Origin of the sequence: Streptomyces sp. NPDC050433 (genome assembly GCF_044458565.1) — a bacterium.
Lineage (GTDB): Bacteria > Actinomycetota > Actinomycetes > Streptomycetales > Streptomycetaceae > Streptomyces.
In genome coordinates this window covers 1-57,671 of the sequence record NZ_JBITIB010000036.1, presented here as the reverse complement: position 1 = coordinate 57,671, position 57,671 = coordinate 1, and the positions used below count along the sequence as shown (strand labels likewise).

General features: G+C 71.2%; 50 protein-coding genes, 5 tRNA genes and 1 riboswitch (1 of these 56 running past the window's edge). Of the genes, 25 read left to right on the top strand and 30 right to left on the bottom strand.

Annotated elements, in window-relative coordinates; all coding sequences use genetic code 11:
• The 5 genes from hrpA to ACIBLA_RS32740 form a co-directional block, all read right to left on the bottom strand.
• A protein-coding gene (gene hrpA, locus ACIBLA_RS32760) for an ATP-dependent RNA helicase HrpA (protein ID WP_399200736.1) crosses the window boundary here: on the bottom strand, positions 1-1,168 show its beginning. 2,786 nt of this gene lie to the left of the window's left edge; 1,168 of the gene's 3,954 nt are visible here — the first part of the coding sequence; the start codon lies at positions 1,166-1,168; the stop codon falls past the left edge of the window.
• Between the two features lie 124 nt (positions 1,169-1,292).
• Positions 1,293-1,366, bottom strand: a tRNA-Phe gene (locus ACIBLA_RS32755).
• Between the two features lie 22 nt (positions 1,367-1,388).
• A tRNA-Asp gene (locus ACIBLA_RS32750) sits at positions 1,389-1,463 on the bottom strand.
• Positions 1,464-1,501: 38 nt separating this feature from the next.
• A tRNA-Glu gene (locus tag ACIBLA_RS32745) sits at positions 1,502-1,574 on the bottom strand.
• Positions 1,575-1,654: 80 nt separating this feature from the next.
• Positions 1,655-3,271, bottom strand: coding sequence for a metallophosphoesterase (locus tag ACIBLA_RS32740; RefSeq protein ID WP_363245161.1), 1,617 nt, complete (start codon positions 3,269-3,271; stop codon positions 1,655-1,657).
• Positions 3,272-3,394: 123 nt separating this feature from the next.
• On the opposite strand from ACIBLA_RS32740, the gene ACIBLA_RS32735 reads away from it, so the two are divergent.
• The 7 genes from ACIBLA_RS32735 (at position 3,395) to ACIBLA_RS32705 (ending at position 8,669) form a co-directional block, all read left to right on the top strand.
• On the top strand, positions 3,395-3,772 hold the full coding sequence (locus tag ACIBLA_RS32735; RefSeq protein ID WP_023540541.1) for a metallopeptidase family protein: 378 nt from the start codon (positions 3,395-3,397) through the stop codon (positions 3,770-3,772).
• Positions 3,769-4,278, top strand: coding sequence for a CrcB family protein (locus tag ACIBLA_RS32730; RefSeq protein ID WP_363245162.1), 510 nt, complete (start codon positions 3,769-3,771; stop codon positions 4,276-4,278). The genes ACIBLA_RS32735 and ACIBLA_RS32730 overlap by 4 nt, the downstream gene beginning before the upstream one ends.
• Positions 4,275-4,628, top strand: coding sequence for a fluoride efflux transporter CrcB (crcB, locus tag ACIBLA_RS32725; protein ID WP_363245163.1), 354 nt, complete (start codon positions 4,275-4,277; stop codon positions 4,626-4,628). The genes ACIBLA_RS32730 and crcB overlap by 4 nt, the downstream gene beginning before the upstream one ends.
• A gap of 160 nt (positions 4,629-4,788) precedes the next feature.
• Positions 4,789-5,370 carry a hypothetical protein gene (locus ACIBLA_RS32720; protein WP_363245165.1) on the top strand — a complete coding sequence of 194 codons (582 nt, stop codon included), beginning with the start codon at positions 4,789-4,791 and terminating at the stop codon, positions 5,368-5,370.
• A 203-nt stretch (positions 5,371-5,573) separates the two neighbouring features.
• Positions 5,574-7,724, top strand: coding sequence for a DEAD/DEAH box helicase (locus ACIBLA_RS32715; protein ID WP_399200734.1), 2,151 nt, complete (start codon positions 5,574-5,576; stop codon positions 7,722-7,724).
• A 152-nt stretch (positions 7,725-7,876) separates the two neighbouring features.
• Positions 7,877-7,952 (top strand) — tRNA-Lys (locus ACIBLA_RS32710).
• Between the two features lie 216 nt (positions 7,953-8,168).
• Positions 8,169-8,669 (top strand): DUF6262 family protein, encoded by a 501-nt coding sequence (locus ACIBLA_RS32705; RefSeq protein WP_363245205.1) that lies wholly within the window; start codon positions 8,169-8,171, stop codon positions 8,667-8,669.
• 69 nt (positions 8,670-8,738) lie between these two features.
• On the opposite strand, the gene ACIBLA_RS32700 is transcribed toward ACIBLA_RS32705, so the two are convergent.
• Positions 8,739-9,476 (bottom strand): dienelactone hydrolase family protein, encoded by a 738-nt coding sequence (locus ACIBLA_RS32700; RefSeq protein ID WP_399200733.1) that lies wholly within the window; start codon positions 9,474-9,476, stop codon positions 8,739-8,741.
• 743 nt (positions 9,477-10,219) lie between these two features.
• Between ACIBLA_RS32700 and ACIBLA_RS32695 the strand changes: the two genes are divergently transcribed.
• The 4 genes from ACIBLA_RS32695 (at position 10,220) to ACIBLA_RS32680 (ending at position 15,325) form a co-directional block, all read left to right on the top strand.
• Complete coding sequence (locus ACIBLA_RS32695) at positions 10,220-10,567, top strand: hypothetical protein (RefSeq protein WP_363245169.1); 348 nt, start codon at positions 10,220-10,222, stop codon at positions 10,565-10,567.
• Between the two features lie 495 nt (positions 10,568-11,062).
• A complete protein-coding gene (locus ACIBLA_RS32690; protein WP_399200732.1) occupies positions 11,063-13,276 on the top strand; it encodes an MMPL family transporter in 2,214 nt (737 codons plus the stop codon).
• A gap of 148 nt (positions 13,277-13,424) precedes the next feature.
• On the top strand, positions 13,425-14,654 hold the full coding sequence (locus tag ACIBLA_RS32685) for a histidine kinase (RefSeq protein WP_363245171.1): 1,230 nt from the start codon (positions 13,425-13,427) through the stop codon (positions 14,652-14,654).
• Positions 14,651-15,325 carry a response regulator transcription factor gene (locus ACIBLA_RS32680; protein WP_363245172.1) on the top strand — a complete coding sequence of 225 codons (675 nt, stop codon included), beginning with the start codon at positions 14,651-14,653 and terminating at the stop codon, positions 15,323-15,325. Before ACIBLA_RS32685 ends, ACIBLA_RS32680 begins: the two co-directional genes overlap by 4 nt.
• A gap of 507 nt (positions 15,326-15,832) precedes the next feature.
• Here ACIBLA_RS32680 and ACIBLA_RS32675 read toward each other — a convergent pair.
• The 3 genes from ACIBLA_RS32675 to ACIBLA_RS32665 all read right to left on the bottom strand — a co-directional run bounded on the left by ACIBLA_RS32675 (position 15,833) and on the right by ACIBLA_RS32665 (position 18,306).
• Positions 15,833-16,759 (bottom strand): MASE1 domain-containing protein, encoded by a 927-nt coding sequence (locus ACIBLA_RS32675; protein ID WP_399200731.1) that lies wholly within the window; start codon positions 16,757-16,759, stop codon positions 15,833-15,835.
• 137 nt (positions 16,760-16,896) lie between these two features.
• Entirely contained in the window at positions 16,897-17,724 is an 828-nt protein-coding gene (locus tag ACIBLA_RS32670; RefSeq protein ID WP_363245174.1) for a PP2C family protein-serine/threonine phosphatase, read from the bottom strand.
• Between the two features lie 117 nt (positions 17,725-17,841).
• Complete coding sequence (locus tag ACIBLA_RS32665) at positions 17,842-18,306, bottom strand: hypothetical protein (RefSeq protein ID WP_399200730.1); 465 nt, start codon at positions 18,304-18,306, stop codon at positions 17,842-17,844.
• Positions 18,307-18,435: 129 nt separating this feature from the next.
• On the opposite strand from ACIBLA_RS32665, the gene ACIBLA_RS32660 reads away from it, so the two are divergent.
• Positions 18,436-18,750: a hypothetical protein gene (locus ACIBLA_RS32660; RefSeq protein WP_399200729.1), complete on the top strand. Its 315-nt coding sequence runs from the start codon at positions 18,436-18,438 to the stop codon at positions 18,748-18,750.
• Between the two features lie 222 nt (positions 18,751-18,972).
• Complete coding sequence (locus ACIBLA_RS32655) at positions 18,973-20,010, top strand: NlpC/P60 family protein (protein ID WP_363245176.1); 1,038 nt, start codon at positions 18,973-18,975, stop codon at positions 20,008-20,010.
• Positions 20,011-20,014: 4 nt separating this feature from the next.
• On the opposite strand, the gene ACIBLA_RS32650 is transcribed toward ACIBLA_RS32655, so the two are convergent.
• The 11 genes from ACIBLA_RS32650 to ACIBLA_RS32600 all read right to left on the bottom strand — a co-directional run bounded on the left by ACIBLA_RS32650 (position 20,015) and on the right by ACIBLA_RS32600 (position 32,275).
• Complete coding sequence (locus ACIBLA_RS32650; protein WP_399200728.1) at positions 20,015-20,932, bottom strand: M56 family metallopeptidase; 918 nt, start codon at positions 20,930-20,932, stop codon at positions 20,015-20,017.
• Positions 20,929-21,297: a BlaI/MecI/CopY family transcriptional regulator gene (locus ACIBLA_RS32645; protein ID WP_363245178.1), complete on the bottom strand. Its 369-nt coding sequence runs from the start codon at positions 21,295-21,297 to the stop codon at positions 20,929-20,931. The genes ACIBLA_RS32650 and ACIBLA_RS32645 overlap by 4 nt, the downstream gene beginning before the upstream one ends.
• Positions 21,298-21,411: 114 nt before the next feature.
• Positions 21,412-22,071, bottom strand: a complete 660-nt coding sequence (locus ACIBLA_RS32640) for a DsbA family protein (protein WP_399200727.1) — start codon at positions 22,069-22,071, stop codon at positions 21,412-21,414.
• Positions 22,068-24,095, bottom strand: coding sequence for a cytochrome c oxidase assembly protein (locus ACIBLA_RS32635; protein WP_399200726.1), 2,028 nt, complete (start codon positions 24,093-24,095; stop codon positions 22,068-22,070). The genes ACIBLA_RS32640 and ACIBLA_RS32635 overlap by 4 nt, the downstream gene beginning before the upstream one ends.
• Positions 24,085-24,726 (bottom strand): copper resistance protein CopC, encoded by a 642-nt coding sequence (locus ACIBLA_RS32630; protein ID WP_399200725.1) that lies wholly within the window; start codon positions 24,724-24,726, stop codon positions 24,085-24,087. Before ACIBLA_RS32630 ends, ACIBLA_RS32635 begins: the two co-directional genes overlap by 11 nt.
• A gap of 81 nt (positions 24,727-24,807) precedes the next feature.
• Positions 24,808-25,464, bottom strand: a complete 657-nt coding sequence (locus ACIBLA_RS32625; protein WP_399200723.1) for a hypothetical protein — start codon at positions 25,462-25,464, stop codon at positions 24,808-24,810.
• A gap of 175 nt (positions 25,465-25,639) precedes the next feature.
• Positions 25,640-26,581 carry an ROK family protein gene (locus ACIBLA_RS32620; protein WP_363245183.1) on the bottom strand — a complete coding sequence of 314 codons (942 nt, stop codon included), beginning with the start codon at positions 26,579-26,581 and terminating at the stop codon, positions 25,640-25,642.
• A gap of 177 nt (positions 26,582-26,758) precedes the next feature.
• Entirely contained in the window at positions 26,759-27,634 is an 876-nt protein-coding gene (locus ACIBLA_RS32615; protein ID WP_363245184.1) for a hypothetical protein, read from the bottom strand.
• A complete protein-coding gene (locus ACIBLA_RS32610) occupies positions 27,631-28,899 on the bottom strand; it encodes an AAA family ATPase (RefSeq protein WP_399200722.1) in 1,269 nt (422 codons plus the stop codon). Before ACIBLA_RS32610 ends, ACIBLA_RS32615 begins: the two co-directional genes overlap by 4 nt.
• Positions 28,900-29,026: 127 nt before the next feature.
• On the bottom strand, positions 29,027-29,869 hold the full coding sequence (locus ACIBLA_RS32605; protein WP_363245186.1) for an oxidoreductase: 843 nt from the start codon (positions 29,867-29,869) through the stop codon (positions 29,027-29,029).
• 69 nt (positions 29,870-29,938) lie between these two features.
• A complete protein-coding gene (locus ACIBLA_RS32600) occupies positions 29,939-32,275 on the bottom strand; it encodes a BTAD domain-containing putative transcriptional regulator (protein ID WP_399200720.1) in 2,337 nt (778 codons plus the stop codon).
• A 118-nt stretch (positions 32,276-32,393) separates the two neighbouring features.
• On the opposite strand from ACIBLA_RS32600, the gene ACIBLA_RS32595 reads away from it, so the two are divergent.
• Positions 32,394-33,302 (top strand): alpha/beta fold hydrolase, encoded by a 909-nt coding sequence (locus ACIBLA_RS32595; RefSeq protein ID WP_399200719.1) that lies wholly within the window; start codon positions 32,394-32,396, stop codon positions 33,300-33,302.
• Here ACIBLA_RS32595 and ACIBLA_RS32590 read toward each other — a convergent pair.
• Positions 33,292-33,897: a TetR/AcrR family transcriptional regulator gene (locus ACIBLA_RS32590; protein ID WP_399200718.1), complete on the bottom strand. Its 606-nt coding sequence runs from the start codon at positions 33,895-33,897 to the stop codon at positions 33,292-33,294. The two genes, ACIBLA_RS32595 and ACIBLA_RS32590, sit on opposite strands and share 11 nt — an antisense overlap.
• 111 nt (positions 33,898-34,008) lie before the next feature.
• Between ACIBLA_RS32590 and ACIBLA_RS32585 the strand changes: the two genes are divergently transcribed.
• Positions 34,009-34,440 (top strand): VOC family protein, encoded by a 432-nt coding sequence (locus ACIBLA_RS32585; RefSeq protein WP_399200716.1) that lies wholly within the window; start codon positions 34,009-34,011, stop codon positions 34,438-34,440.
• Positions 34,441-34,542: 102 nt separating this feature from the next.
• Here ACIBLA_RS32585 and ACIBLA_RS32580 read toward each other — a convergent pair whose 3' ends face one another.
• Positions 34,543-34,749, bottom strand: a complete 207-nt coding sequence (locus ACIBLA_RS32580) for an antitoxin (RefSeq protein WP_399200715.1) — start codon at positions 34,747-34,749, stop codon at positions 34,543-34,545.
• A gap of 180 nt (positions 34,750-34,929) precedes the next feature.
• Between ACIBLA_RS32580 and ACIBLA_RS32575 the strand changes: the two genes are divergently transcribed.
• Entirely contained in the window at positions 34,930-35,142 is a 213-nt protein-coding gene (locus ACIBLA_RS32575) for a hypothetical protein (RefSeq protein ID WP_363245193.1), read from the top strand.
• Between the two features lie 41 nt (positions 35,143-35,183).
• Here ACIBLA_RS32575 and ACIBLA_RS32570 read toward each other — a convergent pair whose 3' ends face one another.
• A complete protein-coding gene (locus tag ACIBLA_RS32570) occupies positions 35,184-35,837 on the bottom strand; it encodes an HAD family hydrolase (RefSeq protein ID WP_363245206.1) in 654 nt (217 codons plus the stop codon).
• A gap of 64 nt (positions 35,838-35,901) precedes the next feature.
• On the opposite strand from ACIBLA_RS32570, the gene ACIBLA_RS32565 reads away from it, so the two are divergent.
• From ACIBLA_RS32565 to ACIBLA_RS32545, 5 genes are all read left to right on the top strand, one after another.
• Complete coding sequence (locus tag ACIBLA_RS32565; protein ID WP_363245194.1) at positions 35,902-36,081, top strand: hypothetical protein; 180 nt, start codon at positions 35,902-35,904, stop codon at positions 36,079-36,081.
• A gap of 70 nt (positions 36,082-36,151) precedes the next feature.
• Positions 36,152-36,225: transfer RNA gene (locus ACIBLA_RS32560), tRNA-Met, on the top strand.
• Between the two features lie 117 nt (positions 36,226-36,342).
• On the top strand, positions 36,343-37,089 hold the full coding sequence (locus ACIBLA_RS32555) for a MerR family transcriptional regulator (RefSeq protein WP_363245195.1): 747 nt from the start codon (positions 36,343-36,345) through the stop codon (positions 37,087-37,089).
• A gap of 483 nt (positions 37,090-37,572) precedes the next feature.
• Entirely contained in the window at positions 37,573-38,661 is a 1,089-nt protein-coding gene (locus tag ACIBLA_RS32550) for a PP2C family protein-serine/threonine phosphatase (RefSeq protein WP_363245207.1), read from the top strand.
• A gap of 318 nt (positions 38,662-38,979) precedes the next feature.
• Positions 38,980-39,134: riboswitch (cyclic di-AMP (ydaO/yuaA leader) on the top strand.
• An 11-nt stretch (positions 39,135-39,145) separates the two neighbouring features.
• Entirely contained in the window at positions 39,146-40,210 is a 1,065-nt protein-coding gene (locus ACIBLA_RS32545) for a M23 family metallopeptidase (RefSeq protein WP_363245196.1), read from the top strand.
• 37 nt (positions 40,211-40,247) lie between these two features.
• Here ACIBLA_RS32545 and ACIBLA_RS32540 read toward each other — a convergent pair whose 3' ends face one another.
• The 4 genes from ACIBLA_RS32540 to ACIBLA_RS32525 form a co-directional block, all read right to left on the bottom strand.
• Positions 40,248-41,510, bottom strand: a complete 1,263-nt coding sequence (locus ACIBLA_RS32540; RefSeq protein WP_363245208.1) for a PrsW family intramembrane metalloprotease — start codon at positions 41,508-41,510, stop codon at positions 40,248-40,250.
• A gap of 145 nt (positions 41,511-41,655) precedes the next feature.
• Entirely contained in the window at positions 41,656-42,396 is a 741-nt protein-coding gene (gene trmB, locus ACIBLA_RS32535; RefSeq protein WP_399200748.1) for a tRNA (guanosine(46)-N7)-methyltransferase TrmB, read from the bottom strand.
• A gap of 172 nt (positions 42,397-42,568) precedes the next feature.
• Entirely contained in the window at positions 42,569-43,861 is a 1,293-nt protein-coding gene (lhgO, locus tag ACIBLA_RS32530) for an L-2-hydroxyglutarate oxidase (protein WP_399200714.1), read from the bottom strand.
• A 119-nt stretch (positions 43,862-43,980) separates the two neighbouring features.
• Entirely contained in the window at positions 43,981-45,513 is a 1,533-nt protein-coding gene (locus tag ACIBLA_RS32525; protein WP_363245198.1) for a sporulation protein, read from the bottom strand.
• Positions 45,514-46,098: 585 nt separating this feature from the next.
• Between ACIBLA_RS32525 and ACIBLA_RS32520 the strand changes: the two genes are divergently transcribed.
• Complete coding sequence (locus tag ACIBLA_RS32520) at positions 46,099-48,195, top strand: asparagine synthase-related protein (protein WP_363245199.1); 2,097 nt, start codon at positions 46,099-46,101, stop codon at positions 48,193-48,195.
• A gap of 42 nt (positions 48,196-48,237) precedes the next feature.
• Here the strand turns inward: ACIBLA_RS32520 and ACIBLA_RS32515 are convergent, their stop codons facing one another.
• Both ACIBLA_RS32515 and ACIBLA_RS32510 read right to left on the bottom strand, forming a co-directional pair.
• On the bottom strand, positions 48,238-50,247 hold the full coding sequence (locus ACIBLA_RS32515; RefSeq protein WP_399200713.1) for a sigma-70 family RNA polymerase sigma factor: 2,010 nt from the start codon (positions 50,245-50,247) through the stop codon (positions 48,238-48,240).
• Between the two features lie 570 nt (positions 50,248-50,817).
• Positions 50,818-51,636: a helix-turn-helix domain-containing protein gene (locus tag ACIBLA_RS32510; protein ID WP_363245201.1), complete on the bottom strand. Its 819-nt coding sequence runs from the start codon at positions 51,634-51,636 to the stop codon at positions 50,818-50,820.
• Positions 51,637-51,971: 335 nt separating this feature from the next.
• On the opposite strand from ACIBLA_RS32510, the gene ACIBLA_RS32505 reads away from it, so the two are divergent.
• Positions 51,972-53,456 (top strand): NAD(P)/FAD-dependent oxidoreductase, encoded by a 1,485-nt coding sequence (locus ACIBLA_RS32505; protein WP_363245202.1) that lies wholly within the window; start codon positions 51,972-51,974, stop codon positions 53,454-53,456.
• 137 nt (positions 53,457-53,593) lie between these two features.
• On the top strand, positions 53,594-55,351 hold the full coding sequence (locus ACIBLA_RS32500; RefSeq protein ID WP_399200711.1) for a SpoIIE family protein phosphatase: 1,758 nt from the start codon (positions 53,594-53,596) through the stop codon (positions 55,349-55,351).
• Here ACIBLA_RS32500 and ACIBLA_RS32495 read toward each other — a convergent pair.
• Positions 55,348-56,625, bottom strand: a complete 1,278-nt coding sequence (locus tag ACIBLA_RS32495) for an MFS transporter (RefSeq protein ID WP_363245210.1) — start codon at positions 56,623-56,625, stop codon at positions 55,348-55,350. The two genes, ACIBLA_RS32500 and ACIBLA_RS32495, sit on opposite strands and share 4 nt — an antisense overlap.
• Positions 56,626-56,775: 150 nt before the next feature.
• Here ACIBLA_RS32495 and ACIBLA_RS32490 point away from each other — a divergent pair, with 150 nt between their 5' ends.
• Positions 56,776-57,318, top strand: a complete 543-nt coding sequence (locus ACIBLA_RS32490) for a MarR family transcriptional regulator (RefSeq protein ID WP_363245204.1) — start codon at positions 56,776-56,778, stop codon at positions 57,316-57,318.
• The last annotated feature ends 353 nt before the right edge of the window (positions 57,319-57,671 follow it).

The following is a 57,671-nucleotide window of genomic DNA, read 5'->3' as shown; positions in this document are numbered from 1 at the left end:
GCTCGATCGGCAGACGCTGGACCTTGGTGCGGTGGGAGTAGCGGGAGATCCGGGCGGTGCCGGGGTCGATCACGTACTTGATGCCCGGTACGGTCAGCGACGTCTCCGCCACGTTGGTCGCGAGCACGATCCGGCGGGTCGCGCCGCCGCCGGGTCTCTGGAAGACGCGGTGCTGCTCGGCGTGCGAGAGGCGCGCGTACAGGGGAAGCACCTCGGTGTGCCGGAGCTTGCGCTTGTCGAGCGCGTCGGCGGTGTCGCGGATCTCGCGCTCGCCGGAGAGGAAGACCAGGATGTCGCCCGGCCCCTCCGACTGGAGTTCGTCGACGGCGTCGCAGATCGCGGTGATCTGGTCGCGGTCGCCCTCGGCGCTGTCGTCACTGTCCTCGAGGAGAGGCCGGTAGCGGACCTCGACCGGGAACGTACGGCCGGAGACCTCCACGATCGGCGCGTCGCCGAAGTGGCGGGAGAAGCGCTCCGGGTCGATCGTCGCCGAGGTGATGACGACCTTCAGATCGGGGCGCCGGGGGAGGAGCTGGGCGAGATAGCCGAGCAGGAAGTCGATGTTGAGGCTGCGCTCATGGGCCTCGTCGATGATGATCGTGTCGTACGCGCGCAGGTCGCGGTCCGACTGGATCTCGGCGAGCAGGATGCCGTCCGTCATGATCTTCACGAACGTCGCGTCCTGGTTCACCTGGTCGGTGAAGCGGACCTTCCAGCCGACGGCCTCCCCGAGCGGGGTCCGCAGCTCGTCCGCGACGCGCTCGGCCACGGTGCGGGCGGCGATCCGGCGCGGCTGCGTGTGCCCGATCATGCCCCGGACGCCCCGGCCCAGCTCCATGCACATCTTGGGGATCTGGGTCGTCTTGCCCGACCCGGTCTCACCGGCGACGATCACGACCTGGTGGTCGCGTATCGCCTCGAGGATCAGGTCCTTCTTCTGACTGACGGGCAGTTGCTCGGGGTACGTGATCGTCGGCATCCGGGCCGCGCGGGCGCGCACGCGCTCGGCCGACTTGCCCGCCTCGGCCGCGATCTCGTCGAGGACGGCCTGCCGGGCTTCGGGCTTGCGGATGCGCCGGACGCCTTCGAGACGGCGGCCGAGGCGCTGCGAGTCGCGCAGCGAGACCTCGGCCAGCAGGGACTGAAGGTCGGCGAGGGAAGTAGACATACCGAGCCCAGGGTCTCACTCGGTCCGGGAGAGTGGCGAACCCATTTCGCGGGCATTCGCGGGGCGAGTACACGGAAACCCCCACCGAAGGCGCTCGGCAGGGGCATCTGCTGAAGAAGAAGAGTGGCTGGGGCCGGGATCGAACCGGCGACCTATCGCTTTTCAGGCGATCGCTCGTACCAACTGAGCTACCCAGCCACGCGGCTCTCGCGAGCCACAGCGGTCCTGACGGGATTTGAACCCGCGGCCTCCACCTTGACAGGGTGGCGAGCACTCCAAACTGCTCCACAGGACCAAGCGATGTGCGAGACGAGTCTCGCACACGGTGTTGCGTGCCCCCAACGGGATTCGAACCCGTGCTACCGCCTTGAAAGGGCGGCGTCCTGGGCCACTAGACGATGAGGGCTAAGGGCCCGCCTGGGCGCTTGCTAGCGCGTCGGGGACGTGAGGAGCATATGCGATGCGGGGAGCTATCGCCAAAACGGTTTATCGGGCGGGAGGCGGGCCTGCCGGGGTGGCTGGGACGCGCGAGCCGGAAGGGGTTCCGGAGGGCGTTTCCGACGGCGTTCCGGAGGGTGCTCCCGAGGGCGTTCCCGAGGGCGTTCCCGACGGTGACGGGTCCGTGCCCGGTACGCCCGCCTCCTCCGGCAGATGGCGGCTGACCTCCGCCGTCGTCAGCCCCAGACCGCCGAGCGTGATCTCGTCCCACGCCTGGAGCCGCTTCGTCGTGCTGTCCAGATAGAGCAGCGAGGCGCGCACCTTCTCCGGCTCGTCGTTCTGGACCGCGCGCAGCCCGCCGCCGCCCGCCGAGCCCTCGATCTTCAGGCGGGTGCCGAACGGCATGATCTCGGTCTCGCGGCGGTGGACATGGCCGGCCAGCACGAGCGGGACCGTGCCGTCGGTCTCCCTGGCCGCGATCGGGTTGTGCGCGACGGCGATGTCCACCGGGGTGCCCGCCCGCTCCTGGTCGCGGATGGCCGACGCCAGCCGGATGCCCGCCATCTCCTCGGCCGGGTCACCGGCGTTGGGCAGGGAGCGGTCGGGGGTGAACTGCGGATCACCCGTGCCCGCCACCCGGATCCCGGCGACGGTGACGGCGCGGCCGTTGTCGAGGACGTGGACGTTCTTCAGGCCGCGCAGATACTTCTGGGTGTCGGCGGAGTCGTGGTTGCCGCGTACCCAGACGTACGGGGCGCCGAGGTCGGGGATCGGGTCGAGAAAGCTGTTCTCGGCCGCCGAGCCGTGGTCCATGGTGTCGCCGGAGTCGATGATGAGGTCGATCCGGTACTGCTCCACGAGCGAGCCGATGATGTGCCAGGCGGCGGGGTTGAGATGGATGTCGGAGACCTGGAGGACACGCAGGGTACCGGGGTCCGGCTGGTACGAGGGCAGGGTGGACGTCGCGTCGTACAGCTTGGTCACATTCGTGACGAGCCGCGCCAACTCCTTCTGGTAGACGTCGAATTCGGTGACGATCGAGCGCGCGCTGCCGACGACCTGCGGGGCCGAGGAGAGCAGCCCGGAGAAGCGGGGCTCCAGCACGGACTTCGGGTTCCAGGTCGCGAACGCGGTGGCGCCGGACACGGCCAGCAGCGCGAGCGCGAGGCCGCCGGCGGCCAGTGCGCGGCGGGGGCGCCGGTAGACGGCCAGGCCGAGGGCGGTGGCGCCCGAGACGACGGCGACACAGGACCGTACGGCCAGCTCCGTGGTGCCGGCCGAGACGTCGTGCGAGACCTCGTCCTGGAGGCCCGCGAGGCGCTCGGGATGCTCGACGAGGGCCTGCGAGCGGACCGGGTCGAGCTGGTCGACGTCGACGTCGAGGCGGATCGGGGCCGTGTGCGAGTCGAGTTCCAGCGCGCCCAGCGGTGAGACGTTGATCTTCGTGCCGCCCGTGAGGGAGGGGCGCAGGGTCATCTTCGTGTCCATGGGGCCGACTGGCGTACGCACACTGCCCACGATCAGCAGCCCGAGCCAGGCGCCGAGCAGTACGACGGCGACGAGGCCGAGCGCGCGGGTGTAGGGGTGCGGGGAGCTGACGAGGGCGCTGGTCGGGGCGTCGCCGCGGGAGCGGTAGTGCCGCTGGAGTCGGCTGATCGCTCTCATCGCGGCACGGAACGGGACACGGCGTACGTCGCGGGCCATTGGGCGCGTATTCCCTGAGCGACGGGCGATCATGCGTGGGCACCGCCTTTCCCCGATCTTGGTGACCTGCGTGACAATGGCGGAGTGCTGGAGATGACGCGCGAGGAGTTCGAAGAACTGGTGGCCGAGGCGCTTGACCGGATTCCGCCGGAGCTTATGCGGTTGATGGACAACGTCGCGGTATTCGTGGAGGACGAGCCGGACCCGGCCTCGGCGAAGGAGTCGGGCGAGGAGTTCGACCCCGACCTGCTCGGGCTCTACGAGGGGACTCCGCTGACCGATCGCGGCGAGTGGTACGCGGGGGTGCTGCCGGACCGGATCACGATCTACCGGGGGCCGACGCTGCGGATGTGCGAGACGCGCGAGGAAGTGGTGGCCGAGACGGAGATCACCGTGGTGCACGAGATCGCGCACCACTTCGGGATCGACGACGAGCGGCTGCACGAGCTGGGGTACGGGTGAGCGGCGGGCCGCGGGATCTGCCCCTGGAGCCGGTCGACCCCGATGTCGATCTACGGGTACCCGGTCAGCGCGCCGAGACGGCCGGGCACCGGCTGTGGCAGGTGCTGGCGGTGATCTCCGCGGGCGGTGCGGCGGGTGCGACGGCGCGGTACGGCGCCGAGCGGCTGTGGCCCACCGCCGACGGCGCCTTCCCGTGGACGACGTTCGTGGTGAACGTGCTGGGCTGCGGGCTGATCGGGGTGCTGATGGTGCTGCTCACCGAGGGCGGCTGGTCGGCGCATTCGCTGGTGCGGCCGTTCCTGGGGGTGGGGGTGCTTGGCGGTTTCACGACGTTCTCGACGTACACGCTGGACTTCCTGCGGCTGGTGCGGCACGGGGAGGCGCCGGCCGCGCTCGGGTACGTGGTGGTGACGCTGGTGGGCGCGATGGCGGCGGTGTGGCTGACGGCCACGGTGACGCGGCGGGCGGTCGGGCCGGGGCCGGTCGGGCCGGGGGCGGCGCGGTGAACTGGCTGCTGGTCGTGGTGGGCGGCGCGGTCGGTGCGCCGCTGCGGTATCTGACGGACCGTACGGTGCAGTCGTGGCACCAAACCCTGTTCCCCTGGGGGACGTTCGCCGTCAACGTGGCGGGGAGTCTGGTGCTGGGGGTGCTGGCCGGGGCGGCGGTGTCGTCGGCGACGTACGCCCTCGTCGGGACGGGGCTGTGCGGGGCGCTGACGACGTACTCGACCTTCTCGTACGAGACGCTGCGGCTGGCCGAGCGGGGGAAGCCGCTGGTGGCGGGCGCGTATGCGGCGGGGTCGCTGCTGGTGGGGCTCGGCGCGGTGTGGGCGGGCTGGGAGCTGGGGGCGCCCTGATCGGCCGCGGTGCGCGGTCGTCCGGGCGGGCTTGGGTGCGTGCCGGGCGTGTCCCTTGTACGGGAAAGGAAGTTGAACAGGGCCATCCTTCCCCTGCCGCCGGGTGCCGTCGGGCCCCCTTCGGCGGGCGAGCCGTTTCACGCCCCCGGAGGTGCCCCGCGTGCGCCAGTTGTCAGCCCCCGGCCGTTTCGCCGTCTGGATCGTCACCTCGGTGGCGGTCGCCACCTCCACGGGCTGCATGAGCGTCGGCCACGACGAAGGGAAGCCGGCCCCCTCGCGCTCGGCCGAGCGCGAGGGAGCCGTCGCCGAGCCGGACGGCGGTACGGCGGCGGACGCCGGAGCGGGCCTGCCGGCGGACGGCCGGGGCGGCGCGCGGCGGGAGGACGCCGGGCATCCCGGCGAGCACGGCGAGAAGGGGGAGCCGGCCGGCCCGGAGGCGTCGGGCGCCCCCTCGGCGAAGCCGTCCAAGGGCCCGGACGGCAAGCCGCTGCCGCCCGCGCCGAGGCCGCCGGGCGGAGACGTACCGCCCGCGGAACAGCCGACCCGGACCCCGCCGCCCTCCGAGCCCCCGCCGCCCGACCCGGAACCGGAGCCCCCGGCGCAGCCCGAGCCGAGCGGTCCGCCGGAGCCGCCTCCGTCGGCGACGCCGACGGCGGACGTACGGACGAGCGCCAGGGCGCCTGGCGACGGGGCCGGGATGCGCAAGGAGCCTGCGGCGTCGCCGCAGTTGGGGCCGCTGTGACGGGGATCGCGCGGGGGCGGTTTGCCAGGGAGGGGGAGGGGTGCGTATGGTAGTAGATCGTTTGATCATTGCCCGGCGCCGACACAGAAGAGCGCCGCGTGGCGCGTACTCTCCCTTGCCGTGGCTGACCGCATTGAGGCGGTCGAATTGCGAATCACGGAGTTTGGGCGCGTGCCGAGACTCCGGAAGGTTTCGCATTTCGCATGTCCATTTCCAGTACTGACCACGCCGTCATGCCCGAGAACGACGTCAACGACGTCAACGAGTCCGACGACTCGATCGACTCGACCGTCGGGAGCGGCACGGCGGACACTGTCGCGGCGGAGGCCGCCGCGACCCCGAAGACTCCCGAAATCACCTTCGGCGACCTGGGGTTGCCCGAAGGCATCGTCCGCAAGCTCGCCCAGAACGGCGTCGTGGCGCCCTTCCCGATCCAGGCCGCGACCATCCCGGACGCCCTGGCCGGCAAGGACATCCTCGGCCGCGGCCGTACCGGCTCCGGCAAGACCCTCTCCTTCGGTCTGCCGCTGCTGGCGACTCTCGCCGAGGGCCACACCGAGAAGAAGAAGCCCCGCGGCGTCATCCTCACGCCGACCCGCGAGCTGGCGATGCAGGTCGCCGACGCCCTCCAGCCGTACGGCGACGTGCTCGGCCTGAAGATGAAGGTCGTCTGCGGCGGTACGTCCATGGGCAACCAGATCTACGCGCTGGAGCGCGGTGTCGACGTCCTCGTCGCCACTCCGGGCCGGCTGCGCGACATCATCAACCGCGGCGCGTGCTCCCTGGAGAACGTCCGCATCGCGATCCTCGACGAGGCCGACCAGATGTCCGACCTGGGCTTCCTGCCCGAGGTCACCGAACTGCTCGACCAGGTGCCGGTCGGCGGCCAGCGCATGCTCTTCTCCGCCACGATGGAGAACGAGATCAGCACCCTGGTCAAGCGCTACCTGAACAACCCCGTGCATCACGAGGTCGACAGCGCGCAGGGCAACGTCACGACCATGAGCCACCACGTGCTCGTCGTGAAGCCCAAGGACAAGGCACCGGTCACGGCGGCGATCGCGGCGCGCAAGGGCCGCACGATCATCTTCGTCCGTACGCAGCTGGGCGCCGACCGTATCGCCGAGCAGCTCCGCGACTCGGGCGTGAAGGCGGACGCGCTGCACGGCGGCATGACGCAGGGCGCGCGCACCCGGACGCTGGCGGACTTCAAGGACGGTTACGTCAACGCGCTCGTCGCGACCGACGTGGCCGCCCGCGGTATCCACGTCGACGGCATCGACCTGGTCCTGAACGTGGACCCGGCCGGTGACCACAAGGACTACCTGCACCGTTCGGGCCGTACGGCGCGGGCCGGCAAGTCCGGCGTCGTCGTCTCGCTGGCCCTGCCGCACCAGCGCCGCCAGATCTTCCGGCTGATGGAGGACGCGGGCGTCGACGCCGCGCGTCACATGGTCGCCGGGGCCGGCGCGTTCGAGCCGGAGGTCGCCGAGATCACCGGCGCCCGTTCGCTGACCGAGGTTCAGGCCGACTCCGCGAACAACTCCGCCAAGCAGGCGGAGCGCGAGGTCGCCGACCTGACGAAGGAGTTGGAGCGCCTCCAGCGCCGGGCCGGCGAGCTGCGCGAAGAGGCCGACCGCCTCGTCGCTCGCGCGGCGCGCGAGCGCGGGGACGACCCGGAGGCGGCGGTGGCGGAGGTCACGGCCGAGGCCGTGGCGGCCATCGAGGCAGCGGCGGCGGCAGCGTCCGTACCGGCGCAGACGCCTCGCGACGAACGCGGCAACTACGCGCGCCGGGACGACCGCGGTGAGCGCAGCGGCCGTGGTGGCGCGAAGGGTTACACCCCGCGCGACGGCGGCAGCGGTGACCGTGGCGGCTTCCAGCGCCGTGACGACCGCCGTGACGACCGCCGGGACGACCGTCGTGACGACCGGGGCTTCAACCGCGACCGCCGTGACGACCGCCGTGACGACCGTGGTGGCTTCCAGCGCCGTGACGACCGTCCGGCGAGCGGTGGCTTCCAGCGCCGCGACGACCGGCCCGCCGGTGGCGGTTTCCAGCGTCGCGACGACCGGAAGCAGGGCGGCTTCAGCCGTGACCGCCGTGACGACCGTCCCTCGGGCGGCGACCGCCGCGACAGCGCCCGCCCGTTCGAGCGCCGCGAGCACCGTCCCACCGGTGACCGCCCGTTCAACCGCGACCGCCGTGACGACCGCCCCTCGGGCAGCTTCCGCTCCGGCGGCCACGACCGCCCCTCGGGCCGCCGCGACGACCACCGCGGAGGCACGACCGGCACGGGCACGGGCTCGTTCGGCCGCCGCGACGACAAGCCGCGCTGGAAGCGCAACGGCTGACCCTCCGCGTCCCCGACGGGGCCCGTACCGCACCCACCGGTTGCGGTACCGGCCCCGTCCCCGTACCCCCCGACCCGGCGCCCACCCCCAAGCGGGGGATACCCGATCGGCTCGCCACCCCGGGCGGGCTATGCTCGTGGATGACTCGTCAGGGGCCGTTAGCTCAATTGGCAGAGCAGCGGACTTTTAATCCGTTGGTTGTGGGTTCGAGTCCCACACGGCCTACCAATAGACCCCAGCTCAGAGAGGTTTTCGGAGCTGGGGTCGCCTCTTGTTCGAGCCCATTTCGGGCACCCGCTCCAGCGACGCTCCATCGAAGTGCAAACGATCACGACACGTAAGAGCCCCGGACACTCGGCTGATGAGTGTCCGGGGCTCTCGTTCAGGGTTTGCGTCAGCCGTTGGGCTTCGGCTTCGGGATGAGGATGATCGGCCCGCCGTCGTCTGAGTGCTTGCACTTCGCGGCGACGCTCTCCGTGCTCGCCGAGCAGGCACAGCAAGCCGTTATCCAGAGGTGGTTCTTGGCGTGAGGGGAGCCCCGCAGCCCGCACTCCGACCGAGGGTCTCGCGGCTTCCCGCAGGGCCGACAGCCTCCGGAAACGGCAGCGAGTCCTGGACGCCGTCCAGAGAATGCCGGCCGACGGCGAGCCCATCACCTTCACCACAATCGCCCGCACCGCGAAGGTCTCAACCTGGCTCGTCTGTGCCGAAGGCGTACGCGGACACGTTGAAGCGGCCATCCGCCAGCAACTCGGTCGGCAACTCGACCAGGTCGGCAACCAGCAGCTGACCGCGCGCATCTCCGAACTCACCAATGCCAACAGGCGACTTGAACAGGAGACTGCCCAGCTTCAGCCGTTGAAGGAGCGAGTCGACGAACTGGAGAAGGACCTGGCAGCTGCCCGCAGCGGTCTGCGCAAGATGATCCGCGCGGAGAACGCCTGACCCACACATCCGCCTCTGCGACGGGGGCCTGACCAGCGGCCTTCTACGCTGGTCAGGGCCCCTACTCGGTCAGTAGCTGTTGGCCAGTGCGCGGTCGAGGAGGGGTAGCAGTCGGTCCCAGTGGCGCTGTAGTCCGGCGGGGTCGAACGCGTCGGTGTCGGACATGGTGAACCCGTGGACGGTGCCAGGGTAGATCTCGGACGTGTAGTCGACCTTCACGGCGTCCAGGGCCCGGTTGAGCTCGCCCAGGGCTTCGGGCGTCAGGTCGCTTTCGGCATGGCCGAAGTGGACCTGGGCGGTGATCTCGGCGAAGGCACCCGGCGCGTCCGCGCCCACGGGGCCGTGGAATGCGGCGATGGCGGCCACTTGGCCGGGGTGGGCTGCGGCGGTGCGCATCGCCAGGAGGCCGCCTATGCAGTAGCCGGTCACCGCGACCGGTCCGGCGCCGACCTCGGGCTGGGTGGTGAGGAACCTGAGGTAGGCGTCGGCGTCGCTCAGGATACGTTCGGCGGTGTGCGCCTTGATCAAGGGCATCAACTGGGCCATGAGCGCGGGCCGGACCTCTTCTCCGATGTGCTCGGGAAGTTCGATCACCGGTGCCGGGCCGTGCCGGTAGAAGAGGTTGGGGACGAGCACGTAGTACCCGTGCCCGGCCAGTTCGCGGGCCATCTCCCGCAGCACGGGCCGGATGCCGAAGCCGTCTGCATACATCAGCACCCCTGGGTGCCGCTCGCCGCGGTCGGGGAAGGTGACGAAGGCGTCGGCTTGGCCGTCCGTGGTGGGAATCTGCAGCGTCTTGGTGGGCATGAACTCTCCTGTCGTGGTTGATGTGTTGAGCCTGTGATCAACACGACAGAGGCGGAGCACGCGCAGCAGCGCAAGATCCTCGATCGAACAGCGGGCCCGCACCGGCCCGTACGGGGCTCAGAAGAGCACCGGGTCACCAATCCGTGTGTGGCGCAATGCCGTCCCGGTATGCATGGCCACGCAGCGTAGCCCACCGAGCAAAAGGCGACGCCAGCACTCCAGTCCACAGTGCGGCGCGACATCCCTGGCCTCGGCCAGGAGCTCAGCGTGTGTTACGGCCTTGGCCTCTGTGCGGGGTTCGGGTACTTCGCCGCCGGTGAGGGCGGCGAAGTCGGCGTGGGCCTCCGGGGAGGATCGGAACGGCCGGTAGCGGCGGGAGGCCAGCCCGCGGCGCGACCTTCTGGCGCGGGTCCGGGCTGGTCTGACGGGTGGCAGTTCACTCCGCGGGGTCGAACCCTCGGGTGGCGAGGGTTGCGGCAGGCAGCCGTGGTGAGCACCGGGAAGCGCGATCCATTCGGGGGATTTGGCGACCGTGGCATCTGTAGGCAGACCTGCGATCACGAAACGATAGTCACTTTCTGCAATGTATCGACTGCGAAAGGTAGCGAAAAGACCATGCGAACCACCCCTCGGGTTACCAGCCGCACCCTCGCGCTCGTCCTCGGCGCCGCGACGTCTCTGGCCGTCCTGTCCGGTACCGCCTCGGCCGCCGAGATCGACGCCCCCTGCGCGCCGCTGCGAAGGTGTCCGCCAACGCCACACTCTTGGACTCCAAGAACGTCCAGTCGGTCACCCGAGGCAGCGGCGTTGGCTTCTACTGCGTCAAGGTCGCGCCCCGGGCCGTCAACGACCTCCCCACCGCGGCGATCGTCGCCACGCTCAGCAACTACCGAGGAGAGATCACCGCCATCGGTGCGCCGCACTCCTCCTGCGGCAACGACGCCAACACCATCACCGTCGTCACCAGCGACAGCAGTGGCCAGGCCGCGGACCGGCCGTTCACGGTAGCCGTCCTCCAACAGCCCGTCACCGTCCAGTGGGGCACGGATCACGTCAGGTCCCACTGGACGGCCCGCGCGGGGGAGGCTTGAGCCAGGTGCAACTTGCCTGGCGAATCCGCTCCGCGCCGAGCGCGAGCTGGGCTGCATCGGCCGCGGGCGTAGCCGATGCGGATGTCCGGGATCGGGGTGTCCGGGTCGATGGGGGCGGCGGGGTGCCGGGCCGCCAGGGTTGGCCGGGGCGGGTTCGTGAGGGTCCGTCATGACCGGGGTGTTCTCACAAGGGGTGTGCCCAGGGTTTGAGTGAGAACCCCTGCACGGGCCATCGCCGGTCTCTTCAGGCGATGTGCCAGGTGCGTGTACTGCGTGCGCGGTAGACGCAGGTGTGTGTGGCGGGACGACGACGTGAGGGCGGGATTTCGGGAGTGTTGATCCTGCGTGGGAAAGGGCCGCGGGTCGCGATCGGGCGACCCGCGCAGTCGTGGGGACGGCTTTCCGCGTTGTGATGCGCGGCGGTAACGCCGACGACTCGGTCGGCGCTGCCGCGCTTCGCGTCCTTCGCAGTGTTCGTTTCGTAAGGAGACTCTCGTGTCCACTATCGCTCGGTGGTGCCATGCACACCGGCTCGCGGTTGTCCTGTTGTGGCTGGGGCTGATCGTCGGCCTGGGTGCCGGAGCCATGAGCGCCGGTGCCGCGTACACCAACAGCACCAATATGCCGAACACCGAGTCCAGCACCGCGCTCAACCTGATGAGCAAGGGCTCCTCGGGGGCGTCCGGCGACAGCGGCACGATCGTCTGGCAGACCGACGACGGCCAAGTCACCGCCTTGTCGGTCGAGCAGTCGATGGACAAGGCCCTTGCCCAGATCGCCGACGCACCGGGTGTGGCGTCGGTGACCAGTCCGTACACCCAGCAGGGTGCTGCGCAGATCAGCGAGGACGGGCGCACCGCGTACGCGACGGTGGTGTTCGACAAGGGCGGCGCCGACCTGCCCAAGGACCAGGTCGAGCACGTCCAGGACCTGGCCTCCCAGGCCCGTACGAGCACGCTGGACGTGGAGCTCGGCGGGACGGCGTTCGGGACCGGTGTGTCGGTGTCGGAGCTGAGCGAGATCATCGGCATCGGGGCGGCGCTCGTGGTGCTGCTGCTGATGTTCCGCTCGGTGTGGGCGGCGGCGCTGCCGATCCTGACCGGCGTCGCGGGTGTGGGCTCGGCCCTGTTCGCGACGATCCTGCTCAGCCATGTCGTCACGCTGCCGGACACGACGCCGACCATGGGTGCGCTGATCGGCCTGGGCGTGGGCATCGACTACGCCCTGTTCATCGTGCACCGGCACCGGCGGGGCCTGATGGCGGGCATGAGCGTGGCCGAGGCGTCGGCGAAGGCGCTGAACACCTCGGGGCGCGCGGTCGTCTTCGCCGGCCTGACCGTGGTCGTCGCCCTGCTCGGCATGCTCACGCTCGGCGTCGGCATCCTCAGCGGGATGGCCCTCGGCGCGGCCATGACCGTGATCCTCACCGTTCTGGCGGCCGTCACCCTGCTCCCCGCCATCCTGGGCCTGCTCGGTCACCGGGTGCTCGGACGGCGCCAGCGCCGTGAAGTGGCGGCCGGCCGGTTCACCGTGCCGGGCGAGCCGAAGGGCCGCTGGGCTCGCTGGTCCACCCTGGTCCAGCGTCGCCCGAAGGCCATGGTCGCGGTCTCGATCGTGGTGATGGCGGCCATGGCGCTGCCCGCCCTGTCGATCAGGCTCGGCGCAGCGGATGCCGGGAACAACCCGACCTCCTCCAGCAGCCGCCAGGCCTACGACATGCTCGCCGACGGATTCGGCCCCGGCTTCAACGGTCCGCTGGTGCTGGCCGCCGAGGCGCCCAACGCGCAGGCGCAGGCCCATCTCACGGAACTGGCCGACGAGTTGAAGACGGTCGACGGGGTGGCCTCGGTCACCGCGGTGCCCATGCGGCAGGGCCAGGACGTCGGGGTGATCACGGTACTGCCGGACAGCTCTCCTCAGTCCGAGCAGACCACCAACCTCATCAACCAGCTGCGCGACGACGTGATCCCGGCCGCCGAGCAGGGCAGCGACATGCAGGTATACGTCGGCGGTGTGACCGCGAGCAACGCGGACTTCGCCTCCACCCTGACCAGCAAGATCCCGTTGTTCCTCGGGTTGATCGTGATCCTCGGCTTCGTCCTGCTGGCCCTGGCCTTCCGCAGCTTGCTCATCCCGGCGATCGGCGCGGTGATGAACCTGCTCACCATGGGCGCGGCGTTCGGCGCGATCGTGCTCGTCTTCCAGCACGGCTTCGGCTCGTCCGTCCTCGGTGCCGGATCGGCAGGACCGATCGAGGCTGTGGTGCCGGTGCTCATCGTGGGTGTGATGTTCGGCCTGTCCATGGACTACCAGGTGTTCCTGGTCAGCCGGATGCACGAGGAGTGGTCCCACACCAGGGACAACCGGCGCTCGGTTCGCATCGGGCAAGCCGACACCGCGCTGGTCATCGCGGTGGCCGCCACGATCATGTTCTGCGTGTTCGCCGCGTTCGCGGGCGGAGGGATGCGACTGATCGCCGAGTTCGGCGTGGGCCTGGCCGTCGCGGTCCTGTTGGACGCGTTCGTGGTCCGCATGATGCTCGTCCCGGCCCTGATGTACCTGACCGGCAAAGCGAACTGGTGGCTGCCCCGCTGGCTGGACCGCCGGCTGCCGCACTTCTCCGTGGAGGGTGACAGCAGCAGCGACCACATCGGCCCGCCCGCACCCCAGGCCACACTCGAGAAGGAAGACGCCGTTGCGACGCGGTAACACCTGACAGTGGCACGACCTGACGGGCCTGCGGTGCGGCGGAGAGAACAGCACACTCTCCGTCGCACCGCAGAGGTCTGCGCGCTGCGCGCCGCACCTCATCATGCTGTTCGCGGCCCAACGCCGACCCGGGAGAGAGACTGCTGACATGCCGCGTTTCGGATGGCTCCACCACCCCACTGAACCTGACGCGAGCCGCGCGGCGGCGGCGTCGACCGCCCGGCGGCAGGATCTGGCGCTCGCGGCGCTGATCGTCCTCATGCAGGTCATCGTGGCCTCACTGGTGGACAAGACATGGCAGGCCCCGCACCCGGTCCGGGTCGCGCTCATCCTCCTGAGCGCGACCCTCCTGCTGTGGCGGCGTCGGCAGCCGCTGCTCGTGGCCGTGCTCGCGGTCATCGTCGACAGCTCCATGCCGATCCTTCCGCCCCACCGGTCGTGGCTGCCCATGGCCAGCCTGATCGCCCTGTACACGCTGGCCACCCACCGCGAACGCCGTATCTCCTTCAGCGTCGGCGCGGCCGCCGGACTGTGGCTGACCGCGGCGTCGGCGCTGGCACGACCCGGTGAAATCCTCGGCGCCCTTGTCTACTTCGACTACGCGATCGTCGCTGTCGCGGTCGGCGACTCCGTCCGCAACCGGCGCGCCTACCTCGCTCAGGCCCAGGAGCGCGCCCTGCAGGCCGAGCGCACCCGGGAGGAGGAGGCCGAGCGCCGGGTCCGCGAGGAACGGATCCGCATCGCCCGCGAACTCCACGACGTGGTCGCCCACCACATCACCCTGGTCAACGCCCAGGCAGGCGTCGCCCGGCACCTCATGCACAGCCATCCCGACCAGGCATACAAGGCGCTGAGCCACATCACCGAGACCAGCGCCGCTGCCCTGGACGAACTGCGCTCGACCGTCTCGCTGCTGCGCCGGGAGGACGACCCGCCACCGTCCTTGCAGCCCGCTCCCACCTTCGACCAGCTGGACGCACTCCTCGACAGCTTCCGCCACAGCGGGCTCGACGTCCGCTTCCACCGGGAGGGCACACCGAGCCCCCTGGCCGCATCGGCCGATCTCACCGCGTATCGGATCGTCCAGGAGAGCCTGACGAACGCACAGAAGCACGGCAGCGAGCCCACCGCCGATGTCCGCCTCACCTACACCGACCGGACGTTGTGGATCAGCGTCACCAACCCGGCCCGCCCCGGACAGCACGGCGCGGGAACGGGACACGGCCTCATCGGCATGCGCGAGCGCGCACATGCCGCCCACGGCACCCTCGCCACGGCCCTGCGCCCCGACGGAACCTTCCGAGTCCATGCCACCCTGCCCCTGCAAGCCGCGAGGAACGACGAACCGGCCCAGCCCGCAAAGGACGACCAGCTGTGACCCTGCGCATCCTCCTCGCCGACGACCAGGCCCTCCTGCGCGGCACCTTCCGGCTCCTGATCGACGCCGAAGAGGACATGGAAGTCGTCGGAGAAGCCGACACCGGCCGCGAAGCGGTCGAACTCGCCCGCAGCGAGCGGGCCGACGTCATCGTGATGGACATCCGTATGCCCGAGATGGACGGCCTGGAGGCCACCCGCATCATCGGCGCGGACGAGGACCTCGCCGGAGTGAAGATCCTCATCCTCACCACCTTCGAGGAGGACGAGTACGTCGCCCAGGCCCTGCGCGCCGGAGCCAGCGGCTTCCTCGGCAAGGGCATCGAACCGGTCGACCTGCTGAAGGCGATCCGCACCGTCGCGGCCGGCGAGGCGCTGCTGTCCCCGGCCGCAACCAAGGCACTCATCTCCCGCTACCTCACCCAGCCGACCGCCGCCGCCACGGAGCACCTGCCCACCCGCCTGGCTGCGCTGACCCCGAGGGAGCGCGAAATCATGGCCCTGGTCGCCACCGGGCTGACCAACAACGAGATCGCCGAACACCTCTTCATCACGCCGTTCACCGTCAAGACCCACGCCAACCGGGCCATGGCCAAACTCGGGGCCCGCGACCGCGCTCAACTCGTCGTCATCGCCTACCAGACCGGCATCGCCAGCATCGGCCCCTCGTAGCGACCCCCGACCACACGTGACCTGATCACCTTGACCTGCCCAAGGCCCGTGCCCTCTGTGCAGCGGGGCCCAGCCGACGCCGCAGGGCTGTACCGGGACAGCCACCAGGCAGCGACGGAAGCCGGAGACACCGATCTCTCCGGAAACGCCCTGGCGTTTCTCGCGTACCAGACCGTGTCCGAAAACCGACAAGCTGGCGTCGAGATCGCCACCCCCCCTGCGAGACCATCGGGCCGGACGCACCGGCCGGTGTGCGCGCTGCTGTACGAGAGGAAGGCGTGGGCGTGTGCCGTGGCGGGCATTGCCTCGCAGACTGAGCACGCGCTGGAGTACGCCGAGGAGGCGCTGCGGCGGCCTCCATCGCTTCCGACCTGCGACTCAGCGCCTCGATCGGCTTCGTCCGGTCGGGGCGCTTCGTCGTTTCCGGGCTCGTGCGTGAGCGGACGGTCCGACAGGAGGCGCTACGGGGAGGGCCTTTCGGGCACGGGGCGCCAGCGCGGCACGACTTCAGGCGTCGGGGGGAGCGCGGCGAGATCCCGATTGCAGGTCCGTGACCGCGTCGGAGAGCTGCGCGCACAGGCGCTCGATCTCTTCGTGGGTGCGGTTCCTTTCGGTGACGACCGCTGTGAGGAGCAGGGCGGTGAGGGAGACGGTGCCGTTGAACGCCTGGAGGGTCACCATGTTGGTGAGGAGATCGTGGTGGTCGAAGGGGCCGGTCATCCGGTCGGCGGCGAGGATCGTGAGCGTGGAGACGCCCAGGGCGCAGGGCGCGGCACCCGCATGTTCGAAGCGGAACGAGGCCCAGATCAGGAAAGGGAGAACGAGGAAGAGCAGCGACGAGCTGGTGGTGTTGGTCACCAGGAACGTCACGGTCAGTGTGCATGCCGCCAGAGCTGCCGCCTCGGCCCAGATCAGGGGGCTGACAGCGGGTGGCCACCGTGCCCATCGGACCACGAGCAGGAAGGGGGTGACGACCAGCACGCCCATGGCGTCGCCCGTCCACCAGACGGACCATGTCGGCCAGAAGCCGCTGGCCGGCAGTGCCCCTGACAGGAAGAGTGCGCCGCTGCCGATGGTCGCGCTGATCAGCATGGGACCCAGGGCGCCGAGGAAGACCAGGGCCAGTGCGTCTCGTAAGCGGTCGAGTTCGTTGTGGAAACCGGCACGGTTCAGCAGCACGTAGGAACAGAGCGGGGCGGCGGTGTTGCCGACGACGATCGCCAGGAGGGACGGGACCGTGGGGCCGATGGTGACGTTGACCGTGAGGGCGCCGATGGCGATGCCGGGCCAGACCCGCGCACCGAACAGGAGCAGGGCGGCGACCGAGATACCGGTCGGCGGCCACAGGGGCGTGACCTGGCCACGTACCAGCTGTTCGAGCAACCCCAGGCGGGCGGTCGCGTAGTAAAGGGCGATGACCGCCAGAATCGTCAAGGCAGTGGGTTTGTGCCGCCTGAGTTTTGAGGTGTCCACCACGTCAGCATCAGACACCACACCGAGCGGTCCGGGCCGGACGGACGCGCCGACACCGCGGTACTGGGGGCCACGGGGGGCGGGCCTTGCTGTCTCTGCTACCGGGCGTCCGACGGCCCCTCGTGGCGGACGACGAGAACGGCGGCGTCGTCATCGTGTCCGGTGCGGTCCGCGATCTGGATCACCCGCGACGCCAGGACCTCGGGGGCGACACCACGTCCGGCAGCCGCCAGGCCGGCCACCTCCGCCAGGCCCTCCTCGATCGGGAAGGCGGGTCCTTCCACCACGCCGTCGGTCAGCAGGACGAGGTAACCGGGCTCCGTCAGGCGTCGATGAACCACCGGGTAGCTTTGGCCGGGCAGAATCCCCAGAGGGACCCCGCCGGCGTCCAGCACCACACCCGAATCGCCCGTGTCGGTGCCCCACACCATCGGGACGTGGCCGGCGCGGGCGATACGGAGATCGCCGCTCTCCGGTACGAAGCTCAGCAGGCAACAGGTAGTGAACAGGTCGCAACCGAGCGAGATCAGCAAGTCATTGGCGCAGGTCAACACCTCCCCGGGGTCACGCGTGACACTGGCGAGGGCCCGAAGGCTGGCACGAGCCTCTCCCATGAAGGCGGCGGCCTCCACTCCGTGGCCCTGCACATCGCCGATGGCCATCCCCGCCACCCCGTCTCTCATCGGGAAGGCGTCGTAGAAGTCACCGCCGACAGCAAGACCGTCCTGCGAGGGCGTGTACCGGGCCGCCAGGTGGACGCCCGGAAAATCGGGCAGCTCGGAGGGGAGCATGTTTCGCTGCAGCGCCATGCCGAGTTCCGCCCGAGCCCGCTGGAGTTCGATGTTCTCCGTTGCCTGATCGACAAGGCGCCCAAGGGTGAGGAGGAGTTCCTGGGTGCTGTCCGGTGCTTTCCGGTGTCGGTTCATGACATTCCTGGCATTCCGATCGGCCCTTGCTTAAACCCTAGCCCGTCGCCACCACCTGGCGCGGACGGCCGACAGCCCGCAGCCGCCGGCTCTGCCACGGGCCGGCACGCCGGCCCGCTACTTCATGCCGCGCAGTGCCTGGAGCTCGCCGCCCACTGTCGTGCGCAGAGACTTGAGCAGCTGAGGCTCGGCACCGATCGCCCACCTCGGGCCGACGAGGTAGGTACCGCCGTACATGCTCGCGGTGTCCAGCCACGTCAGCTTCAGCTTCTCGGTCGGGAAAGTCGTCACGATCCAGTTGCCCTCCGCAGTGACGCACACGGCTTCGCGGAGTTCGTCGGCGTCGGTACGCATCTCCGCCGCGCAGCCGGTCATGGACGCGATCTTCTCGATGCTCGCGGGCGCGGGCGCGGGGATGGGTGTGGCGGTCGTCTTGCGGGGTGTGTTCGCCCTGGCCGCCGGATCGGCTGGATCGGCTGGATCGGCTGGATCGGCCGAGCACCCCATGACCAGGGATACGAGGGAGAGGAGCACCGCGAGCGCACTCGTGGTGCGTGCGGGACGGGCGCGAGGTGCGGTCACCGGAATCGCCTTCCTGCGGGCAGGCTGTCTGGGGAGGTACGTACCGGTGGGGCGCGTCGTTCAGCCTCGTAGGGGATTCGCGGGCCGGGCCTCGTCTCTCGCGGTTGTGCGGGCACGCGATGGTGAGGCGTGGATGATGTGCGAAGCACGGCCACGGCCGACGGGTACACCGTCGGCGGCACGGCGCTGGCCGCGGGCACGAACGCCGAACACAGCGTTGTCGTCCGTCAGTTGCCGGACGCGAAGTCGCTGGCGCTCAAGACCGTCGAGACCTACGGCGACGGCACCAGCACGCCGTCATCGGCGGATTCCTCCCACCGGGCCGGCGCGGAGGAAGAGGACTCCGGCATCGACGGGGTACTTCTCGGCGTGGTCGCCGGCGTCGCGGTTGTGGCCGCAGGGGCCGCGATCCGGTGGGTGCGCCGCTCCCGTAACCGCGTCTGAGCCGGTGTGACCCCGGGCGTGCCGGGCACGGCGTACGTCGTGCCCGGCACGTCCTTGTCGGCTCGCGCGTCAACGGTTCTGGTCCCTCCAGGACTTGGAACCAGGTCACTAAGATGATTAGTATGCGTGGGAAGCCGTCAAATCCGCTGCGTCCGCGCGGAGCCTGAGGACCCCTTGAGTGGGTCGTCCCGGCAGCGGTCGAGGAAGAAGGAGCTCGCCTCAGTGGCGTCCCACCGTCGTCCTAAGCAGCCGAATCCCGCATACACGGGCGTGCTCACAGCGACCGCCGCCGCGGCCGTGGCGCTGTCGACCCAGTCGGCCTCCGCCGACCCGCTTCCCGACCCGAACAAGAAGGGCGTCCAGGCGCAGATCGACCGCCTGTACGAGGAGGCGACCCAGGCCACCGAGAAGTACAGCGGGGCGAAGGAGAAGGCCGGCAAGCTGGAGAAGCAGGTCGGCGACCTCCAGGACGCGGCGGCCCGCCGCCAGGACGGTCTCAACGAACTCCGCGACCAGCTCGGCTCGGTGGCCACCGCCCAGTACCGCAGTGGCGGGCTGGATCCCTCGGTGCAGCTGATGCTCTCGACGGACCCGGACAGCTATCTGGACAAGGCGTCCGACATGGCGCGGCTGAGCGACCGGCAGGCCGAGACGCTCAAGCAGTATCTGTCCCAGCAGCGCGCCTTGCAGCAGCAGCGCGCACGGGCCGGCGAGCAGCTGAAGGCGCTTCAGGACACCCGTAAGGAACTGGGGAGCAAGAAGAAGGAGATCCAGGGCAAGCTGGCGAAGGCCCAGTCGCTCCTCAACTCGCTGACGGCCGAGGAGCGTGCCGAGCGGGCGGCCGAGGAAGAGCGGGTGAACCGCGACAGCGACCGTGTCGACCTCGGTAACGAGGCCAGCGGGTCACAGCGCGGCGCGTCCGCGTTCGCGGCGGCGAAGAGCCGGGTCGGCATGCCGTACGTATGGGGAGCGTCCGGGCCGAACTCCTTCGACTGCTCCGGACTGACATCCTGGGCGTTCCAGCAGGCCGGCGTCTCCATACCCCGTACGTCCCAGGACCAGGCCAATGTCGGCACCCGGATCAACTCCCTGAGCGCGCTCAAGCCGGGCGACCTCATCATCATGCGCACCGACCTGAGCCATGTCGGTTTCTACGCAGGGAACGGGCAGATCCTCCACTCCCCGAAGCCGGGCGCCCAGGTGCGCTACGAGTCGATCGCCCGCAGCGGCATGCCGTTCATGTGGGGCGTACGCCTGTAGGCCACTAAGCCAGTCCGGGAGGGCAGGCGAGCAGCAGGGGCAGCAGCGGCATCAGTACGGCTGCCCCGGCCACAACGGCCCGGAACGCGGGACGTGTACGCCGTGCCGGTGCCAGAATCCGGCGCAGCCGTATGGGCACGGTACGCCCCCCTGCCGACAACGCGCCCTTCGGGACAGCGCCCTTCGCCACCGCCCCCGCCGAGGCCATTTCGAACATGGCGGTGACCAGCGTCCGGTGCGGATGGCGGCGCAGGGCGCCGTCGTCGGCTGCCATCTCCAGCAGCAGGGGAATCTGCTGCCCCAGGTGACGGGCCAGCGGCACCCCTCTGAACACGATGGCGAAGGCGCGCGCCGCCGCGAGAAGGAGATGGTGGCGGCCGGCGATGTGGACCCGTTCGTGTGCCACGACCGCGGCGATCTCGGTCTCGGTCAGCAGGTCGACGGCGCCGCTGCTCACCACGATCCTGGAGCGGTGGCCCGGCAGACAGTAGGCGGTCGGCGTCATGTGATCGAGGACCGTGGCCCCCAGGCTCGCCGACGGCCGGCCGACCTTGTCGAGAATCGCGCGGTGCCGGGAGCGGGCCGCGCGGGCGCGCAGCGCGTGGTGGGCGAAGGCGGCCAGCTGCGCCGTCGGTACGGCGGCCGAGACGCCGACGCCCAGGCGCCGTACCGCGCCGGCGTCGGGCGGGCCGACTCCCAGGGCGACGCCGCACGAATAGAGGATGCCGTGCAGATGGGCGCCCGGCGTCGCGAGGTGGAGAGCGGCGAGGGCGACACACACGGAGAACGAGGTGCCGAGCGCGAACCACACAGCGGCGGCCAGCACCGGTGCCCGGTGCGGCCACCCGCCGCGCAGCATGACGCGCGGCGCGAGCACGCCGACAGCGGCGGCGTATCCGAGCAGGGCGGGAGCCGCGTTCACCGCTCGACGTCGCGGTCGGTGGCGCGCAACGCCTCGCGCAGCGCGGCCACTTCCTCTTCCGCCATGCCTTCCACGAAGTGCGCCAGCGCCGCCGGGCGGTCCTCACTCGCTCCCAGCGCGTCCTCCATGAGGGCCGCCGAATACGCCGCCCGGCTGCGGACAGGTGTGTAGAGCCATGCCTGGCCCTGCTTCGTCCTGGTCAGCCATCCCTTGCCGTGGAGGATCGACGCGACTGTCATGACGGTCGTGTACGCCGCCGGGCGACGCGTGTTGATGTCGTCGACCACCTCACGGACGGTGGCGGGTCTTCCCCACTTCCACAGACAGTCCATGATCTCGGCTTCCAGGGTCCCCAGCCACCGCACTTCCGGAGTCCCTTCCGCCTTCGACCGGCTCTTCGCCCACCCGGCCATCGTAGACGGGCACGGACGCCCTCGGACTCTGAACTGCCCCTTCGAGAAGGGCTCCCCCCTGCGCGTTCACCGGGCGAGCCGCGTCTCGATGAGATCCCTGAACTCGTCGTACGAGCCCGGTGTCGGGATCGTCGCCCCGTCCATGACGAAGGTCGGCGTGCCCTGGACGCCGAGTCCCAGGCCGTCGCGCTGGTCGGTCCGGACCCGCTCGTCGGTACGCGGAGACTTGACCGCCGAGTCGAACTTCCCCATGTCGAGGCCGAGTTCTTTCGCGTAACCGCGGAAGGTCGCCGCCTTGGATTCCTGTGCCTCGCCCCACTGCGCCTGGGTGTCGAACAACTTGGCGTACATCTGCTCGAACTTCCCCTGCTGCGCGGCGGCTTCGACGGCCAGCGCGGCGGTCTGACTGTTGCGGTGGCCGGGCATCGGGAAGTAGCGGGCCACGAAGGTGACGCGGTCCTTGTACTCCTCGCGGAGCCGTTCGACGACCGGATACATCGCACCACAGCCCTCGCATTCGAAGTCCAGGAACTCCACCACGGTCAGCTCGCTGCGTTCGGGATCGGTCAGGCGGTGGCTCGACGCGCGAACGGGTTTGGCATCCGCCGCCGGTTCGGCGACGGCGGTGCCGGAAGGCGAACTGTCCGTGGAGTAGGCGAGAGCGACACCGAAGGCGACGAGCAGCACGGCCAGGACCGCCGCCGCGACAAGGAAATGCTTCTTCATGAGTCCTCCTGGGCGGACGCGGCGGCGCGGTGCTGCCGGTCCCTGGCGTGGAGACTGGCGAGATACGCGTTGTACGTCGCCAGGGGGTCGTTGGCGTCGCCGCGTTCGATCCGGCGGTCGACCCGCCGTGCCTCACGGGCGTCGGAGCGGACCCACTGGGCCGCGAGAATGATGGTGGTGATCAGTACGGGGATGTCGCCGGTCGCCCAGGCGATGGCTCCTCCGTTGTACTGATCGTCCGCGAGGGACGCGCCCCACGTGCGGCCCACGTCCGTCCACCAGCCCTCGCCGATGATGTCCGTCGAGCTCATGACGGAGATGCTGAACCAGGAGTGGAACGGCATGGTCAGGATCAGTACGAACAGCCTGCCCAGGTAGGGCGGTCGGCGTGGTCCGGGATCCACCCCGATGATCACCCAGAAGAACAGCAGCCCCACAGCGAGGAAGTGCACCAGCATCACCGTGTGACCCAGGTGGCTGCGCATCAGGTTCTCGAAGAGCGAGGTGTAGTAGACCGCGAAGGCGCTGGCGATGAACAGGACGCTCGCCACCACCGGATGAGAGATCAGCTTCACGTAGCGGCTCCGCAGGAGTGCCAGCAGCAGCTCGCGCGGTCCCGTCGCGCCCTTCGCCGCGGTCGGCAGGGCCCGTAGGGCGAGCGTCGCAGGCGCCCCGAGGACCAGAAGAATGGGGACGGTCATCGCGAGGATCATGTGCTGCCCCATGTGCACGCTGAACATCACCGTGCCGTAGACCGCGAGGCCGCTCATCGTGGCGAGTACGGTCACCACGAGCCCGGCCATCCACGCGATGGTGCGCCCGACGGGCCAACGGTCCCCGCGGGCACGGAGTTTGCGTACAGCCGCGAGATAGGCCAGGGCGGCGGCGGCCGTACCGAACGCGAACAGCGGGTCGAAGCGCCACTCGGTGAACAGCGGCGTCCACGGGAAATCGCCCAGTGGCGGTGGCATGGGGAAACCCAGCAGTTCCTCGGCCGGCGACAGCGCCGAAGTCCCGGCGCCGGGCGGCGGCGTACGGGAGAGTGCCGCGGCGAGTCCCATCGCGGCTGCCATCACCAGCAGTTCACCGGCGGCGAGCCTGATGAAGGGCCGTCTCGATCCGCCCCCGACGGTGGGCAGGACGCGTTGCCGATGCCACCACCCCAGACCGCCCAGGATCAGCAGCGCCACCGTCTTGAGCAGTACCAACAGGCCGTACCGGCTGGTGAACACGTCGGCGGTGGAAGGCAGGCGGACGGCCGCGTTGACCACACCGCTGGCGGCGACCGCGAGGAACGCCCAGGCGGCCAGAGGGCTGAAGCGCCGGACGGCGACATCGAGACCGGCGTCCCGTTTCACGGCGGCGACCAGCAACAGAGCCAGCCCACCGACCCAGACCGCGACACCGACCAGATGCAGCGCGAGGCTCGTGACGGCGGCGTCGTGGTTCCCGGCCCCCGCGGAGTGGCCGGTGAAGGCGGGCGGCAGCAGTCCGGCGACGGCGAGCAGGAGCGCGACCCTGGCCCATCGCGTCGTGCCGATGCCCGGACACGTCGTGGCGAGGATCGCTCCGGCACCCGTCATCAGCGCGTACGAACGCCCCTGGGCGTCGGTGAGCACGAAGTCCGCCAGCACATCGGGGGCGAGGACCTGCCCGACGGGCCGGGCGAAGAGGTCGGACAGGGTGAACACCAGCAGGGCCGCCGACGCAGCCGCCCACACCGCCGCCGCGACCGCCGCCCACGTCATGTGGCGCAGCCGCGTAGCGTCGAGCCGCCGGCCGCCTGGCAGCAGAACGGCTACGAGCAGCAGCGCGCCGATGACGACGACAGCGGCGGCGTTCGCGACCGTACGGGCCACGGGCAGACCCCACGTGGTGAGCGCTCCGGGGCCCTGGATACCCGGCACTTGCTCCGCCGCGGTCCCTCCTGCCCACAGCGTCAGGAGTGCCGCGGCGACCGCCGTGCACAGGCCGCCCCCGAGCAGCAGAGGAGCGTACGGTACGCGTCGGGCGTCAACTGACATGGCGGATACGCCTCCTTCGAATCACCGCGACGGACACGGCGCCTCCGGCAAGCAGGAGAAGACCGCCGACGGCCGCCGGCGTGGTGACATCGGACGAAGTCGCGTCGCCCGTTTCGCCCGTTCGCGACGGGGCGGGTACGGAACCCGCGCGTTGTGTCTCGGCGGGAGCCGCCGTACGAGGCGCCGGTGTCGCGTCCCCTTCCTTTTCCGCTTCCTCTGCCTCTGCCCCTTCCTGTTCCTGTTCCTGGACGGTGAACCGGTACGAACCGGCGACGGGGTGACCGTCGGCGGAGACGACCCGGTAGCCCACCGTGTAAACCCCCGCGGGGAGGCCCGGCTTCACCGGGAGGGTGACGGTCTTGCCCGTGACCTGCGGTGCGCCTGAGGCACCCTGCTCACCGTCCGGCGCGGTGAGGGCGACCTTGGCGTACCGCGACGTCATCTCGTCGCTGAAGGTCAGCTTGATGCTCTGCGGGAACCGCCTCTCCGAGGCGGCCTCGGCAGGGCTGCTGGAGACGAGTTCGGTGTGTGCGAAGGCCGGCTGGGCGGCGTACCACAGCAACGCCGCGGACAGGGGTACGACGAGACAGCGTGCCGCCGCGCGGGCGGCACGCCGGTTCACAGCGTGCATGAGGGAGTGCTCTCTGAAGGTCCCCGGCTGAGCCGGGACGGAAGCGCCGATGCCCGGCCGCCCCCGTGGGTGTGCCGCCCGTCAGGGCAGGCGGGGACCGCCGACGGGCAGCGGCCCGGTCAGCGAGTACAGGCCCGGCGCGAAAGATCCGGGCCAACCACGCGGGGGCGCCCGGCCCGCGTGCAGCCGCGCCATCACCGCCGATACGGGCGACCCGGCGCCCTCACGCGTACGCGGAACCGGACGTGGGTCGTGTGCCGACTGCCGCAACGGCCAGACGAACCGGAGGAGCCGCCGCAGAGACGCGAGCACCGGTTTGCTGTGCCATACGAGCCGCTCGGTGACGCCCAGCAGCCGCGCGGCGATCAACAGCGCGACGAGCTGTCCGCCCACGAGGACTTCGGGTGGCGGTCCCGCGGCGGGCCCGTGACCGGAGAAATCGGTGACAGCCGCACAGGCGCCTGGAAGGGAGTACGCAACGTGATAGGCCAGTTGGGCCGCCGCCAGAGCGGCGAGCACCTGGCTGTCCGACATCCGGCGTCCGGTCAGCCACACAGCTGCCGGCACCCCCAGGCACGCCATCGTGGCAAGCAGCATCCAGCCCGGCAGATGGCCCTGCGCGAGGACGTGACATGCCAGCGGCAGCAGAACGCACAACGCAGCCACCGCACCGGCACGCAGTCCACGCAGCGTGCTGCCGACCGCGAAGGCCGCGCGCTGCGGGCTGGTTGATGACATGGCGTCTGCGCTTTCGAAGAATCTGATCACCGGCGCGGGCGTGCCTGATTCTCCGCAGCGTACCTGTCCGCCCTGTGTCGGCTTTCGACGGGCCGATACCGGTACGGGCGGCGATCACCAGGGCGAGAACCGGCTGATGATGACGCTGTCGTCCGCGTCCCGTTCAGCCGGTGAGTTACCCCGTGGTTCCTGCCGGGGGCGTGCGCGCAGCGTCCTTACCCGCCTCCCGAGCGGCCAGCTCCGCCAGGACCAGACCGCCCGCCGGCCCGGCGAGCCGGCCGAGAGCGGCCGGGACGACGAAGTCGTCGGACGCGTGCTCGGCCAGTCCGGGGTAGCCCGACAGGGTCCGGGCCAGTTCGGCCCGGAGCATCGGGAAGAGTCCGGGCAGTACGGCCAAGCCTCCCCCGATCACGATGCGTTCGGGCGCAAGGGCGTAGACGATGTTCCGCAGCCCGGCGGCAAGGTAGGCCGCCTCCATGCGCAGCGCACTGTCCAGGGTCTCCCCCGTCAGGTTCTCGGCGGGACTTCCCCAGCGGGTGGCCACCGCCTCGCCGCCGGCCATTCCTTCCCAGCAGTCCGCGTGGAAGGGGCAGGTGCCGGGGAAGTCGTCGCCCCTGACCCGAGGCACGGTCACATGGCCCATCTCCGTATGCACCAGGCCGTTGATGACTTGTCCGGCCACGACCGCACCGCCCCCGATGCCGGTGCCGACCGTCAGATAGACGTACGTGTCGTAGCCCCGCGCCGCGCCCCAGCGGCCCTCGCCGAGCGCCGCAGCGTTGACATCGGTCTGGATCCCCACGGGCACACCGAGCGCGGTCGCGAGGGTGCCGACGATGTCCACGCCGGTCCAGCCGGGTTTGGGGGTGGGAGCCAGACGGCCGTAATCGGGGTGCGAGCGACGTAGCTCAAGCGGGCCGAAGGACGCGACGCCCACCGCGTCCAGCGGTGCGACCGCCGCGGCCTTCTCGAAGAAGGCCACCGCCCTGGCCAGAGTGGGTTCCGGCTCCCCGGTGGGGAATCGGATCTCCTCCTCGATCCGGTCGGGCGCCGACCCGACCAGACAGACGACCTTGGTCCCACCGGACTCCATGGACCCCAGCCGCAGCTCGCTCACGCGACCACCGACCAGCCGCCGGCGCCGCTCGGGCACCTGCCGGAACGCAGGACCACCTTCATCACGTCGTACCTCCTGCCCGATGTGGAACCACGATAGGGCGAATCCCGTCGTGCCGAAGACCACTGCCCGGCGGCGCGACGTGCGGGAGCGGGCCTCCAGGAGCGGGCCGCGTGCTCAGGAGGCCCTCAGCAGGCCCAGGCTCGTGAACATCTCGCGGCACCAGGCCAGTGCCGTGTCCACCGACTCCCACTGGCTGTCCGCCGGGGAGAGGTACGGGAGGACGTACGGCTCCGTGATGCCCGTGGGGAGGTCCTCCGGATAGCAGCCGAGGGGGGAGCTTCCGTAGCTGGCGTCGTGCATGCGGCGGGCCACCGGGTGGGGGGCGCTGTCCCAGACCGCGAACCACAGGCGGCGCAGCATCGCCGGGTGGGCCATCACGAACATCAGCCGGCCCATGTCCAGCGGTTCCGCCGGGGAGATCACGCGGGCCACCGACGCGTGCCGGTCCGTGTCGCTCACGTACGGGCAGAAGCCCGACCAGATCTCGACGCTGTGGCCCGCCGCGATGATCGACGAGCACAGGGCGGCCAGGGCCACGCCCCGGTGGTAGACCGCCGAGTGCGGTGTGGTGCTGACGTACCCGGCCGGGACGAGGAACGTCACCACCCGGCCCCGTGCCGAGATCCGCTGGGGCACCGAGTCCACCATGCACTCCGGTGCGCCGCTCAGGTAGGCACCGACGTCCACCTCGCTGCCGGTCACGTCCCACGTGGGGACGAGGGCCGTCGTCAGCACCTCGTCCCCGACCCGTTCGCGCAGTTCGGCGACCTCGGCGTCCACGTCGGGCAGTACGGTGGCCCACCCGTCCTCGGCCAGCCGCAGAGCCTCCGCCCACGACGCGCCGGTCCACTCGTTGTCGTCCAGGGTTTGGCGTCCGCTGCCGTCGTCGATGGTGTCGGGGGCCCGGACGCGGTCCACGAACTCCTGCCAGGACCACATCGGCGGCAGCGCGTGGACGGTGTCCGACGCGCGCGGGTCGTCGGCACTCACGCTTCGCCCTCCCCCGGCTCGGGTCCCGGCTCCGCTCCCAGTCCGAGCGCCGAACGGTGCGCCGCCGACATGCCCCGCACCACCCTCCAGCGCAGCGCCTGCTCCACGCTCGCCCCCGCCTGAAGAAGCTTGGCCGCGTCGATGCTCGCCCGCGGCGAGAACATCACGGGCAGCCGCTTCTCGACCCCCGTGGCGCGCAACCGCCGTACTTCCTCGATCACTTGGCGGGCCTCCGCCGGCCGGGCGGGCGCGTGCGCGAGGGCGATGTGTTCCTCCAGGTCCTCGTCGACCGGTACGTCGATGACGACGAACCGGTCCAGCGTCGCCGCGTCCAGCGCCTGGCGGCCCACGTACTGCCGGTCGCCGCCGGTGCCGTACGTGTTCGCGGTGGCGATCAGACGGAACTCCGGATGCGCGGCGACCATGCCGTCGGCGAAGGCGCAGGACCGGATGGACAGGGCCTGATTCAGCTCCGCGAGCAGACCGGGATGGCCGCTGTCCAGTTCGTCGAGCAGCATCAGCCCGCCGTGTTCGAAGGCGCTGCGGAAGGGGGTTCCGTGGTACTGGCCGTGGGCGTCGTAGTAACCGAAGATCTTGCTCATCGGCGTCGTCGGCCCGAGGGAGAGGGCGTGGAACTCCTGCTCGAACCCTTGCGCCGCCTGCTGTGCCATCATCGACTTCCCGGTGCCGGCCGGGCCCACCAGCAGTACGTGGCAGCCGGCGCCGAGCGCGAGCAGCACGTCCGGCAGTACGGCGTGGGTGTGGCCGGTGACGCGGACCGGGTCGGCCTCCGCCACCCTGACCTCCACGACGGGCGGCACGGAATCGGCGACGGTCGCGGCGACCACGCGTACCGCCTCGTCCCGCGCGAACTGCCCGGCCTCCCGCGCCGCCGCCTCCCGCGCCTCCTCCCACTCCGCCCGCGCTTTCGTCAGTGCCTCGTCCACGGCTCGGCGCGTCTCCTCCGACGTCTTGGCCGCGGCCTCGTCGGCGAGGTTCGACGCTGTCTTCTCGGCGACGCGCTGAGCGGTCTTGGTGGCCGTGTCCCCGGCCGCCGACTCGGCCGCCCGGACGATGTCGTCCGCGTGAGCGACGCGCTCGTCGGCGATCGCGCGGGCGACCTCGGTGGCCACGTCGTGAGCCGTCGCCTCAATGGCCTGCTGGGCGTAGGGAGATCGGGCGAGAGCGTCGGCGTAGCGCATGACGGTCTCGCTCGCGGTGGCTGCCGCGATGTGGCGGACCTCGGCCCTGGTGTTGTCACGCATACGGGGAATCTAGGCAGGGCCGCTCGGGACCCCTCCCGGCGGGCGCGTCCTGAGGCCGGTGCTCGGTGCGGTGCTCGGTCCGGTGGTCAGTCGGTGCTCGGTCGGTGCGCTGCGTCGGTCGCGGTGGTCAGCCTCGTACCTCTGCCAGGTCCTCGGCGCTGAGGCTGAGTTCGCCCGCCGCGACGTTCTCCTCCAGATGGTCGAGAGAGCCGGTGCCCGGAATCGCCAGAATCGACGGCGACGTCGCCAGCAGCGCGGCGATCGCGATCTGCGCCGTGGTCGCGCCCAGGCGGGCCGCGACCTTGTCGAGGCGCTTGGTGTCGAGCGGGGTGCCGCCACCGCCGATCGGGAAGTACGGCACGTACGCGACACCCGCCGCCTCGCACTCCGCGAGCAGCGCCATGTCGTCGGCGTACTGGTTCTGCACCGCAGCCACGGGCGCGATCGCACGGGCCTCGGCGAACTGGGCGGCGTCGACGTTGCTGACGCCCAGGTGCCGGATCAGCCCCTCCGCCCGGAGGTCCGCCAGCGCGGCGAACCGCTCCGCGATCGACTCGCCGCCCGGCCCGGTCATCCCGCCCACCCGCAGATAGACCAGGTCGAGCCGGTCGAGACCGAGCGAGCGCAGGTCCGCCTCGACCAATGCGCGCAGCTGATCAGGCGTCGCCTGCCGACTCGGCACACGGTCCGCTCCGAGCATCGGGCCGACCTTCGTCGCGACCACCAGGTCGTCGGGGTAGGGGGCCAGCGCCGTACGGATCTGCTCGTTGGCGGGCACCACGCCCCTGCCGTAGAAGCCGGCCGTGTCGATGTGGTTCACGCCCAGCTCCACGGCCCGCCGGAGCACCGCGACGCCGCTCTCGGGAGCGCGCGCCGGGCCGTCGAGGCTGCTCATGGCCAGGCGCATCGCGCCGAAGCCGAGCCGGTTGATGGTCAGGTCTCCGCCGAGGGCGAAGGTTTTGATCGTCATACGGGTCATGGTGCGCGCCTCCGCCTCCGTACGCCTGCGCACACGGTGAATCGGGCTCGGCTCCTCAGCTCAGCTCCGCAGCGCTTCGTCGATCGCCGCGAGGTAGCGCGCCACCGGGCCCAGCGTGAGCAACCCACTGCCCGCGCCCGCGAGTTCGCTGGACGCCGGGAGCAGGCGGTCGCGGACGCGGGTGAGCGCGGCATGGTCGGCGAGCGTCAGCGCCGCCGTCGCCTCCAGGCAGCAGCAGGCCTCGTACAGCAGGTCGCGGGGCGGCTCCGGCAGCGCGCGCAGCGCACGCAGGGCGGCGGGGCGGTCGCCGGTGGAGAGAGCAGCGAGCGGGGTGATCCAGGGGCGGTACGGTCCCCAGTCCGCCCGCGACTCGACCGCGTCGCGCGGGGGCAGGGCGGGGCCGTCGGAGAAGTGAAGCGACAGGCGGGCGAGCGGCAGCAGGCCATGGGTCAGGCCCGGCATCCCGGCGTCCGGGAGGCCGATGGCGGCCGTTTCGTACGCCGACCTCGCTCCGGCGAGGTCCCCGGACGCGGACAGCCGCAACGCGCCGTACCACTGGGTGAAGACGCTCACCAGCGGGAGTTCGTGGAGCGCGGCCAGGCGGTCGGCGGCGGTGGCGTGGGTGTCGGCGGCCGGGAAGCCGCCGAGTGCGCTGTGCGCCTGAAGGCTGATCAGATGGCCGAGCACCTCGAAGGTCACCAGGCCGTGCCGGGCGCCGAGAGCGACCAGCTCGGCGCCGATGCCGGCACGGCGGGGTGCGAGGCCCGCGCGGGTGAAGGACTGCATGAACGTGCCGTTCAGCGCGAACGCCAGCAGCGCCGGGTCGTCGAGACGGCGCGCGATCGCCTCCGCCTGGCTCGCGGCCTGCGGGCCGCGCGAGGAGTGCGATCCCCGCATCTCGACGGCGACGGTGGCGAGGAGCCGACAGCGCACGGCGTCGTGCGTGTTGTAGGGGCCGTAGGTGGGGTGCGTGCCGTGCTCGCGGTCTGGGCTGTGCGTGCGGTGCGTTTCTGACGGGCTGCGCGTCTCGTGCTCGCGGCGCGTGTCGGGCATGTCGTGTCCGTCGTGCCTGCGGTGCGGGCTGTGTGCGTCGTGCGTGGTGTACATATCGCGCCCGCGGCGCGTGGTGTGCGTGTCTTGCTCGCGGTGTGTGCTGTGCGTGCCGTTTCGGTCGTGCTCGGGATGCGTGGCGGACATGCTGTGCGCCTCGTCCTCGCGGCGCGTGCCGGGCATCTCGTGTCCGTCGTACGTTCCGCGCGTCTCGCTCCCCCCGCGTCCGGCAGGCAGCGCCGCCAGCGTGCGCTCGGCCGCGGCGACGATCTGCCGTGCCAGTTCCGGATCGTCGCCGCGCGTCCAGATCGCGGGGACGTCGAAGGCACCGATCACCCGGCCCGTCAGCTCCGGGTCGCCGAACTCCTCGGCGGCGGCCACCGCCGCCAGACGGTGTTCGCGGGCTGCCGTCAGACCGCCGCCGCCGGTCACCGCCAGGTCGCGGAGCAGACCCACCGTCGTCTCCAGGCGGGCACGGGCGCCGGCCGCGACCGTGCGGTCGTACGCCTCCGCCGCCCGGCTCCACAGGCGCGCCGCTGTCCTGGTGGGATCGCCGGCGTCGGCGCCCGGCGCGTACCCGGTCTCCAGCGCCGGATCCTGCGCCAGCACGCCCGCTTCAAGTGCGCGCAGCCCCGGCCCCGGATCCAGGCCGAGTTGTTCCACCAGCGTCGACCGGGCCCGTCGCAGGACCGCCAGCGCGTCCCCCTGACGGCCCGTCCGGTACAGCGCCAGCGCCAGCAGCCGCCACGCGTCCTCGCGCCAGGGATGGTCGGCCAGATGCGCGTCCAGGTCGGGGACCGCTTCGGCGGGGAGGCCGACGGCCAGCTGCGCCTCGGCCCTGCGCTCGACGGACCGGAGCCGCAGCTCGGCCAGGCGGGCGCGTTCGCCCCGTACCCACTCCTCCTGTGCGAAGTCGGCGTACGCGGGCCCCCGCCACAGATCCAGCGCCTCGTCGAGCCGTCGCAGCGCCCGCGCGGGCGGCAGCTCCGCCGCCTCGCCGACGGCCGTCTCGAAACGCCAGGCGTCGACGGCGTCCGGCCCGGCGCGCAGCGCGTATCCGGGGCCTTCGGTGACCAGCAGGCGGGCGGGGGTACGGGGTCGGCGGTCCGGTTCCAGGGCGCGGCGGAGCGCGGCCACGAAGGTCTGTACGGCGCCGACCGCGCCGGGCGGCGGCGGGTCGTCGTCCGGCCACAGGTCGGCGACCAGCCGGCCGACGGGGACGACTCGGCGGCGGGCGACGATCAGACGGGCCAGTACGGCGCGGTGGCGCGGGCCCTTGAGGGCGATCGGGCCACTCTCGCCTTCGGCGGTCACGGGACCGAGCACACCGAACAGGACCTGAGCCATCCGCCCTCTCCCGTCACGCGTCACGCGTCACACGTCGCGCTGACCGACTGCTGATTCGTCGCCCGCAGGCTGGAAGCCAGGCACGACACCACGCCGTCACCCTACGAAAGAGCGCAGCATGCACCCCGCCATCCCCGGCTTCACCTACCGGCGCGTCCCCGTCGCCGGCGACGTCACCCTCAACGTCGCCGTCGGAGGCACGGGCAGCCCGGTCGTACTCCTGCACGGCTTCCCGCAGACCCACCTCATGTGGCGGCACGTCGCCGTCGAACTCGCCGCCCATCACACGGTCATCTGCCCCGACCTGCGCGGTTACGGCGCCAGCGACAAGCCGGCCGAAGGTGCGGAAGGGACCGAAGGCGCAGAAGGAGCCGAAGCAGTCACGTACGCCAAGCGCACCATGGCCGCCGACGTCGTCGCGCTCGCCCGCGCCCTGGGTCACGACCGGTTCGCGCTGGTGGGCCACGACCGGGGTGCCCTCGTGGCGATCCGCGCCGCCCTCGACCACCCGGAGATGATCACCCACCTCGGCTCGCTCGACGTCCTGCCCACGCTGGACACCTGGGACGTCATGCACGGCACCAGTGCCGCCGTCGGCTTCCACCTCTATCTGATGGCGCAGCCGCCCGGCCTGCCCGAGCGGATGATCAGCGCGAGCGCGGACGCTTTCTTCGGCCACTTCCTCGACATCTGGACCCGAGATCCCGAGGCGATCCCGGCCGAGATCCGTGCCGAGTATCTGGCGGCCTCCCGCGCCGCCGTCCCCTCCATCGTCGCCGACTACCGCGCGTCCGCCGGGATCGACGTCGCGCACGACCAGGCCGACCGCGACGCCGGGAATCAGCTGCGGATGCCGGTCTCCGTCCTCCAGCAGGACTGGGGTACGGCCCTGGGCTTCGACGCCGCCGCGCGGTGGCGCGCCTGGGCGCCCGATCTGCGGCACACGACCGTCTCCTGCGGCCACTTCATGCCCGAGGAGGCACCGGGAGAGGTGGTCGAGGCCCTGCGGGACCTCCTCACCCGCTGAGAACCCGTAGCCCGTCGAGCAATCGCCCCAGCGCCGCCCTCGTGTCGGCGAGGTCCGCCGGGTCCGCCGAGGTCGCCAGCCAGAGCGCCGCCTCGTTCATCGCGCCCGACAGCAGATGAGCGAGGGGCGCCACCGGCTGTGCGGCGATCACGCCCTCGTCCACGAGCGCCGCCAGCGCCTCCGTCAGGTGACGGGCCGACGACGCCTCGTCCATCGTCCGCCACTCGTTCCAGCCCAGTACGGCGGGCCCGTCGACGAGCATGATCCGCTGAATGTCGGGGGCCGTCGTCGCGGTGATGAACTCCTGGCAGCCCGCGACCAGTTGGTCCCAGGAGTCGTCCCGCGCGTCGGCCACCTCCGCGACGCGGACGCCGACCTCCTCCTGGACGTCGCGCAGTACGGCGCGGAAGAGCGCGGTCTTGCTGTCGAAGTGGTGGTAGAGCGCACCCTTGGTCACTCCGGCGGCGGCGACGATCTCCGCGAGGCTCACCGCCCCGTAACCGACCTCCGCGAAGAGCCTCCGGCCCTCGCGCAGCAGAGCCTGCCGGGTCTGCTCCCGCTGCCGGGCCCTGGTGCCTTGCCCTTGCCCTTGCACTGGCCGTTGCTCCTGCTCCTGCGGCATCGCGTCCCGCCCTCTCCGATTGACATACCGACGGTATGCGAATAGCGTCGTTCGCGTACCGATGGTATGCGAAAGGAATTCGCCATGGAGCTGACCAGCTTCTATCCCGTGATCGCCACCGCGCGGCTCCAGGAGTCCCGCGATTTCTACACCCGGCTGCTGGGCTTCCGGACGACGTTCGAGGCGGACTGGTACGTGAGCCTGCGGCGGCCGGGCGCGGTCCCGTACGAACTCGCGCTCCTCGACCCCACCCACCCCACACTGCCCGAGGGTTTCGGCAAGCCCGTCCAGGGGCTGCTCCTCAACTTCGAGGTGGCGGACGTCGACGCCGAGTGGACGCGGCTCGTCGACGGCGAGGGGCTGACCCCCGTACTCCCGCTGCGCAGCGAGGACTTCGGGCAGCGGCACTTCATCGTGGCCGACCCGTCGGGGGTGTTGATCGACATCATCACGCCGATCGAGCCGACGGGGGAGTTCGCGGAGCAGTACGCCGGCGTGGACGCGGCGCTGTCGTAGCGGCCGGTCTCAGCGGCAGTCGTACATACGTCGCGCGCGAAGACTCCGACCGGAGCGGGGGACCGGTCGGAGCCTTCGGGGATGTACGTGTGCGGTGCGGGGTCAGCTCTGCGGCGGGCGGTCGTCGCCCGGCGTGGGCCGGTCCTGGGAGCCCAGCTGTTCGTTGAGCTTCTGCTGGGCCGTGTCGACCTGGCTCTTGTGCTTGTTGCCGGTCTTCTTGTCGACGGCGTCACCGGCCTTGTCGACACCTTTTCGGACGGTGTCCTCGTGGCCTTTGACCAGACCCTTGAGTTTGTCGAGCATCGACATGGGTCGTCCTCCCTCGTGGGGTTGCTCCCCTCCCAGCATCGGGGCCTCCCCCGTATCCCGCATCCGGGCGGCGACAAATCATGAGGAAGAGGCGGTAAGCGGCCCATTACGCGGTCTTCTCACGGCAAAGACCGGACCCCGAGGCTGCGCTCCAGCCCCAGGAGTCGCACTCTTGAGCGTATGAGTGACGCACCGATCGTCGTACACCGGCCGTCCGGGACGGGCGGCCGGCGGGTCACAGTCCGCGGCCGGATCATGGGCCTCGCCCACAACGACGACCACCTGATCGAATTCCTCCGGCTCGCCGGGCTCCCCGACGCGTGGGAACTGCTCGACGACCCCACCTGGGTGGAGTGGCAGGGCGGGCTGCCGCACGAGTACGGCTCCGGGTGAGCGGGTGCCTGGGTCGCTGGTGACCAGCTGCCCCGCCCCGATCAGGTCAGCTGCCGCTGCTCCGCCATGATCGGGGTCAGCTGCGTGAGGGTGTCGATCCTCCAGTCCGCCGCCGCGACGACGTCCGGATCGTCCGCCGTCAGATAGCCCCAGGGCCCGCGCCGCAGATGAGCCGCCCGCAGGCCGGCCCGCTGGGCGGGGAACAGGTCGTGCATGGGGTGGTCACCGACGTACAGGATCCGCTCCGGCGCGGTGTCCGCCGCCTCAACCACGCGGGCGAAGAACTCCGCCGACGGCTTGGCGACGCCCCACTCGCCGGACGTGACGACCAGATCGGCGGGCAGATCGAGGCCCCGCAGCAGCTCACCGGCCTTGCCGGTCTGGTTTCCGGCGACGATGACGCGCGCGCCGAGCCGGTGCAGCCCCGCCAGGGCGGGCCGTACGTCGGGGTAGAGGTCGGACTCGTCCAGGTGCTCGCCCCGGCCCGCCGCTTCCCTGGCCCGGTACGCCTCGCCGACATCTATGTCCGGCTTGATGAGCCGGAGGGCGTCGGCGTTGTCCCTGCTCTGGGCGGTGACGGCGCCGACCAGCGCGGAGATGGTGTGGCGGGGGATGCCGAGCCAGTCGGCCCAGGAAGCCCAGTAGCGGTCGTCGCGGACGAGTGTCTCGCCGACGTCGAACACGATGGTTTCGATCACCGGGGTAAGCGTAGGGGCACACGCTCTGCCGATTGTCAGTGGCTGGCCGTAGCCTTACTCCATGTCAGCTTCCTCTGATGTCAGTGCTTCCGTCCGTCCCGCCGCCGTCGTCAACGCGGAGATCCGTGCCCTGTGGGCGCGCGCGGGCCGGGCGCTGTCCCCCGCCGAGCAGGAGGAATATCAGCGGTTGCTGGTCGAGTGGGCCTCGGCTGTCCGGGCCGATGTGGTGGAGGCGGCATAGGCCGATCGGGGTCGTGAGCGGGTAAATGGAGATGATCTTGGTCCGGATGGCGTAGTGTTGCGTTCACCGACGCGGGGTGGAGCAGCTCGGTAGCTCGCTGGGCTCATAACCCAGAGGTCGCAGGTTCAAATCCTGTCCCCGCTACTGGCAGAGGACGAAGGCCCGGATCCGATCAGGATCCGGGCCTTCGTCGTCCCGCTCGTGCCCGTGTGTTCGATCGCGCTTGACCTTTACGCAACGTCAAGATTTAGCGTTTCGGTCATGGAGTGGTCGATCCAGGACATCGCGAAGAAGGCCGGCACGACGAGCCGCACGCTCAGGCACTACGGCGAGCTGGGGCTGCTGGACCCGAGCAGGGTCGGCAGCAACGGTTACCGCTACTACGACCAGGACGCCCTCGTCCGGTTGCAGCGCATCCTGCTGCTGCGTGAGCTGGGCCTCGGCCTGCCCGCGATCGCCGAGATCCTTGACGGCCAACGGGACACGGCTGCCGCCCTGCGCACCCATCTCGCGCTGCTCGAACAGGAGCGTGAGCGCGTGGGACGTCTCATCGCGTCGGTGCGGACCACTCTCCACAAGACCGAGAGGGGAGAACAGCTCATGGCCGAGGAAATTCTCGACGGCTTCGATCACACCCGCTACGAGCAGGAGGTGACCGAGCGGTGGGGCCGGAAGGCGTACGAGGAGGGAGACCGCTGGTGGCGGTCGCTGAGCGAGAGCGAGCGCGAGGAGTTCAAGGACCGGCACGAGAACATCGCCCGCGACTGGGGGCAGGCCAAGAAGGACGGTCTCGCCGCCGACAGCGACGAGGCGCAGGCCATCGCCCGCAGGCACTGCGAGTGGCTGTCCGCCACGACGAGTCCCACCAGGTCGTACGTCATCGGCGTCACCGCCATGTACGTCGACGACCCGCGCTTCGGCCGCAACTACGACACCCACGCGGAGGGCACGGCCGTCCTCGTACGGGACGCGATGAAGGTGTACGCCGAGCGGCACCTCACCGACTGACCCGCTGCCACTCGGGCGCGCCCGCGTCGCGCCGGGCGGCTGCCCGTCGATAGCCCAGTCGGTCGTCGGCGGGTAGCCGCTCCGCGCGTGAGGGGCCAGCCTGGGGAGGGTGCGGTACCGTCCGCAGCCGTCGACGCACGGGGCAGGAGACCACTGGTGGGGCGCCTGAGAGACAGTGGAGACGACGGGTCGGCGGGCGGCGGGAGCGACGACCGTCCCGCCGGGAGTGTCGACCGCCGTCCCCGCCTGTCCAGCAGGCTCCGCGGTTTCAGTAACAGAGTCCGGCACGGGGTCCGGCACGGGGTCCGGCGCGGCTTCCAGCGCGCCGATACCGACCTCCGCGAGGCCGACTCGCCTTCGGACGCCTCCACCTGGAGCAACTCGCGTCAGGGCGACAGGCTCCCCGCGGGCTTCGGCTCCGAGGACCCCCGCCCGGTCGGGCGGCGGCGCGGCCGGCACGCCGCCCGACCGGCGAATCGGTTCGTGGAGATCCTGCCCGGTCTGATCATCGTGGTGGCGATCATCCTGGACCAATCGACCCCGGCAGCCATCACCGCTTCCCCGCTCTTCTCGGCGGCGCCGCTGGTCGCAGCCCCGTTTTTCTCGTTCGCGCGTACCCTCCTCGTCGGCATCGTGTCGATCGCCGCCATCATCGGGCTGTACTTCTACAACAACAGGGTGGCCGCGATCGTGACGATCACCGAGTTGCTGACCGTCTTCACGGTCTCCGTCCTCGCGCTGGCCATCAACGGTGTCGTACGCCGGAGCGGCGAGCGCCTGGCCTCGGCACGGGTCATCGCCGAGGCGGCCCAGCGCGCCGTCCTGCCGACGCCGGCCCCCCGGATAGGCGGTCTGCACATCGCCGCGCGGTACGAGGCCGCGGAGAAGGGCGCGTTCATCGGCGGTGACCTGTTCGCCGTCCAGGACACGGAGCACGGGGTACGGCTGGTGGTCGGCGATGTCCGCGGCAAGGGGATGGGCGCCGTCGAGACCGTGGCCGTCATCATCGGCGCGTTCCGGGAAGCCGCCGAGCAGGAGCGGTCGCTCGAAGGGGTCGCGCAGCGGCTGGAGCGGGCGCTGGCGCGCGAAGGCACCCGGCGCAGCGGGATCGATCTGTTCGAGGGCTTCACCACCGCCGTACTGGCCGAGATCCCGCACGCCGCGGGCACGGTGCGCGTGGTCAACCGCGGGCACCCGGAGCCGCTGCTGCTCGCGCCCGACGGCGGACTGACCGTGCTGGCCACCACAGAACCGGCGCTGCCGCTCGGGATGGGGGAGCTGGGGACCTGGCCGGACCGCGCCGACGAGATGCCCTACCTGTCCGGGGCGACGCTGCTCCTCTACACGGACGGGCTCACCGAGGCGCGCAACGCGGCGGGCGTCTTCTACAACCCGCGCGAACGGCTCGCGGGACGAATCTTCCCCGGCCCCGACGAACTGCTGGAGGCGGTCGTCGGGGACGTACGGCTGCACACCGGCGGCGCCACCACGGACGACATGGCGCTGCTCGCCGTCACCCGGCCCACCGAGAGGCAGCCGGAGCGGCGCCGGACGATGCCGGTCGTGCCGTGAATCCCGTCTTCTCGCGGCCTTTTCACTATCTCCGCGCGGTCTCCGCGCGACTCCGCGCGGTGCGCCGTCATCTCGCCCGCCACGCTGCGTAGTTGAAGCGCATCACTCCGCATAACATTTGACGCACCGTCAGGTCGACTGTGTGATCCCACACGGTCCGAAGGGCGATCAACTCGCCCGACTCCGCCCGCTTGTGTCCTGGTTGATCCGGGCCGCGATCGCTAACGATCACCCGGAACAGCTTGGAATAAGCCCCGGTCGTCTATTAACGTTCGATAACGCAGCGCGGTTGTCCCAGCCGTCGAAAGAGACGGCACCGTGCTGCACGCGCCGAATTCCGCAAGGAAACCGGGGAACCACCAATTGGGGTGAATCGGGCGTCACTTGCTGCCTCGTGCGGCGAGCAGCGCTCGTAGGAGACCTTCCTGCTCCGAACCCGTCAGCTAACCCGGTAGGCGAGAAGGAAGGAAAGGAGAGCGCCTCAGTGGCGTCCAACAGGCCTGCCCCCGAAGCCTCAGTCCCGCTCCATTTCGGCCCCGGAAGCCGGTTCGACGGCACCGATCGAGCCGACGGCGAGGTGAACAGGGACTGGGAGGAGTGGAATCCCACCGCGGAGTCCGTCCGTCCCGTACGCGGCAAGCACCGTGTCGCCAAGCAGCGCAACGCTCTCGCCCGCAGCTCCACGGTCCTCGGCGTGGGCGTCATCGCCGCGGTCGGCGCGGGAGGCATCGCCTCCGCCCAGGACAAGCCCGCGGTCTCGATATCACTTCCCGACTCGATCTCGGACAATCTCCCCGACGCCAAGTCCCTTCCCGGCGTCGGGTCTTTCATGTCCGGCGGCGACAAGAAGAGCGACGAGACACCCTCCCCGCTGACCACGGCGGGCCTCACCGCCGCCGACGCGCAGCAGGGCACCACCGACTCCGGCGAGGCGCTGCGCGCCCGCATCCTCCAGCAGGCGGAGCAGCAGCAGGCCGAGGCCGACGCGGCCCAGAAGGCGAGCGTCGAGGCCGCCGCCGCTCAGAAGGCCGCGGCGGAGGCCAAGAAGCAGCAGACCGAGGCCGAGGCGAAGGCCGCCGAGGAGAGGCGCAAGGCGAAGGAAGCGGCCGAGGCCAAGGCCGAGCAGGAGCGCCTGGAGAAGCTGGCCGCCAGCTTCTCGCTCCCCACCTCCTCGTACACGCTCACCTCCACCTACGGCCAGGCCGGCTCCATGTGGTCCTCCGGCCAGCACACCGGCCTGGACTTCGCCGCGTCGGCGGGCACGCCCACCAAGGCCGTTCACAGCGGCACCGTCAAGTCGGCGGGCTGGTCGGGGTCGTACGGCTACCGCGTGGTGCTGGAGCTGGAGGACGGTACGGAGATCTGGTACGCCCACCTGTCCTCGATGACCGTCGGCGTCGGCCAGAAGGTCACCACCGGCGAGACCGTCGGGCGCGTGGGAGCCACCGGCAATGTCACCGGCGCGCACCTGCACCTGGAGGTCCACACCGCGGGCGGCAGCGGGATCGACCCGATGAGCTGGCTGCGCAGCAAGGGCCTCACGCCCTGAAGCCCGTCATGAATCCCGCCCTGAACTCTCCGGCTCTCTAGCTCCGATACGGGTTGTAGCCGCCGTAGTCGATGTACGGCGGCGGCGTCCACACCCGCCCCGTCGCCCGCGCCGCGTACGCCAGCGCGGGCGACGCCATTTCCCGGCGCTGCCACAGGTGGTGCAGCAACTCCTGCTCGCGCTCGACGAAGTCCGGGCCCGCGGTGCCGCGCCCCGCCCGGTGGCGCAGGAACGCCAGAGCGGTCGCGAACGCCTGGTACTCGCCGACCGCGCGGGCCGCCGACGGCCCGTACGTACGGCCCGCCATGTCGCGTGCCATCGAGCGCGCCCGCATCGAGGACAGCGCGAGCGGTTCGGTCTCCGCGAGCCAGCCGGCCGCCGCGTACGCGGGCAACTCGTCCGCGACCGTGCGCAGTTCGCGCTGTCGGCTCCATATCGCCAGCCAGGTCAGCAGGGCGAAGGCGGGGAGCATGAAGGCCGCGTACACCGCGTAGAAGCCGTACGGGCCGAACAGCGACGTGGAGCCGTTCCACAGCGCGTGCACGCCCATGGCCAGCACGAGGCCGAGCACCGGCAGCAGCCAACGGCGCACGCGCTGGCGGCGGGTGGCGAGGGCGGCCATGCCGAAGCCGATGCCCGTCAGGACCGTGAAGAGGGGATGCGCGAACGGCGACATCACCACCCGTACGAAGAAGGTCGCCGCGGTCACCGACGCGAGGCCCGAGTTGCCGATCTGCTGGTCCTCACCGAAGGCGCTGCCGAGATAGAGGATGTTCTCGGTGAAGGCGAAGCCGGTCGCGGTGAAGCCGGCCACGACGACTCCGTCGACGAGACCGGTGAAGGACCGCCGCCGGAAGAGGAAGATCAGCAGGATCGCGGCGGCCTTCGCGCTCTCCTCGACGATCGGCGCGACCACCGTGGCCCCCAGTGACTCCGCACCGGCGGGGTCGGCGGTGGCGGTGGCTATCCACTGGGTCGCGAAGGAGTTCGCCGTGATCGCCACGAGGGCGGCGGCGCAGGCGCCCCAGGCGAAGGAGAAGAGCAGATTCCGCCAGGGCCCCGGCTCGACCCGGTCCAGCCAGCGGAAGGCCGCCATCAGCAGCGGCACGGGCAGGACCGCCAGACCGAGACCGACGAGGAAGCCCTGGGTGCCGGTCTGTTCCCGTACGAGGGCGAGGATCAGCAGACCGCAGAGCGTGAGCAGGATGACCACCGCGCCCGCGCGCACGGCCGGGCGCCGCCAGAACGGGCGCTGCGGCAGGTACCGCCAGCGGGAACGCTCGGGCACGGCGGCCCACATGTCACCGAGCTGCTGTTGCTGCTCGGCTCCGGGGATCGCCGGGTGGGGGTGCTGCGGGGGTGGTCGGGACGCTTCGGACACCTGATGACCCTAACGAGCACCACTGACACCGCGCGATGGCGCCTGCCCCGTCCCGGCCACCGTGCTACCCGGCCGGTACGCCGTCCGCGACGCGGCGGAAGACCAGGTCACGTACGGCATGCCCCTTGTCCAGACCCTGGCCCTCGAACCGCGTGAGCGGCCGGAATTCGGGCCGTGGCGCGTAGCCGCCATCGGGGGCGGTGTTCTCGAAGGCGGGGTGCGCGGTCAGTACGTCGAGCATCTGCTCGGCGTACGGCTCCCAGTCGGTCGCGCAGTGCAGCACGGCACCGGGCTTCAGCCGGGGCGCGGCGAGCGTGAGGAAGTCGGGCTGGATCAGCCGCCGTTTGTGGTGGCGAGTCTTGGGCCACGGGTCGGGGAAGTACACGCGCAGCCCGTCCAGCGAGGCGGGCGCCAGCATCTCCCGCAGCAGGATGATCGCGTCGCCGTTGGCCACGCGGATGTTGGACAGCCCGTTCCGCTCGGCGAGACGCAGGAGGTTGCCCTGCCCCGGCGTGTGGACGTCGGCGGCGAGGATCCCGGTGGCCGGGTCGTCGGCGGCCATCCGCGCCGTGGCCTCGCCCATCCCGAAGCCGATCTCCAGGACGACGGGCAGCCCGCCGAACAGCGCGTCGAGATCGAGGACCCGCCGCCCGTCTATTTCCAGGCCCCAGGAGGGCCAGAGCCGCCGCAGGACGTCGGCCTGTCCGGTCGTCACGCGGCTGCGGCGCGGCTGGAAGCTGCGGATACGGCGCTCGAAGTGCGATCCGGCGGGGTCGGCCGCCGGTCCGTGGCCCTCGGGGAACATCCGGGACCAGGGGTGGGTGCCTTCGGCGCGTACGCCCCCACCGTCACTGCCGTCGTCGCGGCGCCGGTCGCTGTTCACGTTCATCTGGGTCTCGGACACGTTTTCTCAGGTAGGTCGATTCGGACAGGAACGCCAATTCTACGGACCGGCCCGACACCCCTGCCGACACCGCCTAGCCGCCGTCGGCTCCCCGCAGCATCGCCAGCGCCCGCCCCGCCACCTCGCGGCCGATCGGGAGCGCGGCCGTCGCCGCCGGTGACGGGGCGTTGAGCACATGCACCGTGCGCGGCGACTCCTGGATCAGGAAGTCGTCGGCCAGCGTGCCGTCCCGCAGCACCGCCTGGGCGCGCACCCCGGCCGTCGCGGGGCGCAGGTCCGCGTCCGTCACGGCGGGAACCAGCCTGCGTACGGCGGTGGCGAAGGCGTGCTTGGACAGCGAACGGCGCAGCTCGCCCGCGCCGTAACGCCAGTGCCTGCGCGCTATCCGCCAGGAACCGGGCCAGCCGAGTGTGCCCGCCAGCTCACGGGGGCGTACGGCGGACCAGGTGTAGCCCTCCCTGGCCAGCGCGGGCACCGCGTTCGGGCCGACGTGGACGCCGCCGTCGATGCCGCGCGTCAGATGCACCCCCAGAAACGGAAAGGCCGGATCCGGCACCGGATAGACCAGCCCGCGGACGAGGGCGGGCCGGGCCAGCTCGAAGTACTCGCCTCGGAACGGGACGATCCGCATGCCCGGATCGTCGCCCGTCAGCCGTGCCACCCGGTCGCACTGGAGCCCCGCGCAGTTGACGAGGGCGCGGGCCCTGACCACCTCTCCCGAGGACGTACGCACGGCGACACCCCACGCCCGCCGGTCGACGACGGTGACCTCCGCGCCGTACCGCACGGCCGCGCCCGACGCCTCGGCCGAGTCGGCGAGCCGCGCCGCGACGGCACCGAAGTCGCACACCCCGGTCGTGCCGACATGGATCGCGGCCAGGCCACGCACCTCCGGCTCGTACTCCATGATCTGCGCCGGGCCCAGCTCCCGGACCGGGATGCCGTTCTCCCGGCCGCGCTGGACCAGGGCGTGCAGCCGGGGCAGCTCGTCCCGGCCGGTGGCGACGATGAGCTTGCCGGTGACCTCGTGCGCGATGCCGTACTCCGCACAGAACTTGACCATCTCGGCGGCGCCCTTGATCGCGTAACGCGCCTTGAGCGAGCCGGGGCGGTAGTACACACCGCTGTGGATGACCCCGCTGTTGTGCCCCGTCTGGTGCCGCGCGGGACCGGGCTCCTTCTCCAGGACCGTCACGCGGGTGCCGGGGGCGGCGCGAGTGAGGGCGTACGCCGTCGAGAGACCGACGATGCCGCCGCCGATCACCAGCACGTCGCAGTCGTAGCCGTGCCCGTACCTGTTTCCGTGCCCGTGCCCGTGCCCGTGCTCGTAGCCGTGGTCGCCGACGCGACCCGTGCCGTCGTTCATCACCGCGCAACCTCCCGCCCGATAGTGCACTGGCCCACTGACAATGCCCTTAAACCACCGGGGTACTACGCGTGTCCCTCATCGTTCACCGAGCATTCGGGCGGCGGCCCCGCCCGTTCCTACGCCGGCGCCACCAGCAGCGGGCGCGCCCGCTCCCGCAGCTCCGCGACCCGCGGCTCGTCGCCGTACGGCTCAAGGCGGTGCAGCAGGTCCCGCACGTACTCGGTCGTGCGCGCCGACGAGATCCGCCCCGCCACCTCCACGGCACGTGTCCCCGCCGCGCACGCCGCGTCCAGATTCCCGGACTCCAGCTCGGCGACGGCGCTCACCACCAGGCGTAAGCCGTGCGACCGCGCGAACTCCTCGGTCGGCCGGGACAGCGCCTGCTCGTTGAAGCGCCGCATCTGATGCGGCACCTTCAGATCGCGGTAGCACTCGGCGGCGTCGGCGGCGAAGCGGTCGTACGAGTAGAAGCTCAGCCAGCTGGGATCCGCGTCACCCGCCCGCGAACGCTCCAGCCAGCCCTCCGCGGCCTTCAGCGCCGCTCCGGCCGCCGCCGCGTCGCCCGCCTTCGCGTGCGCGCGTGCCTCCACCAGCCGGAAGAAGCTCATCGTGCGGGCCGTCGCGAGGCCCCTGTTGCGCTCCAGCGCGGCCTGGGCCAGGTCGACGCCCTCGTCGGCGAAGCCGCGATACGTCGCCTGGAGGGACATCGAGGCCAGCACATAGCCGCCGAGCGGCACGTCGGCCGCCGCGCGGGCGAGCCGCAGAGCCTGGATGTAGTACCTCTGCGCGGCCTCCTGTTGTCCGGTGTCGAAGGCCATCCACCCGGCCAGCCTGGTCAGTTCGGCCGTCGCGCCGAAGAGACCGCGGCCGACCTCGTCGCTGTACGCGGCGAGCAGCAGCGGCGCCGCGTCGACCCGCAGACACTCGGGCACCATCGACGAACGCCAGTCGCCACCCCCGTACTTGGAGTCCCAGCGCCGGGCGTCGGCCGCCGCCTCGCGGAGCTTGGCGACATCGCTGTGCCCCACGCGCAGTGGCGAGACCTCGCCATCGGCCCCCGCGGCGCCCGCGGGCCCCGCCGCGCCGGGCGCGAGGGCCGAGGCGGGCGGACCGGTCAAGGCGCCCCCGCCGTGCGCCGCGTGCGCTCTCCGTGCCGCCTCGGCCATCGCCGCATCGCGCGCGACGGACGAGTCGGCGGGCGATATCAGCCACCGCGAAGCGGGCGTGGCGTACGCGCTGACCGCGAAGGAACCGGCCAGTGACTGCCAGATGCCACCGCTGCCCGCCCGCCGGCCCGCCAGGTCCAGCCGGTACAGATCGGTCGCCGACCTCACCGCCTCGCCCACGTCGCGCGGGAAGGCGAGACCCACCTCCGGCGCGGGATCGGCGTCGGCCAGGCCGATTTCATGCAGTGGTACGGGACGGCCCAGCTTGGCGCCGATGGCCGCGGCGATCAGATGGGGCGCGGCACCCTGCGGCACCATCCCCTTCGAAACCCACCGCGCCACGGAGGTCTTGTCGTATCGAAGCGTCAGACCGCGCTGCGACCCGAGGTCGTTGACCCGCCGGGCGAGACCGGCGTTGCTGATTCCCGCGAGGGCGAGAACGGTGCCGAGTTTCTCGTTCGGCCCGCGTAGCTCCCTGGACATGCGCCACCCCTCGACACACAGACGGCCGCCCCGCCGACCCCTCTTGTGAGGGACCCCGTGGCATTCGTAAACACAGCGTAGTTCGCCGCATCCCTACCGTTAAGGGGCAGACATCCGGATGGCGGGATTGTTGTCCGCACACGAGTACGTGTAAAACTCGCCCCCGCTCGAACGTGCTCCGGGTGTGTGGCCGTGCGCCCGGCTGTGCGCTCTTGGCCAAAAGAGGCCGTGAGCGCTTCGATGAGTGCTGCGTGGGTCGGCCCACTGCGTACTGGAACCAGTGGGCTGGGGGACACCGCCGCCTCATTTCCCCGCGGGTGGCGGATCGGTCCGGGAGGCGAAGACGCCTCCCGGACTGTACGTTTACCGACATTCTGTCGGCGCATCGGGCTCAGAGAATTGGCTGAATGCTGTCTGTCCGACCTGAACCCTCCACCGCCCCAATTGTCCTTTGCCAGGGGCGCGTTCGCATTTCGCACTCCCTCACCTGGTCCCCTCCTGTGTGCCGTTGTCGTGGCAGCATGTTCACGAACGACTGACGACGACGACGGTACGACTCTTGATCCACAGGCTGTGGAGGCGGCGATGCGCTGGTTGGTGGGGTGGAGCAGTATCGCCGCGAGCTTCGGCACCGCGGGCTCCGTGGGCGATCAGTCCGAGGGCCGGTCGGTCCACCCCGTCGGGTCCCAACTCCTGTGGGGCGACCCGGATCCGCTGTGGGCCGTGGGCGACTGGCGGGACGACGAAGTACGCGTCGTCAGTGTCGACGCCTTCACCCGGCTCGCCGTGTTCGGCTGCTGCGGCGCCACCGACGAGCAGCTGAAACTGGGCCTGTTCGCGGCGCGCGGCGGCGCCCTGCGCCATCTCACCGCCTGGCCGGGCAGTTACACGGCCGTCGCGCAGATCGGCAGACGGATCACCGTCGCGGGCGATCTGGCGGGCGCCAGACCCGTCTTCCACACCCCCTGGGCGAACGGCACCGCGTACGCCACCGCCGCACTGCCCCTCGCCGACCTCATCGAGGCCCAGCTCGACATCGGGCACCTGGCCGCGCTGCTCGCCTGCCCCGAAACGCCCGAAGCACTGCGCGACTCCACGCCCTACGCGGGCGTCAAACGCGTCCCGCCAGGACACGCCCTCGTGCTGCGCGAGGGCTCCCGCGAGATCACCGGCTACGAACAGGTCGCCTCGCTCGCCGTCGCCGCACCCCAGGTCGACCCCGAACGGGCCGTCGAGGGAGTCAGGGACGCCCTCGTCGAAGCCGTACGGGCCAGACTCCTGGCGCCGCGCCACGCCCCCGAGACGGTGCCGCCCGACCCCGGACCGGTGCCGGGCATGGGGCCCGCCGACCGGCGCGCCGCCCGCGGCGGACCCGTCCCCGGCATCGGCGCCGACCTGTCGGGCGGCAGTGCGTCGGGCACCCTCGCCCTGCTCGCCGCCGGCCTGCCCGGCGCACCCGGCACCGTCCTCGGCCACGGCACCGGCGCCGGCGAACGGCTCCTCGCCGTCACCTTCAACGACCTGGCCACCGGCGGGCGCGAGGCCGAGCTGGAACGGGCCCGCGCCATGGCCTCCAACCCCCGGTTGCACCACGTGGTCGTCGCCGAGGGCGAAGAAGCCCTGCCGTACGCCGAGTTGGAAGGCCCGCTGACCGACGAGCCCGGCCCCTCCCTCGTCACCGCCGAACGCCACCGCCGCCGGCTCGCCGCGGGCAGCGCCGACCACTTCACCGGGGCCGGGGCCCGCGAGGTGCTGGACGCCCACCCGGCGCGCCTGGCCGACCTGCTGATCGACCGGCGCCGCCGCGACCTGCTGCGGCCGGCCACCGCGCTCGCCAAGGCCCAAGGGCCCGCGGCGGGCTCGCTGTTCGTGCCGGTCACCGTCTACCGCGCGGCCCGCCGCCTGGCCCGTACGCCGTACCGCACCGGCCTCGAAGAGGCCGCCGCCCAGCTCCCCGGCGCGCACCGCGACCGCAACGCCCCCGCTGCCGACGGGCCGTTGGGTGCTTCCCTCGCCGCGCTGACCTGGTCGCGGCCCGGACCGGCGGCGCGCTGGCTCACGGGGGAGGCGCTGGCTGAAGTATCGGTTCGCCTGACGGCGGCTGCGATCCGCCCGACATCCGTCCAGCGGCCAGGAGAGGCCCGCGCACGGGCCGCGCTGGCCCGGCACGCCGCCGATCACCGCATCTTCGAGCAGGCCGCCGAGATCCGCAGCCAGCGGCTGCACGCGCCGTTCTTCGACAACCAGGTGGTACGCGCCTGCCGGGCGCTGCCCGAATCGCTACGGGTCCAGCCCGGCGCCCGCTCCGACATCCTGCGCGCCGTCCTCGCGGGGGCGGGCATCCACGACCTGCCGCCGGGCTGGGGCGCCACCACGCACGCGACGTCCGTCGCCGCGACCCGCACCGGGATGCGGGCGGCCGTCAACGACCTGATGGCCCTGTTCGACGCGCCGCTGCTCGCCGACGCGGGCCTGATCGAGGCACGCGTGGTGCGCAAGGCGCTGCGCAAGGCCGCCGAGGGCGAGCCGATCCCGCTGGACGGCATCGCCGACCTGGTCTCCACGGAACTGTGGCTCAGGCGGCTGCTCTCCCGCCGCGGCACCTGCTGGACGGGTTCGGCGGCGCCCCGCCAACGCGCGGTGGCGGGCGGCGTGATGCCCCGCCCGACGCTGCATCCGTAGGAGGACGGCCGCAACCGTTGGCAGCGAGCCCGGACCGCGACGTCAGCCGCAACTGATCCTGGACTGCGCCCAGTCGGCCACCGCCACCCGGTCGAACGGCGTGTGCGGTTCGACCACCAGTCGGATGGTCGTCCGGCCCCCGATCCCCACGCTCACCGGCACCGCCGCCTCGCCGCCGCGCACCACCGGGGACCGCCAGAGCCGGCCGCTGTCGCCGTACACGGAGAAGCGCACCGCGCCGAGCCCGAGCGTCATGTCGTCGACACCGACCAGCGCCTGGTAGGTGGCGCACCGGCGGTTCAGCTCGATGGTCACCGAACTGCGCGCGTGCACGGACGCCCCGTGCCCGTACCGGGTGCCGCCGACCGACATGCCAGGGCGCTGCCAGAGCCAGCTGCTCTGCCCGATCCGCACCTCGGGCCCGGACCCGTCACCCGTCACGTCGTACTTGAGCTGGTTCACCTGGTACACCCTCGGCGGAGGCGGAGGCGGAGGCGGAGGCGGCGGAGCCGGGACGGGCGGTTCCGGGCGGTCGGCCGGCGGCTTCGGGGGCTCGGGCTTCGGCTTCGGCTTCGGCGGTGTCGGCTTCGCCTTCGTCGGCGTGGGGCTCGGCTTCGGCGAGGGCTTCGGCGAGGGCTTCTCCGGTGGTGCCGGCCGCGGAGCAGGCGCGGGCGCGGCAGGCGGCTTCGGCTTCGGCGGCGGCGCGGGCTCCTCGGGTACCACGGGCTGGACGACCGGCGGCTTCGCCTTCGGTCTGTCGGGAACCTCGTCCCCGGTCAGCGCCCACACCAGCCCCGCCGCCGCGGCGAGCGCGACCACGGCCGCGATCCCCGCCTTCATCGGCGCGCCCAGCCCCTCGGCCGCCGCGCCACCCGCCGCTGCGCCTCCTGCCGACCCCGACGCACCACCACCACCCGCCGCAGCCGCCGCCCCACCCGCACCGGCCGCGCCCGCCGCCCCGCCGACGACGACCCCGGCGGCCTTGAGCGAGTACCCGGCGGCGAGCCAGCCGATGACCGCGATCGGCAGCACCGCCGGAATCCCGGCGTTGACATGCGCCAACTCGCCCGCGACGAGACGGCACTTCGCGCACTCGTCCAGGTGCTTGCGCAGCCCGCGCTCGGCCCGGATCCGCAGACCGCCGCGCGCGTACGCGCCGAGCCGGTCGGCGTACTGCGCGCAGTCGCCGGCCGAGGCCACCGCCGAGTTCACATGCGCCTGGAGATACGCCTGCCTGAGACCCTCACGCGCCCGACTGGCCAGTACGGCCGTGGCGTTGGCCGTCAGACCGAACAGCGGCGCGACCGCGCTCGGCGACTCCTCCTCGACGGTGGTGTGCCAGAGCACCGCCTGCCAGCGCTCGGGCAGACTGCGGAACGCCTGCATGGCCAGCGACCGTTCGGCCTGGTGCATGGCCCGCACGTCGGCCCCCAGGTCCAGGGTCTCGTCGTCCGACACCTCGGCCGAGCGGGCGGACTCGGCGGCGAACACCGCGAAGTCCTCCACCAGCTGCTCGCGCTTGGCGGTCTTCGTCCACGCGGCGGCGACGCGCCGTACGGTCGTGAGCAGATACGCGCGCACCGCCTGCTCCGGCCCGGCGCCCCCGCGCACCGCCTGGAGCGTGCGCGCGAAGACCTCCGCCGTCAGGTCGTCGGCGGTGTGGGCGTCCCGGCAGCAGGTGCGCGCGTAGCGCAGTACGGCCGCCGAGTGCCGCCGGTACAGCTCCTCGTACGCGCCGTCGTCGCCGGCCCGCATCCGCTGGATCAACCCGGCGTCCGAGGGCGGCAGATCGACGCCCGCTCCCTCGACGAGCGCGTCGGCCTCGACCGTCCCGGCAGCGCCGCCCTCGCGCTGCGGCGGCACACTCGGGTCCGCCTCGCCCTGGGAAGCGGCGGGAGCCACAGGCCTGACGGGACCGACCCGACCGGCAGCCCCGGACGAAGAGGAACCTCCGGGCCCACCCTGGCTCGGCACCTGCCCGGCAGGCCGCCCGCCCGTCCCCGTACCGCCGGCGCCGCCACCCAGTGGCTCGTCCTGTCCGTCACCGCTCATCGCGGAAGCCCCCGTAGCGTCCTGCAGACCCGAAACACCGAGTCAGCGTGCCACAGCGCCCCCCACCGCCAAACCGCTCCTGCGGACTGAGCGTGAGTGAGCCCGCTCAGCCGCACGCCCCGAACGGTCTTGGGCGCACTGGTCCCCGGCGTTCTCAACTGACGCCATACCCGGCGTCCCAGATCGAAGGATCACGTTAACCCGGTCGGACCAGCGCTCCGCAAGCCGCAAGCGGACGAGCACACGATCGAGCTAATTCGGCGTTGTGCGCGCTCCTTGGCGAGTCGCTACCAACCCCTGTTGACAGCGACCACCCTTTCGTGATTCGCCACCGAAACAGGGCGCCGGCCCGTGCCCCAACGCGAAGGATTCAATGAGCCATGCCGCAAACGCCGTTCACCAGGATGTTCCGCACCGGACACGCCCGGACAGGCCCTGGTCATGCAGCGCGACGCGCGGGCTCACACCGGAGGCGGCGTGGTCGTCGGGCGAACTTCCGTCCGACGGCCGCCCCACAGCCTCAAGTTGACGCTCCGGACACCAACGGCATCCGTCGGACAGGCCCCGGCCTCACGCCGCGCGGGACCGAAGCCCTTCGAGCAGGATGTCCAGCAGCCGTGCCGAAGCCGCCGCCTGCTGCGCCGCGTCCGGCAGCGCGGGCGCCGCCGTGGCTATCACCAGCAGGACATCGGCCACCGTCACGCCGGGCCGAAGCTCGCCGGCCGACCGCGCGCGCTCCACCAACTGCCCCACGACATCGAGCAGTTCGACCGTGCCCGAAGCCGGGTCCACCAGGCCGTCGCCCAAGGACCCCGCCGAGCCGGCGGTCTCCGCCGCCCCCAGCGACACCGAGGGGTGCTGCCCGGCGTGCTCACCGGGACCGACCACCCGCAGATCCGGGTGCCCCGACTGCCGCTGGTGCGGCACCCGTGTCCCGTCCGCCGTGTCCGGGACGACCGTCGACTCGTCGACGTCCACCCCGACTCTCAGCACCTGCGGCGGCAGCAGCCTGCCCGCGCCGGATGCCACCGACGTCCGCAGGAAGCGGGCGAGCGCGGACCACGGCTCGTCCTCCTGCCCCAGAGCCGCCCGCGCCTGCTCCGTCAGCCGGGAGGTCTCCTCCTCGGCTATCCGCCGGACCAGCACGTCCTTGCTGGGAAAACGTCGGTAGACCGTGCCCACCCCGACCCGGGCGCGACGCGCCACGTCCTCCATCGGCGCCCCGTAACCGAGTTCGCCGAACACCTCACGAGCCGCCCGCAGGACGTGCTCCAGATTGCGCTGTGCGTCGACACGCAGCGGAGCGGCACGGCCGATCCCGCCCGCGCCGGTGCGTCCGTTGCCGTCAACGGATACGACGGCCTGCCAATGAGAATCCTGGATGTGCATAAGCGTTCCCCCGGTAATGACGTCTCCCCCCGGAGACCTCCCCGCCTGACAGCCGGGGCCGTACGACCAAGTCACGGTCGACACCCCCGACGAAGTACGAACATAGTTGAGCCCCGGGGAATTCAGAAGGGGGTGGTTCCGCACAGTGCGCCCCCCGATCGGAGCAAGGACCGGAAGATGCCTGATTCGGCACTCTCCCACCCCCGGGCCCATACCCCCTGACCTGCGAACCTTCGCTGCCGCAGGGGGATTTGCCCACGTGGGGCGGCCGAGGGGCTCCGGTCACACAATTTGCCGGGGCTGTGGACAAACCAAGGAGCCCGTTGCCTCATGGGGTGGTGAAGGCAGAGATCTCCCGGGGGACGACCCCCGCACCACCGCCCCGCGCACGGGTTCTCGTCATCGGCGGCGGCTACGTCGGGATGTACACCGCGCTCCGGCTCCAGCAGAAGCTCAAGCGCGGCGAGGCGGAGGTCGTGGTCGTGTCGCCCAATGCGTACATGACCTACCAGCCGTTCCTGCCCGAGGCCGCGGCCGGCTCGATCTCACCACGCCATGTCGTCGTACCGCTGCGCCGCGTCCTGCCGGACTGCACGATCATCGTCGGTGAGGCCAGATCCGTCGACCACGCCAAGCGCGTCGCGACGCTCACCACCCTCGCGTCGGAGGAAGAGGCGGCGACGAGAGCGACCGCGAGCGGTCCGGTTCGCAACAGCCCGGCCACCGGCGGCTCCACCGCCACCAACGGCTCCACCGCCACCGGCGGCCCCGCCGACCCGCCCCCCGGCTCCTTCGAGATGACGTACGACGAACTCGTCCTCGCCCCCGGCTCGATCTCCCGCACCCTCCCGGTCCCCGGACTCGCCGAACACGGCATCGGCTTCAAGACCGTCGAAGAAGCCATCGCCCTGCGCAACCACGTCCTGGAGCAGATGGACATCGCCTCCTCCACCCGCGACCCGGAACTGCGCGACGCCGCACTCACCTACGTCTTCGTCGGCGGCGGCTACGCGGGCGTCGAAGCGCTCGCCGAGCTGGCCGACATGGCCCGCTACGCCACCCGCTACTACCACAACGTCAAGGCCGACGATCTGAAGTGGATCCTCGTCGAGGCCTCGGACCGCATCCTTCCCGAGGTCGGCCACGACATGGGCAAGTACGCGGTCCGCGAGCTGCGGGCCCGCAACATAGACGTACGTCTCGAAACGCGGCTCGACTCCTGCGAGAACAGGGTGGCCGTACTGAGCGACGGGACCCGCTTCCCCACCCGCACCGTCGTGTGGACGGCCGGCGTCAAACCGCACCCGGTCCTCGCCGCCACCGATCTGCCCCTCGACAAACGCGGCCGGCTCATCTGCACGGCCACGCTCGCCGTCGACGGCGCCGAACACGCCTGGTCGGCCGGTGACGCCGCCGCCGTCCCCGACCTGGCGGCGGACGAGCCCGGCGCCGAATGCGCTCCCAACGCGCAACACGCCGTCCGCCAGGCCCGCGTACTGGCCGAAAACATCGTCGCCTCGCTACGAGGCGAAACACCGCGCGACTACCGTTACCGGTACGCAGGTTCCGTCGCGTCGCTCGGTCTCCACAAGGGCGTCGCGCAGGTCTACGGCCGTAAACTCAAGGGATATCCGGCCTGGCTGATGCACCGCGCGTACCACCTCAGCCGCGTCCCCACCTTCAACCGCAAAGCGCGAGTACTGGCGGAATGGACCCTGTCCGGCCTCTTCAAGCGGGAGATCGTCTCCCTCGGCTCCCTGGAGCATCCACGTGCCGAATTCGAACTCGCCGCCGGACGGGAACGCCCCAGAGACGTCTGACGTCCGATGTCAGTGCGGTCGGCCACACTGAACGTGTGACCATAGGTGGGTTCACATCTGCACAGAGTGATTCCGCAGAGAGCGATCCGGTAGCCCACCAAGGCGAACAGCAACGACACCATGAGGCCTGAAAATCCGTGAATTTCACGCGTTGGAGCGCCCGGCTCCCCGGTACACAGCGCCGCATCGCCGCGCGAACGGACGGTGGAGAGGCGCACTCGTCGGGTTCCGCCAGTTCCGTGCCCGCCGCCCGTGGTGAATTCGAAGGACACGGCGAGCACACGGAGAGAAGAGACCGAAAGGACGGAAGAGGCAGAAGAGACGCGAGAGACATCGGCCCGAAGGGAACGGGAATCCCCGCGCTCGAAGAGCTGGCCGTCCGCGACGTCCTCGACGGTCTCCCCGCCCTCGTCGCCCTGGTGTACGGCCCCGATCACCGTGTCGCGTACGTCAACGACGCCTACACCGACGCCTTCGGACCACGCGAGCCGGGCACGACCGCGGCCGAGAGCTGCCCCGAACTGGTCGAGCTGGGCCTGATGCCCCTCATGGACCAGGTGCTGCGCAGCGGAAAGCCCCGGACGGTCAAGTCCCGCAAGGTCCAGTCGGTCCCAGTCGGCACCACCCACGCCCTGGCCAACGGCGCCGCCGTGGCCCGCGACGGCTCCTACACGGTGACCTGCACCCCCGTCGACACCAGCGGCTCCCGCGGGGTCCTCATCTTCGCCGCCGACGTCACCGACCACGCCGAGGCCACCGAGCGGCTGCGCGCGAGCGAGCGCAGACTCCGCGAGACCGCCGTCGCCCTCCAGCGCTCCCTCCTCCCACAGGAGTTGGAACAGCCCGACGACCTGCGCGTCGCCGCCACATACCAGCCGGGCGGTACGGACGCGGCGGTCGGCGGCGACTGGTACGACGTGATCACCCTCGGCGCCGGCCGTACGGCCCTGGTAATCGGCGACGTCATGGGCCGCGGCGTCCGCGCGGCGGCCGTCATGGGCCAGCTGCGCACCGCTGTCCGCGCGTACGCCCGCCTCGACCTGCCGCCGCACGAAGTCCTGCAACTGCTCGACGGACTCGCCGCCGAGATCGACGCCAGCCAGATCGCCACCTGCGTCTACGCCGTCCACGACCCCAACGAGGGCCGACTCGTCTACGCGTCGGCGGGCCATCTGCCGATCCTCGTACGCGCCGAGGACGGCACGGTCGCGCGCGCCGCCGACCCGACGGGCCCTCCGCTCGGCACCGGCGGCTGGATCCACACCTCCGGCACGATCGACCTCGCGCCCGGCTCCACCGCCGTCCTCTATACGGATGGTCTCGTCGAGCGCCGCAGCGAGGACATCGACGAGGGCGTGGCCTCCCTGGAGCGCGCGCTGGCCGGCGCGAAGGGATCGCCCCAAGTCGTCTGCGACCGGCTGATCCGCGCGATGGGCGTCACGGCCGAGCACGACGACGACGTGGCGGTCCTGGTCCTCCAGCACCCCGCGCGCACCGGCCAGGCCGCCGAGCTTTTCCACAACGCCGCGCTCGATCTCCTCGGCGGCATCGAGGCGGCCCCGCGCGCCCGCGCGTTCGCCTCGGGAGTGCTCGCCTCGTGGCGCTTCCCGGTCGAGCTGAGAGACCTGGGTGTGCTCGCCACCAGCGAACTCGTCGCCAACTCCCTTCAGCACGGCACGCCGCCCATGCGCCTCAGACTCCGCCGCACGGACCGCCGGCTGATCATCGAGGTCACCGACGGAGACGACCATCTGCCACTGCGCCGCCATGCCGAACCGGCCGACGAGGCGGGCCGCGGCATCTCGATCGTCGCGACGATCGCCTCGTCCTGGGGCTCGCGCCGTACACCGGGCGGCGGCAAGGCGGTCTGGTGCGAGTTCGCGCTCCCTCATTAGGAGGCGACGACGACCTCCGGCTTGTGCACGGCGACCACGCGCGACTTCTGGTGCGCGAGTGACGGCTGGTCCTGTACGGGGGTGAGCCGTCGGCCCAGCCGCAGCGCCAGCACGCTGACGCCGAGCGAGAAGAGCACGAACGTCACGATGTACGGGCCGTGCAGCGCGGCCCCCATCGGCCCGCCCACAGCCGGCCCGACGGCCAGCGCGAGCTGCTTGACCAGCGCGAAGGCGGCGTTGTACTGCCCGATCATCCCGTCCGGCGCCAGATCGGCCACCAGCGGAGCCACGGTCGGCGACAGCATCGACTCACCGAGCCCGAACAGCGCGTACGTGGAGATGAAGGCGGCGGTCGCCATCGTCTGGCTCCCGTGCCCCAGGCCCGCGTACCCCGCGATGATCCAGGCGACCGCCCAGATCAGTCCGACCGACGCGATGACCCGGCTCCGCCTGCGCCGCTCGACCAGCCGGAGCACGACGAACTGCGCGACGACGATCACGGCGGTGTTCGCGGCCAGAGCGACCCCCAGCGTCGACGGGTCGATCCCGGCGGCCTCGGTGCCGTACGCGGCCAGCCCGGACTCGAACTGCCCGTAGCAGGCGAAGAACAGCACGAAGCCCAGCACACACAACTGCACCATCGCCCGATGCCCGAGCAGCGCCCGCAGCCCACCGCCCTCGGCTCGCCTCGCCTCCTTGGGAGACACGGCGGAGGACATACGGGGGAGCCGGACCGACCCGGCGATGGCGGCCAGCAGGAGGAACATCGCGGCTTCGATGCCGAACAGCAGGGTGAAGCTCCCCGGCCTGTTGACGTCGACGAGCTGCCCCCCGATCAGACCACCGACACCGAGCCCGAGGTTCTGCAGGAAGAACTGGGTCGCGAACGCCCGCGTACGGTCCGCCGGCGCCGAACACCACACGATCATCGTCGCGAGCGCGGGCTGCATGACCGCGGTACCGGCGCCGAGCAGCGTGGCCGAGAGGACGGCGGTCGGCACATCCGCCGCCACCCCCATGCCCACGGCACCCAGGGCTGCCAGCACCGCACCACCCACGACGACGGGCAACGGGCCGCGCCGGTCGATCACCCGACCCGTGAACGGCAGGACGACGAGCGCGGCCATGGCGAAGACGGCCAGCACGGCCCCCGCCGTACTCGCCCCCAGGTCCCGCACCTGGGCCACATACACATAGAGATACGGGACGGTGAACCCGAGCCCGAACGCGCTCAGCGCGTTCCCTGCCTGGATCCGGCGCATCGCGGCGCCCATCACCCTGGTCACACTCACCTGCCTTGGAGGAAGAAGAAGACTGAAGACTGGAAGAGCTGAAGCCTGAAGACTTCAAAGCTAAAGTTAGAACCTCAACAATACACATCGAAGGACTTCAACGCGAACGATGCGCGTGCCATACTGCGCCGCATGTCAGACACCCCCGAGGAACCGAGCCTCGACGAACAGATCGCCGCCTATCAGCGAGAGTTCGACGACCTCGACCCCCAGGTGGAGCAGGTTGTCTCGGCGCTCGGCCGGCTCAACCGCCGGATGAACGTGGCGTACGGGCGACAGGTCTCCGACCTCGGCATCAGCAACGCCGAGTGGGAAGTCCTCAAGACGCTGGTCCTGGCGGGAGCCCCGTACCGCCTCGGTCCGGGCGAACTGGCCAAGCGCCTCGGCCTCACACCGGCGGCGATGACCCACCGCGTCGACCGCATGGCGGGCGAGGGGCTGGTCACGCGCGACCGGGACGAGAGCAACCGCGTCCGGGTGATCGTCGAGCTGACGGACGAGGGCCGCACGAAGTGGCTGGAGGCCATGCGGATGGCCTCGGACTTCGAGGAAGACCTGCTCCAGGACCTCTCAGGCAAGGAGCGCGGGGTACTCGGAGAGCTGCTGACCCGCCTCCTCCGCCGCGTGGAACACGCGCAGCCGGACGCCGGAGGGCGCCTGACCGACCTGGACTGACCTGGGACTGACCGGAGTTGACGGAGGGCGAACGGCCCAAGTTGACACCACCAGACCCGGTCCGTAAGGTTCTTCGAGTTGTCATAGAGCCGTAACGGTTCTACGACACACTCCGGCCGCTTGAATGCGGCACACAAACTCTGCGGGACCCCCTCGATCGGGAACAATTTCGGCATGCCGAAATCCATTACCGGGACTCGATTTGTGAGACGACGGGGAAACGGGCTAGAGTTTGAAACGTCGGAACGGCCGCAGGGTCGGAAAGACAAACCCGCTGACTGGGAATCAGACACCGAAAGGTTCTGATAGAGTCGGAAACGCAAGACAGCAAGACCGAAGGGAAAAGCCCGGAG

Coding starts and splice junctions, on each gene's coding strand:
- ACIBLA_RS32740 (WP_363245161.1), bottom strand. CDS start 3,271: ATGAGAGCGATCAGCCGACTCCAGCGGCACTACCGCTCCCGCGGCGAC.
- ACIBLA_RS32715 (WP_399200734.1), top strand. CDS start 5,574: ATGTCCATTTCCAGTACTGACCACGCCGTCATGCCCGAGAACGACGTC.
- ACIBLA_RS32700 (WP_399200733.1), bottom strand. CDS start 9,476: ATGCCCACCAAGACGCTGCAGATTCCCACCACGGACGGCCAAGCCGAC.
- ACIBLA_RS32685 (WP_363245171.1), top strand. CDS start 13,425: ATGCCGCGTTTCGGATGGCTCCACCACCCCACTGAACCTGACGCGAGC.
- ACIBLA_RS32670 (WP_363245174.1), bottom strand. CDS start 17,724: ATGAACCGACACCGGAAAGCACCGGACAGCACCCAGGAACTCCTCCTC.
- ACIBLA_RS32640 (WP_399200727.1), bottom strand. CDS start 22,071: ATGAAGAAGCATTTCCTTGTCGCGGCGGCGGTCCTGGCCGTGCTGCTC.
- ACIBLA_RS32635 (WP_399200726.1), bottom strand. CDS start 24,095: ATGTCAGTTGACGCCCGACGCGTACCGTACGCTCCTCTGCTGCTCGGG.
- ACIBLA_RS32630 (WP_399200725.1), bottom strand. CDS start 24,726: ATGCACGCTGTGAACCGGCGTGCCGCCCGCGCGGCGGCACGCTGTCTC.
- ACIBLA_RS32625 (WP_399200723.1), bottom strand. CDS start 25,464: ATGTCATCAACCAGCCCGCAGCGCGCGGCCTTCGCGGTCGGCAGCACG.
- ACIBLA_RS32610 (WP_399200722.1), bottom strand. CDS start 28,899: ATGCGTGACAACACCAGGGCCGAGGTCCGCCACATCGCGGCAGCCACC.
- ACIBLA_RS32605 (WP_363245186.1), bottom strand. CDS start 29,869: ATGACGATCAAAACCTTCGCCCTCGGCGGAGACCTGACCATCAACCGG.
- ACIBLA_RS32600 (WP_399200720.1), bottom strand. CDS start 32,275: ATGGCTCAGGTCCTGTTCGGTGTGCTCGGTCCCGTGACCGCCGAAGGC.
- ACIBLA_RS32595 (WP_399200719.1), top strand. CDS start 32,394: ATGCACCCCGCCATCCCCGGCTTCACCTACCGGCGCGTCCCCGTCGCC.
- ACIBLA_RS32585 (WP_399200716.1), top strand. CDS start 34,009: ATGGAGCTGACCAGCTTCTATCCCGTGATCGCCACCGCGCGGCTCCAG.
- ACIBLA_RS32580 (WP_399200715.1), bottom strand. CDS start 34,749: ATGTCGATGCTCGACAAACTCAAGGGTCTGGTCAAAGGCCACGAGGAC.
- ACIBLA_RS32575 (WP_363245193.1), top strand. CDS start 34,930: ATGAGTGACGCACCGATCGTCGTACACCGGCCGTCCGGGACGGGCGGC.
- ACIBLA_RS32565 (WP_363245194.1), top strand. CDS start 35,902: ATGTCAGCTTCCTCTGATGTCAGTGCTTCCGTCCGTCCCGCCGCCGTC.
- ACIBLA_RS32555 (WP_363245195.1), top strand. CDS start 36,343: ATGGAGTGGTCGATCCAGGACATCGCGAAGAAGGCCGGCACGACGAGC.
- ACIBLA_RS32540 (WP_363245208.1), bottom strand. CDS start 41,510: ATGTGGGCCGCCGTGCCCGAGCGTTCCCGCTGGCGGTACCTGCCGCAG.
- trmB (WP_399200748.1), bottom strand. CDS start 42,396: ATGTTCCCCGAGGGCCACGGACCGGCGGCCGACCCCGCCGGATCGCAC.
- lhgO (WP_399200714.1), bottom strand. CDS start 43,861: ATGAACGACGGCACGGGTCGCGTCGGCGACCACGGCTACGAGCACGGG.
- ACIBLA_RS32525 (WP_363245198.1), bottom strand. CDS start 45,513: ATGTCCAGGGAGCTACGCGGGCCGAACGAGAAACTCGGCACCGTTCTC.
- ACIBLA_RS32520 (WP_363245199.1), top strand. CDS start 46,099: ATGCGCTGGTTGGTGGGGTGGAGCAGTATCGCCGCGAGCTTCGGCACC.
- ACIBLA_RS32515 (WP_399200713.1), bottom strand. CDS start 50,247: ATGAGCGGTGACGGACAGGACGAGCCACTGGGTGGCGGCGCCGGCGGT.
- ACIBLA_RS32510 (WP_363245201.1), bottom strand. CDS start 51,636: ATGCACATCCAGGATTCTCATTGGCAGGCCGTCGTATCCGTTGACGGC.
- ACIBLA_RS32495 (WP_363245210.1), bottom strand. CDS start 56,625: ATGGGCGCCGCGATGCGCCGGATCCAGGCAGGGAACGCGCTGAGCGCG.
- ACIBLA_RS32490 (WP_363245204.1), top strand. CDS start 56,776: ATGTCAGACACCCCCGAGGAACCGAGCCTCGACGAACAGATCGCCGCC.